Origin of the sequence: Pseudomonas sp. BN415 (assembly GCF_029871195.1) — a bacterium.
Lineage (GTDB): Bacteria > Pseudomonadota > Gammaproteobacteria > Pseudomonadales > Pseudomonadaceae > Metapseudomonas > Metapseudomonas resinovorans.
The window spans coordinates 57,415-112,785 of record NZ_SSOK01000055.1 but is presented as its reverse complement, the minus strand read 5'-3'; the positions used below and the strand labels follow the sequence as shown (position 1 = coordinate 112,785).

At 62.8% G+C, this 55,371-nt stretch carries 42 protein-coding genes, 4 tRNA genes and 1 pseudogene (1 of these 47 only partly in view); 8 read left to right on the top strand and 39 right to left on the bottom strand.

What is annotated here, in order from left to right; genetic code table 11:
• From E8F20_RS15310 to E8F20_RS15285, 6 genes are all read right to left on the bottom strand, one after another.
• On the bottom strand, nt 1-4,457 hold a 4,457-nt coding region (locus E8F20_RS15310), incomplete at its 3' end, for a putative Ig domain-containing protein (protein ID WP_280284468.1).
• A gap of 170 nt (nt 4,458-4,627) precedes the next feature.
• Nucleotides 4,628-5,758 carry a TIGR03364 family FAD-dependent oxidoreductase gene (locus E8F20_RS15305; protein ID WP_280284467.1) on the bottom strand — a complete coding sequence of 377 codons (1,131 nt, stop codon included), beginning with the start codon at nt 5,756-5,758 and terminating at the stop codon, nt 4,628-4,630.
• Between the two features lie 185 nt (nt 5,759-5,943).
• Complete coding sequence (locus tag E8F20_RS15300; RefSeq protein ID WP_280284466.1) at nt 5,944-6,963, bottom strand: putative 2-aminoethylphosphonate ABC transporter substrate-binding protein; 1,020 nt, start codon at nt 6,961-6,963, stop codon at nt 5,944-5,946.
• 40 nt (nt 6,964-7,003) lie between these two features.
• Nucleotides 7,004-8,725 carry a putative 2-aminoethylphosphonate ABC transporter permease subunit gene (locus E8F20_RS15295; RefSeq protein WP_280284465.1) on the bottom strand — a complete coding sequence of 574 codons (1,722 nt, stop codon included), beginning with the start codon at nt 8,723-8,725 and terminating at the stop codon, nt 7,004-7,006.
• Nucleotide 8,726: 1 nt separating this feature from the next.
• Nucleotides 8,727-9,788 carry a putative 2-aminoethylphosphonate ABC transporter ATP-binding protein gene (locus E8F20_RS15290; RefSeq protein ID WP_280284464.1) on the bottom strand — a complete coding sequence of 354 codons (1,062 nt, stop codon included), beginning with the start codon at nt 9,786-9,788 and terminating at the stop codon, nt 8,727-8,729.
• Between the two features lie 227 nt (nt 9,789-10,015).
• Complete coding sequence (locus E8F20_RS15285) at nt 10,016-10,876, bottom strand: LysR family transcriptional regulator (protein WP_280284463.1); 861 nt, start codon at nt 10,874-10,876, stop codon at nt 10,016-10,018.
• A 306-nt stretch (nt 10,877-11,182) separates the two neighbouring features.
• Between E8F20_RS15285 and E8F20_RS15280 the strand changes: the two genes are divergently transcribed.
• Complete coding sequence (locus E8F20_RS15280; protein WP_280284462.1) at nt 11,183-13,273, top strand: TonB-dependent receptor; 2,091 nt, start codon at nt 11,183-11,185, stop codon at nt 13,271-13,273.
• A gap of 7 nt (nt 13,274-13,280) precedes the next feature.
• On the opposite strand, the gene grxC is transcribed toward E8F20_RS15280, so the two are convergent.
• Together grxC and E8F20_RS15270 are read right to left on the bottom strand one after the other, a co-directional pair.
• Complete coding sequence (gene grxC / locus E8F20_RS15275) at nt 13,281-13,541, bottom strand: glutaredoxin 3 (RefSeq protein ID WP_280284461.1); 261 nt, start codon at nt 13,539-13,541, stop codon at nt 13,281-13,283.
• A gap of 49 nt (nt 13,542-13,590) precedes the next feature.
• Nucleotides 13,591-14,106, bottom strand: coding sequence for a carboxymuconolactone decarboxylase family protein (locus tag E8F20_RS15270; RefSeq protein ID WP_280284460.1), 516 nt, complete (start codon nt 14,104-14,106; stop codon nt 13,591-13,593).
• Nucleotides 14,107-14,244: 138 nt separating this feature from the next.
• Between E8F20_RS15270 and E8F20_RS15265 the strand changes: the two genes are divergently transcribed.
• Complete coding sequence (locus tag E8F20_RS15265) at nt 14,245-15,066, top strand: AraC family transcriptional regulator (RefSeq protein ID WP_280284459.1); 822 nt, start codon at nt 14,245-14,247, stop codon at nt 15,064-15,066.
• Nucleotides 15,067-15,431: 365 nt separating this feature from the next.
• Nucleotides 15,432-16,085, top strand: a complete 654-nt coding sequence (locus E8F20_RS15260) for a GntR family transcriptional regulator (protein WP_280284458.1) — start codon at nt 15,432-15,434, stop codon at nt 16,083-16,085.
• Between the two features lie 493 nt (nt 16,086-16,578).
• On the opposite strand, the gene E8F20_RS15255 is transcribed toward E8F20_RS15260, so the two are convergent.
• The 8 genes from E8F20_RS15255 to E8F20_RS15220 form a co-directional block, all read right to left on the bottom strand.
• Nucleotides 16,579-18,972 carry an MMPL family transporter gene (locus tag E8F20_RS15255; RefSeq protein WP_280284469.1) on the bottom strand — a complete coding sequence of 798 codons (2,394 nt, stop codon included), beginning with the start codon at nt 18,970-18,972 and terminating at the stop codon, nt 16,579-16,581.
• Nucleotides 18,973-19,027: 55 nt separating this feature from the next.
• Complete coding sequence (locus E8F20_RS15250) at nt 19,028-20,059, bottom strand: YCF48-related protein (RefSeq protein WP_280284457.1); 1,032 nt, start codon at nt 20,057-20,059, stop codon at nt 19,028-19,030.
• A gap of 75 nt (nt 20,060-20,134) precedes the next feature.
• Nucleotides 20,135-21,475: a DUF1329 domain-containing protein gene (locus E8F20_RS15245; RefSeq protein WP_280284456.1), complete on the bottom strand. Its 1,341-nt coding sequence runs from the start codon at nt 21,473-21,475 to the stop codon at nt 20,135-20,137.
• A 15-nt stretch (nt 21,476-21,490) separates the two neighbouring features.
• The gene (locus E8F20_RS15240; protein WP_280284455.1) at nt 21,491-23,179 is read right to left on the bottom strand and encodes a DUF1302 domain-containing protein; all 1,689 of its coding nucleotides are present in this window, start codon (nt 23,177-23,179) and stop codon (nt 21,491-21,493) included.
• Between the two features lie 131 nt (nt 23,180-23,310).
• Nucleotides 23,311-23,976, bottom strand: coding sequence for an RraA family protein (locus tag E8F20_RS15235; RefSeq protein ID WP_280284454.1), 666 nt, complete (start codon nt 23,974-23,976; stop codon nt 23,311-23,313).
• A 13-nt stretch (nt 23,977-23,989) separates the two neighbouring features.
• On the bottom strand, nt 23,990-24,814 hold the full coding sequence (locus tag E8F20_RS15230; protein WP_280284453.1) for a carbon-nitrogen hydrolase family protein: 825 nt from the start codon (nt 24,812-24,814) through the stop codon (nt 23,990-23,992).
• A gap of 50 nt (nt 24,815-24,864) precedes the next feature.
• The gene (locus E8F20_RS15225) at nt 24,865-26,220 is read right to left on the bottom strand and encodes an MFS transporter (protein WP_280284452.1); all 1,356 of its coding nucleotides are present in this window, start codon (nt 26,218-26,220) and stop codon (nt 24,865-24,867) included.
• Between the two features lie 50 nt (nt 26,221-26,270).
• Nucleotides 26,271-27,056, bottom strand: a complete 786-nt coding sequence (locus tag E8F20_RS15220) for an aldolase/citrate lyase family protein (RefSeq protein ID WP_280284451.1) — start codon at nt 27,054-27,056, stop codon at nt 26,271-26,273.
• 247 nt (nt 27,057-27,303) lie between these two features.
• On the opposite strand from E8F20_RS15220, the pseudogene E8F20_RS15215 reads away from it, so the two are divergent.
• Together E8F20_RS15215 and E8F20_RS15210 are read left to right on the top strand one after the other, a co-directional pair.
• Nucleotides 27,304-27,534 (top strand): annotated as a pseudogene (locus tag E8F20_RS15215) (serine recombinase); the annotation flags it as partial.
• Nucleotides 27,531-28,313: a hypothetical protein gene (locus tag E8F20_RS15210; protein WP_280284450.1), complete on the top strand. Its 783-nt coding sequence runs from the start codon at nt 27,531-27,533 to the stop codon at nt 28,311-28,313. The pseudogene E8F20_RS15215 and the gene E8F20_RS15210, both read left to right, overlap by 4 nt.
• 86 nt (nt 28,314-28,399) lie before the next feature.
• Here the strand turns inward: E8F20_RS15210 and E8F20_RS15205 are convergent.
• The 4 genes from E8F20_RS15205 to E8F20_RS15190 all read right to left on the bottom strand — a co-directional run bounded on the left by E8F20_RS15205 (nt 28,400) and on the right by E8F20_RS15190 (nt 34,660).
• A tRNA-Arg gene (locus E8F20_RS15205) sits at nt 28,400-28,476 on the bottom strand.
• 86 nt (nt 28,477-28,562) lie between these two features.
• Entirely contained in the window at nt 28,563-29,960 is a 1,398-nt protein-coding gene (locus tag E8F20_RS15200; protein ID WP_280284449.1) for a sodium-dependent transporter, read from the bottom strand.
• Between the two features lie 77 nt (nt 29,961-30,037).
• On the bottom strand, nt 30,038-31,093 hold the full coding sequence (locus tag E8F20_RS15195; RefSeq protein ID WP_280284448.1) for a Glu/Leu/Phe/Val dehydrogenase dimerization domain-containing protein: 1,056 nt from the start codon (nt 31,091-31,093) through the stop codon (nt 30,038-30,040).
• Nucleotides 31,094-31,192: 99 nt separating this feature from the next.
• A complete protein-coding gene (locus E8F20_RS15190; RefSeq protein ID WP_280284447.1) occupies nt 31,193-34,660 on the bottom strand; it encodes an indolepyruvate ferredoxin oxidoreductase family protein in 3,468 nt (1,155 codons plus the stop codon).
• A 201-nt stretch (nt 34,661-34,861) separates the two neighbouring features.
• On the opposite strand from E8F20_RS15190, the gene E8F20_RS15185 reads away from it, so the two are divergent.
• The gene (locus E8F20_RS15185; protein WP_028626389.1) at nt 34,862-35,329 is read left to right on the top strand and encodes an Lrp/AsnC family transcriptional regulator; all 468 of its coding nucleotides are present in this window, start codon (nt 34,862-34,864) and stop codon (nt 35,327-35,329) included.
• 3 nt (nt 35,330-35,332) lie between these two features.
• Here E8F20_RS15185 and phnN read toward each other — a convergent pair whose 3' ends face one another.
• Entirely contained in the window at nt 35,333-35,917 is a 585-nt protein-coding gene (gene phnN / locus E8F20_RS15180; protein ID WP_280284445.1) for a phosphonate metabolism protein/1,5-bisphosphokinase (PRPP-forming) PhnN, read from the bottom strand.
• A gap of 491 nt (nt 35,918-36,408) precedes the next feature.
• Here phnN and E8F20_RS15175 point away from each other — a divergent pair, with 491 nt between their 5' ends.
• The gene (locus tag E8F20_RS15175; protein WP_280284444.1) at nt 36,409-36,735 is read left to right on the top strand and encodes an Arc family DNA-binding protein; all 327 of its coding nucleotides are present in this window, start codon (nt 36,409-36,411) and stop codon (nt 36,733-36,735) included.
• 144 nt (nt 36,736-36,879) lie between these two features.
• On the opposite strand, the gene mgtE is transcribed toward E8F20_RS15175, so the two are convergent.
• On the bottom strand, nt 36,880-38,322 hold the full coding sequence (mgtE, locus tag E8F20_RS15170; RefSeq protein ID WP_028626386.1) for a magnesium transporter: 1,443 nt from the start codon (nt 38,320-38,322) through the stop codon (nt 36,880-36,882).
• A 322-nt stretch (nt 38,323-38,644) separates the two neighbouring features.
• Between mgtE and E8F20_RS15165 the strand changes: the two genes are divergently transcribed.
• The gene (locus E8F20_RS15165) at nt 38,645-39,142 is read left to right on the top strand and encodes a DUF4124 domain-containing protein (protein WP_280284443.1); all 498 of its coding nucleotides are present in this window, start codon (nt 38,645-38,647) and stop codon (nt 39,140-39,142) included.
• A gap of 42 nt (nt 39,143-39,184) precedes the next feature.
• Here the strand turns inward: E8F20_RS15165 and E8F20_RS15160 are convergent.
• From E8F20_RS15160 to E8F20_RS15080, 17 genes are all read right to left on the bottom strand, one after another.
• Nucleotides 39,185-39,261 (bottom strand) — tRNA-Arg (locus tag E8F20_RS15160).
• Between the two features lie 72 nt (nt 39,262-39,333).
• A tRNA-Arg gene (locus tag E8F20_RS15155) sits at nt 39,334-39,410 on the bottom strand.
• A 106-nt stretch (nt 39,411-39,516) separates the two neighbouring features.
• Nucleotides 39,517-39,607, bottom strand: a tRNA-Ser gene (locus tag E8F20_RS15150).
• Between the two features lie 62 nt (nt 39,608-39,669).
• Entirely contained in the window at nt 39,670-39,855 is a 186-nt protein-coding gene (csrA, locus tag E8F20_RS15145) for a carbon storage regulator CsrA (protein WP_003283978.1), read from the bottom strand.
• 186 nt (nt 39,856-40,041) lie between these two features.
• Nucleotides 40,042-41,277, bottom strand: a complete 1,236-nt coding sequence (locus E8F20_RS15140) for an aspartate kinase (protein WP_028626384.1) — start codon at nt 41,275-41,277, stop codon at nt 40,042-40,044.
• Between the two features lie 100 nt (nt 41,278-41,377).
• Complete coding sequence (alaS, locus tag E8F20_RS15135) at nt 41,378-44,002, bottom strand: alanine--tRNA ligase (RefSeq protein ID WP_280284442.1); 2,625 nt, start codon at nt 44,000-44,002, stop codon at nt 41,378-41,380.
• Nucleotides 44,003-44,266: 264 nt separating this feature from the next.
• The gene (gene ltaE, locus E8F20_RS15130; protein ID WP_280284441.1) at nt 44,267-45,271 is read right to left on the bottom strand and encodes a low-specificity L-threonine aldolase; all 1,005 of its coding nucleotides are present in this window, start codon (nt 45,269-45,271) and stop codon (nt 44,267-44,269) included.
• 80 nt (nt 45,272-45,351) lie between these two features.
• A complete protein-coding gene (astE, locus tag E8F20_RS15125) occupies nt 45,352-46,350 on the bottom strand; it encodes a succinylglutamate desuccinylase (RefSeq protein ID WP_280284440.1) in 999 nt (332 codons plus the stop codon).
• Nucleotides 46,351-46,359: 9 nt separating this feature from the next.
• Nucleotides 46,360-46,650: a hypothetical protein gene (locus tag E8F20_RS15120; RefSeq protein ID WP_028626380.1), complete on the bottom strand. Its 291-nt coding sequence runs from the start codon at nt 46,648-46,650 to the stop codon at nt 46,360-46,362.
• A 10-nt stretch (nt 46,651-46,660) separates the two neighbouring features.
• Nucleotides 46,661-48,007, bottom strand: coding sequence for an N-succinylarginine dihydrolase (astB, locus tag E8F20_RS15115; RefSeq protein ID WP_280284439.1), 1,347 nt, complete (start codon nt 48,005-48,007; stop codon nt 46,661-46,663).
• Nucleotides 48,004-49,467: a succinylglutamate-semialdehyde dehydrogenase gene (astD, locus tag E8F20_RS15110; protein ID WP_280284438.1), complete on the bottom strand. Its 1,464-nt coding sequence runs from the start codon at nt 49,465-49,467 to the stop codon at nt 48,004-48,006. The genes astB and astD overlap by 4 nt, the downstream gene beginning before the upstream one ends.
• A complete protein-coding gene (gene astA, locus E8F20_RS15105; RefSeq protein ID WP_280284437.1) occupies nt 49,468-50,490 on the bottom strand; it encodes an arginine N-succinyltransferase in 1,023 nt (340 codons plus the stop codon).
• A 115-nt stretch (nt 50,491-50,605) separates the two neighbouring features.
• Complete coding sequence (gene aruF, locus E8F20_RS15100; protein WP_280284436.1) at nt 50,606-51,622, bottom strand: arginine/ornithine succinyltransferase subunit alpha; 1,017 nt, start codon at nt 51,620-51,622, stop codon at nt 50,606-50,608.
• A 152-nt stretch (nt 51,623-51,774) separates the two neighbouring features.
• Nucleotides 51,775-52,995 (bottom strand): aspartate aminotransferase family protein, encoded by a 1,221-nt coding sequence (locus E8F20_RS15095; protein ID WP_280284435.1) that lies wholly within the window; start codon nt 52,993-52,995, stop codon nt 51,775-51,777.
• Between the two features lie 291 nt (nt 52,996-53,286).
• Complete coding sequence (argR, locus tag E8F20_RS15090; protein WP_280284434.1) at nt 53,287-54,273, bottom strand: transcriptional regulator ArgR; 987 nt, start codon at nt 54,271-54,273, stop codon at nt 53,287-53,289.
• Nucleotides 54,274-54,369: 96 nt separating this feature from the next.
• The gene (gene aotP, locus E8F20_RS15085) at nt 54,370-55,134 is read right to left on the bottom strand and encodes an arginine/ornithine transport ATP-binding protein AotP (RefSeq protein ID WP_028626373.1); all 765 of its coding nucleotides are present in this window, start codon (nt 55,132-55,134) and stop codon (nt 54,370-54,372) included.
• Between the two features lie 19 nt (nt 55,135-55,153).
• Nucleotides 55,154-55,371, bottom strand: partial view of a M14 family metallopeptidase gene (locus E8F20_RS15080; RefSeq protein WP_280284433.1) — the final stretch only. It continues 895 nt past the right edge of the window; only the last 218 of its 1,113 coding nucleotides appear in the window; the start codon falls outside the window, past its right edge; the stop codon is at nt 55,154-55,156.

Below are 55,371 nucleotides of genomic sequence, written 5' to 3'. Positions count from 1 at the left end.
AGGCGCAGGTAGCCCAGCGCCGGATCGAACGGGTTGCCGCCGCTGTAGCCGCTGCTACTGGTCAGCAGCTGGTTGATATTGAGGATGTCGCCACTGGCACCGGCAGCAAAATCGCTGACCAGCATCTGGCCGGTGGAGCCGGGCTGCAGCATGTAGGTGTCGCGTCCGCTGCCGCCGCTGACCGTGGTGACGGAGCCGGCGTTGCTCTGGTAGACATTGATCGTGTCGTCACCGGTGCCCGCGTCGAGACTGTTGCTGGTGATCAGACCGGAGCCATCTCCAACGTAGAGGGCGTCGTTGCCATCACCGCCCTGCAGCACATTGCTGCCGCTCCCGCCATCCAGAGCGTCGTTGCCGCTACCGCCGTCGAGCGTATCGTTGCCATTGCCACCAATCAAATAGTCGCCGCCGCCGCTGCCCGTCAGCGTGTCGTCGCCATCCTCGCCAACGAGCTGGCTGCCGGCGGTGTCATCGCCCGCCAGCAGCGTGTCGTTGCCCTGGCCGCCATAGAGGTAGTCATAACCTACCCCACCATCCAGCAGGTCATCCCCGCCAAAGCCATACAGCGTGTCACTGCTGCCCAACCCATAAATCGCATCGTCGACCACGCTGCCGTTGAGCACGTCCGCGTTCGGCGTGCCGACGATGGCATCCAGCAGATTGAGGCTGAAGCCTTCGCTCACCGACAACCCGCCCGAATCCGTCGCCGTGACGAGAATGGCGATGGCACCGGCTTGGGTACCGGCCGGTGGCGTACCGCTGAAGGTGCGGGTCGCCGCATCGAAGCTCAGCCAGCCCGGCAGCGGGTCGCCGTTGGCCAGGCTCGCACTAAGGGTCAGGTTGTCGCCCTGGTCCACATCGGCGAAGGTGTTGGTGGGAACCGTATAGAGGAAGGCGCGCCCCAGGGCGCTGAGCTGGTCGGCCAACGGCACCTGGAGGGTGGGTGCATCGTTGACCGCCGCCAGTTCCAGGCTGGCCGTGGTTGAAACCGTGACACTGCCATCGCTGATGACCACGGCGAAACTCACCGGGCCGTTGCGGTTGGCCGCAGGACTAAAGGTCCAGGTGCCATCGCCGTTGTCGCTCAGGCTGCCGAAGGCCGGGTCGACGCTGACGCTCTGCACGCTGAGCACATCGCCTACGTCCACATCGCTGGCATTGGCCAGCAACTGCGCAGCTGTGATGGTGTAGGCCACGTCTTCCATGCCCGCTGGCAGGCTCACCGGACCACTGACGGCGGGCGCGTCGTTAGTGTTGGCAATGCTCAGAGTGAAAACATCGCTGATGCTGAGGTTGCCGCTGTCGGTAGCGGTGACCCGGACGCTCAGGCTGCCCACCTCGGCATTACCTGGGGTGCCACTGAAGGTGCGGGTCGCCGCATCGAAGCTGAGCCAGCCCGGCAGCGGGCTGCCGTCGGCCAGGCTGGCGCTGTAGCTCAGGCTGTCGCCCAGGTCGGGATCGCTGAAGGTGCCGGCCGGCACGGTGAAGCTGAAGGCAGCATCCTCGCTGGCGGTCTGTTCAGCCAGTGGGTTGCTCACCAGTGGGGCCTGATTGAGATCCACCACCAGGACGCTGGTGATCTGAGCCGGGAGGAAATTGTCGGCGGTCAGACTGCCGGCCTGGGTGTTTTGCAGGGTCAGCACCGTCTGCCAGCCATTACCACCTGCCGCCGTGCCGTTCTGGTCCCACTGCAACAGGGTGTTCGCACCCTGCTGTACCAGGCGCAGATAGCCCAGTGCAGGATCGAAGGGGTTGCCGCTGCCGCCATAACCACTGCTGCCGATCAGCAAATTGCCGACATCGACGATGTCGCCACCCGGCCCGGTGGCGAAGTCCAGGCTGATGACCTGGCCGATGGAACCCGGAACCGGGAGGTAGGTGTCTCGCCCACTACCGCCGGTAATGGTCGCAATCGAATCCAGATGCTGCTGGGAAATCACAATCCGATCATCGCCGGCGCCGCCATCGACGATGCTGGATGCGGGTGTCTGGTTCAGGGAATCGAAATCGGTAAGGGTATCGCTGCCATCGCCACCGAACAGCACGTCGTCGCCCGCGCCGCCATTGAGATCGTCATGGCCTCCGTCGCCATGGAGGGTGTCGTTGCCCGCTCCGCCCCGGAGCACATCATTTTCGTCACCGCCACTGAGCTGGTTGTTCCCACTGTTGCCAAACAGGTGGTTGCGGCCGCTGTTGCCCGTACCGTCAAGGTTGGCCGATCCGGTCAGGTTGAGGACCTCGACATTGCTGCTCAACGTGTAACTGATCGAAGACTGGACGGTATCGATGCCTTCGTCCGCCAGTTCGTTGACCTGGTCGCCGGCGCTGTCGACCACGTAGGTGTCATCACCGACGCTGCCATACAAGGCGTCATCACCGGTTCCGCCGTCGAGGGTGTCGTTGCCGGCCAGGGCGTAAATCTGGTCATTACCTCCGAGGCCCTGGAGCTGGTCATCACCGATTCCGCCGTAGAGCACATCTGGCCCATTGGTGGCGGAGACTTGCACATTGGCGAGCAGGGTCGCCTTGTTCCAGATCGTGCCATTGGCGAACTGGACGCGATCGATCTCGTGGTCGGCGCCCAGGTAGAAGTCCTTCACGGTCAGGGTCTGGAGGGTGCCGTACACCAGCATTACCAGATCGTTGCCGGTTTTCAGGAACCGCACGTCGATGGGGTTGAGGCCGGTCAGTTGCAGGGTATCGACGTCGGTGGCTAGGCCACCGCTGTTGTCGATCACGTCGTGGCCGGAGTTCGGCCCGTACACATAGGTGTCGTTGCCCTGCCGGCCCGCCATCCAGTCGTTGCCGGCGCCGCCATTGAGGGTATTGCGGCCGCTGTTGCCCGTCAGGCGGTTGTCCAGTTCGTTACCGGTCCCGGCCAGGTTGCTGGTGCCTGTCAGTTCCAGGTTTTCCAGGTTGGCGCCCAGGGTGTAGGCAATGGACACGCGCACGGTGTCGCTGCCCGCACCCGCCCCTTCATTGACGATGTCGGTAGCCTGGGCGACCACGTAGGTGTCGTCCCCCCCGCCGCCCGCCATGGTGTCGCTGCCGGCGCCGCCGTCCAGCAGGTCGTTCCCATCGCCACCAGCCAGGCTGTCGTTGCTGGCACCGCCCAGCAGGCTGTCATTACCGGCACCCCCCTGGAGGGTGTCGATTCCATCGCCGCCATCGAGCTGATCGTCTCCATCATCACCGGTCAGGGTGTCGTTGCCGGCGCCGCCGATCAGGGTGTCGTTACCCGCGCCGCCCTGGACCAGATCATTGCCCGCGCCGCCGTCAAGCCGGTTGTCACCGGCATTTCCGATCAGGGTGTTGGCCAGTGTGTTGCCGGTACCGGCCAGATTGGCGTCGCCGAGCAGCGTCAGGCGCTCGACATTGCTGCCGAGGGTGTAGTCGATGCTGGACTCCACGGTGTCGTCGCCGCCGTTCAGCGCTTCCACCACCAGGTCGGCAAACTCATCGATCACATAGGTGTCATTACCCAGCCCCCCCTCCATGCGGTCTGCACCTGTTCCGCCGTCCAGTCGGTCATTGCCGCCGTTCCCCAACAGGGTGTCATTGCCGCCCAGACCCTGGAGCTGGTCATCGTCCGGGTTGCCCTGCAGGATGTCGTCGCCCTCAGTTGGCGTTGCAGGGGGATAGAAGAGGTTGGCAAGGATCTGTGTACCGGTCCAGCGCGTACCATCGGCAAATTGGATGCGATCGATAGCGTGGTCTGCATCCAGGAAGTGTTGGCTGACCGTCAGCGTCTCGCCTGTGGCGATCACTGTCAGCACCAGGTCGTTGCCCATTCGGGTCAGGCGGATCTGGGCGATGTTGAGATTGGTCAGGCGAATACTGTCGAGGTCGCTTGCCAGGCCGCCGCTGTTGTCGATGACGTCATGACCCGATCCCTGGCCAAATAGATAGGTGTCGTTGCCCTGGCGTCCAGCCAGCCAATCGTTTCCGGCGCCACCATCCAGCGTATTGCTGCCGCTGTTACCGGTGAGCCGATTGTCCAGCGCGTTGCCGGTACCACTGAGTCCGCTGGCGCCCGTCAGCTCCAGATTTTCCAGGTTTTCGCCCAGGGTGTAGGAGATTGCTGCACGAACCGTGTCGTTGCCTTCGCCAAGTGCTTCACCGACGACGTCGCCGGCCTGTGCGACGACATAGATATCGTCGCCCAGGCCACCGGCCATGTTGTCGTTACCGGCGCCGCCGTCGATCAGGTCATTGCCATCACCACCAGAGACGCTGTCGTCACCCGCCCCGCCCAGCAGAATGTCATTGCCACCGCCGCCAAGGAGGAAGTCCGCCCCGATGCCACCATCGAGCTGGTCATCACCGCTGCCACCATCCAGCAGGTCGCTACCGGCTTCCCCACGCAAGGTGTCGTTGCCACCCAACCCATTAAGGATGTCTGCACTGCCAGTACCCGTCAGGACATTGTCGTTCTCGTTACCGTTTACAGTTGCCATGTTTGATCACCCTCAGGAATGGCGGCACGTTGACGGTACGAATCTAGTTTTCGGACCTGCCATTGCCATCATTCGTTTGAATGATCGAGAGAACCGTTTAACTGTCCTGAACGACCACTGATCATGGTCCTGAAAGACGACGAACGGTCAAGCGAAGTATCAGTCGCAACCTACGACAGCAACCCCGCCATGGTCCGCTCACCCAGCGCCGGACCGATGCTCATGCCGACGCCGCTGTGCATCAGCACGGCGGTCACCCCCGACGCTGCCTTGAGCACCGAGAAGGGTCCCGGCCCACGGGCGCCGTAGACGCCCTGCCAGCGCTCGACAACGGTCAGGCGGGTGCCCAGGGTGTGTTCGGCCAGCGCCAGCATGATGTCGTCCACGGCTTCGGCGTTGAAGGGTGATGCATCTACACCGTAGTGGTGGGAATCGCCGACGATCAGCTCGCCGTAAGGCGTCGGACTCACCAGCAGATGGATGCCGTGCTCTTCCAGTTCCGGTTGCTGGCTCCGGATCTGTTCGCGGATGGCCTCGGCTTCCGGCAGGTCGGCGAAGGCGCCGTAGTGCACGCAGCTGAGGCCGGTGAGCACTGCCTGGTTCAGGCCGAAGTCGTGCTCCGGGCGCACCCGCAGCATCTGCAAGCGGCACACCCGGGGTTGCAATGGCGCGATCTGTTCGGCCAGCAGGGTCTGGTAGTCATGCCCCGAGCAGACGACGATCTGCTCCGCGCGACAACTGCCCTTGGTGCTGTGGATAACCCCCGGTTCGACCTCGCGCACCAGGGTGGAAAAATGGAATTCGACGCCATGCTCGCGGCGCAAGTAGTCCACCAACGCGGGAATGGCCTCGCGGGAATAGATCTGCTGGTCGTCCAGGCCGAGCAATGCCGCGCGGTGGTGGCTGAATTGTCCTTGGTAGAGGTCGTGCAGGCGCTCGCCACGCAGCAGTTCGACGCGATAGCCGTGTTCCGGCGCGCGCACTTCGCAGAAGGCTTCCAGCAACTCTTCCTCGGCACAGGTGCGGGCAAACAACAGGGAGCCGTTGCGGCGTATCTGGAAGCCGGCGCCTTCGGCCCAGCCGGCCCAGATTTCACGGCTGTCGCGGGCCAAGGCATGCATGGGGCCAGGCGGCTGGCCAGTGACCAGGGCCTGACCGAAGTTGCGCACCGACGCGCCCAGCGGTGTGGCGCTGCGTTCGAAGACGCTGACGCGCAGACCGCGCCGGGCGGCGGCGTAGGCGTGGGAAAGGCCGAGGATGCCGGCGCCGATGATGGCGATATCGGTGTCTTGGAGGGGCATGGGGTTCTCCTTGAAAGCTCTTGCCGTCCCGATTCCCCTCACCCCGGCCCCGCTCCGCGCCCCTGCCTGGCGCTTCGCGCTCAGGCGCTCATAAGCACTGGAAGCAGTGCTTCCAAAAGCGTGCCTATTCGCCCCAGGGGGAGAGGAGGAAAGCAGTGAGGCGGGAAGAAGTGCGGGCCTGTTAGTTACTGCGGCAGCTTCTCGGACTTGCCGTCGTAGCGCTTGCGCCATTCGGCCAGGATCTGGTCGCGGTTCTGCGAGGCCCAGGCGAAGTCGTTCTTGATCAGGCGCTGCTCATAATCCGCGGGCAGTTCGGTCTGCGGCTTGGCGATGCCGGGGGCGGCGAGTACCGCGAAGTTTTCCTTGTACAGCTCCATGGCAGCCGGGCTGGCGGAGAAGTCGGCGAGCTTCTTCGCCGCCTCGATCTGGTCGGTGCCCTTGACGATGCCGGTGGCTTCGATTTCCCAGCCCAGGCCTTCCTTGGGCAGGACGATGTCCAGCGGTGCGCCCTGGCGCTTGAGCTGCACGGCGGGGTACTCGAAGGAAATGCCGATGGGGAACTCACCTGCGGCGGCCAGCTTGCACGGCTTGGAGCCGGAATGGACGTACTGGCCGATGTTCTGGTGCAGGCCATCCATGTAGGCCCAGCCCTGCGTCTCACCGAAGGTTTGTAGCCAGGCGCTGACATCGAGGAAGCCAGTGCCGGAGGACGCCGGGTTCGGCATCACGATCTTGCCCTTGTACTCAGGCTTGGTCAGGTCTTCCCAGCTGCCGGGCTTGGTCAGGCCCTGCTTCTCGGCTTCCACGGTGTTGAAGCAGATGGTGGCGGCCCAGACGTCCATGCCCACCCAGGCCGGCGGGTTGGCGGCGTCGCGGTAGTTCGCACCGATGGTTTCCAGGTGCTTGGGCGCGTACTTCTCCAGCATGCCCTGCGCATCGAGGATGGCCAGGCTGGAGGCAGCCAGGCCCCAGACGGCGTCGGCTTGCGGGCGATCCTTCTCGGCCAGCAGCTTGGCGGTGATGATGCCGGTGGAGTCGCGCACCCACTTGATCTCGATATCCGGGTTCTGCGCTTCGAAGGCCTTCTTGTAGGCGGACAGCTGTTCGGCTTCCAGGGCGGTGTAGACGGTCAGCTCGGTGGCGGCCTGGGCCTGGAGGCTGAAGCCAGCCATCACGGCGGCGGCGAGAGCGAGGCGTTTGAACATGGAAAGCTCCTTGTCGGGGTTGGCTTGCGGTTGTGGTTGTTCAGGCGGTGGCCGGCGCACCCTGGCGCCAGGCCTGGGACCGGCGCAGCAAACCGCGCGAAGTCCAGGCCAGCAGCAGGGATACGGCAGCCGAGGTGAGCAGGATCAGGGTGGACATGGCGGCCGCGCCGCCGACGTTGCCGGCGTCGTCCATGTTCAGCACCGCCACGGCGGCGAGGATGCTGTCCGGGCTGTAGAGAAAGATGGCGGCGGACACCGTGGTCATGGCCGAAACGAACAGGTAGCGGATGATGTCCAGCAGCGCCGGCAGGCAGATCGGCACCGTCACCCGCAGGTAGTGGCGCCAGAGCGGGGCCTTGAGCGACAGCGCGGCGGCTTCGAACTCGCCATCCAGCTGACGCAACGCGGTGGTGGCGGTCATCTGCGCAGTGGTGAGGAAGTGCGCGATGGAGCAGATCACCAGCAAGGCCATGCTGCCGTACAGGGCATGCAGCGGGTTGCCCGGCAGGTTGAAAAAGAACACGTAACCGAGGCCGAGCACCAGGCCGGGCACCGCCATGGGCACGAAGCTCAGGAAGCGCAGCGCCTGGTTCAGCCACTGCTGGCCTCGGGTCTTCTCCATCAGGTAGGCGCCGGTGAAGATCAGCGCGCTGCCGAAAATTGCCGTGCAGGTGGCCAGGGTCAGGCTGTTGCGATAGGCCAGCCAGCCGCCACCTGCGGTTTCCTCGAAGGCGTAATGACGCAGGGACAGCGACAGGTTGTAGGGCCAGAACTTCACCAGGGACGAATACACCGCCATGCCCAGCACCAGCAGGAGGATGGCGCAGACCACCAGCACCAGGGCCAGGAAGCAGGCATCACGTCCCCGCGACGGCGCCGGGTGAAAGACTTGGGCACGACCGCTCATGGCCTCGCCCTGACGGCGGCGCAGCCAGGCATCGACGCCAAAGCTGAGCAGCGCCGGCAGCAGCAGCACCATGCCGATCAGCGCGCCGCGGCCGAACTGCTGCTGGCCGACGACGGCCTTGTAGGCCTCCAGCGCCAGCACCTGATAGTCGCCACCGACGACCACGGGCACACCGAAGTCGGTGATGGTCAGGGTGAACACCAGGCAGAAGGCGGCGAACACGGCCTGGCGGGTGGCCGGCCAGGTGATGCTGCGAAAAGCCTTCCAGGGACCGGCACCCATGCTGGCGGCGGCGTCGAACAATCGCGCATCCGCCATGCCCAGTGCCGAAAGCAACACCATCAACGCATGGGGGAAGGTGTAGATGGCTTCACCCAGGACGATGCCCCAGAAGCCGTAGATGTTGTCCGGAAGCCAGTCGCGCAACAGGCCCTGGTTACCGAACAGGTAGATCAGCGCGATGCCCGGCAGCATCGACGGCGCCAGCAACGGCAGCAGGGAGATACCACGCCACAAGCCCTTGGCAGGAATCAGCGTACGTTGCAGGGCATAGGCGAACAGGTAGGCGGTGGGTACCACGATGGCGGCCACACTGAGGGACACCTTCAGGCTGTTGCCCAGCAACCAGTGGAAGTTGGCGCTGGCGAACAGCTCACGGGCCGCCGCGAAACCGCCCCCCTGTCCTGCTTCGCCGCTGAAGCCACGCCAGAAAATGGCCAGTAGCGGCAGCAGCACGGCGAGGGTCAAAAAGCCCAGCAGCAGGTACTTGCCCCCCGCCACGAAGAGTCGGTCGCCCAGTTCGGCGCGAAGGGAACCCTTGGCCCAGGATTTTTCCAGCTTGATCACGGCTTCCATCTCAGGCGAACACCTGCAGGCTGCGGGCGGGCAAGGCCACCCAGATATCCGGCGTGCCAAGGCGCGGCAGGCTTTCTGGGTCCAGCTCGGCGAGCAGCGGATGGCCCGGCAGTTGCTCCAGCTCGAAGCTCATGCGGCAGCGGTTGCCGAGGAAAGTGATCTCCCGAACCTGGGCGCGAAAACGGTTGTCCTGCTGCTCGGACGGGTTGATGGCGATGCCTTCCGGCCGGCAGAACAGGCGCCCACTGGCTGCACCGTTGGCCGACTCGGGCAGGCGAAGATCGAGGCTGCCGACACGCGCATGGCCGTTCTGGCGGGACTCGAAAGGCAACCAGTTGCCCTGGCCCACGAACTCAGCGACGAAGGGCGTGGCCGGCTGCCGATAGATATCCCGCGGGGTGCCGTACTGCTCGACGCGGCCCTGGTTCATCACCGCAATGCGGTCGGCCATCAGCATGGCTTCGTCCTGATTGTGAGTGACCATCAGGGTGGTGATACCGAGGCGCTTCTGCAGCTGGCGCAGCTCGGTGCAGAGGTGCTCGCGCACACGGGCATCCAGGGCCGACATGGGTTCGTCCAGTAGCAGCAGGGACGGCGCAGGTGCCAGGGCACGGGCCAAGGCCACGCGCTGCTGCTGGCCACCGGACAGCTGGCCGGGAAACTTCTTCTCGCTGCCGGCCAGGCCAACCAGGTCCAGCATCTCGGCGACACGGGCACGGATCTGCTCGCGGCTGCTGCCGGCCAGCCCATAGCCGATGTTCTGCTCGACGGTCAGGTTGGGGAACAGCGCGTAGGACTGGAACAGGATGCCGTAGTCACGGGCCTGCGGCGGCAGGCGGGAAATGTCGCGCGCCCCGATGTGCAGGGTGCCGCTGTCCTGCTGCTCCAGGCCGGCGATGCAGCGCAGCAGCGTGGTCTTGCCGCAGCCGGACGGCCCCAGCAGGCAGACCAGCTCGCCTTCGGCGATATCCAGGGAAACCCCGCCAAGGGCAGTGAAATGGCCGAAGCGCTTGTGGATATCACGCACCTTCATATGGGTGGCGTGCTGGTTGGCTGGGGTCATGGCGGTACCTCGTTAAGCGGTTGGCATGCACAGCTGCATGGCTCGACGAGGTGGATGCTAGGGAGGGATTGCGAAGGCTAGATGGCGGTTAGGCAAAGTACGCCGATAGTGACATTGGTGGATTTGGGATAGGCGGTTGGACGTCGAGCAAGGTGGACATCGCTTTTCATGTCCACCAGCGGCGCCCTGCCGGACTCCGACGGTGGATCGATGAAGCGTGATCCACCCTACTCCGAGACTTCGCGGGCCAGGGCCAGGAACGCTGCCGGCAATCGCGCCTGGCGACGCTCCTTGAGGCAATAGAGGTATTCGTCGATGTGCGGCGCGCCCTTGAGCTCGATCACCCGCAGCTCGGGGTTATCCGGGACTTCGTGGCGGGCGATGATGCTGATGCCGAGGTTGCGGATCACCGCCTCTCGGATGGATTCGCGACTGCCGATTTCCAGCAGCGGGCCGATGGAAATGCCGGCATCCCTGAGCATGTCTTCGGTGAGCTGGCGCGTGGTCGAGCCGGATTCGCGCATCAGCAGGCAGTGGCCCTTGAGATCGTCCAGGCTGACGGACTTGCGCCGCGCCAGGGGGTGTTCACGGTGCACCGCGAGCACCAGCGGGTCGCTACCGAGGATGAGGCGGGTCAGGCGGGCATCGTCCAGTTTCTGCGAGGAGGCGGCGAGGTCGACGCGGTATTCCTCCAGGGATTCGATCACCTGCTGGGAGTTGCCGATCTCCAGGGAGACATCCGTCTGCGGGAAGCGAGTGCGGAAGACCCGCACCAGGTCGAGGATGTAGTAAGGCGCGGTGGCGCCGATGCGCAACGTGCCCTGCATCTGTCCGCAGTTACGCAGGAAGAACTCGATATCGGCCTCCTGCTGCAGCAGCACCTTGACCATGGGCAGTAACCGCGCGCCCTCCTCGCTCACCGTCAGGCGGCGGCCGCCCCGGTGGAACAACTCGACGCCGTACTGGCTTTCCAGGTTACGGATCTGGGTCGTCACTGTGGGCTGGCTGAGGCCGAGCTTCTTCGCCGCCTGGGTGATGCTGCCCAGGCGGGCGACCATGTAGAAGGCCTTGAGCTCAGCGCTGAGCATGGCGAGGGAACCTCGAAGCTGAAAAGTCCGGGCATTCTAGCCGCACACCAGGACAGCTCCGATAGCTGTGGGGGCGAATTCATTCGCAGAGGAGGACGAAGTCCCACGACGGTTGGCGTCAAGCGAAGCGCGGCCCGGCAAACCACCGCTCCTCGACTGTGCCGGGCTCCGCCTGTCACGGCCCTACAGGATTGCGTTCACTGGCAAAGCAGGACACAGACCTGCCGGTGGAACCTACAGCCTGTGCGCGATGCTACCTTCAGGAAAGATCAAAGACTGTCAAAAACCATCAAAACGACACCCGCCATGGCCGATGCTGTGACCCTTTCCCGCTGTACCGCCCTCCTCTGCCTGCTGGGTGGCGAGCAGTTGAGTGCGGCTGATCCACAACCGCCGGAAGCCCCCGCGCTGGTGATCAGTGGCAGCCGTTACCGGGCACCGGCCTTCGACCTGCCGTTCTCGGTGGACCGGGTCGACCCGGTGCAACGGGCACAGCCCGGCATCAACCTTTCCGAGCAGCTCACCGGCGTGCCCGGCCTGGCCATCCAGAACCGCCAGAACTACGCCCAGGAGCCGCAACTCTCCTCCCGCGGCTTCGGCGCCCGGTCAGCCTTCGGTGTGCGCGGCATCAAGCTGCTCAGCGACGGTATTCCCGCGACGACTCCGGACGGCCAGGGCCAGGCCTCCAGTTTCGACCTGGACGTGCTGGACCACATCGAGGTGTTGCGCGGGCCCTTCGCGACCACCTACGGCAGCAATTCCGGCGGCGTGGTGCAGCTGTTCTCTCGCGACGGCGAAGGTCCGCCGCGCCTGTCCGGTGGTGCCACCCTGGGGAGCTGGGCGACCCAGCGGGAGAGGCTGACCCTGGAAGGCGGTGACGACCGTGTCGGCTACCTGGTCAACCGCTCCCACTTCGAGACCGACGGCTACCGTGACCACAGCGCCGCGCTGATCGACAAGGCATTCGCCAAACTCACCCTGCGCCCCGACGCCGATACGCGCCTGGCGCTGATCTACAGCGACCTCGATCAGAATGGCACCCAGGACCCGCAAGGACTGAGCTGGCAGGCCTATCGCCAAGACCCACGTTCGGTGTCGGCCAACACCCTGCTGTTCAACACGCGCAAGACCGTGGACCAGCACCAGGGCGGCCTCAACCTGGAACGCCGCTTCGATGATGCCAGTTGGCAGACGACGCTCTACAGCGGTACCCGGCGGGTGATCCAGTTCCAATCCATCCCCGTGGCAGTACAGGCCAACCCACGGCATTCCGGTGGGGTGATCGACTTCGATCGCGAGTACCACGGCATCGGCAGCCGCTGGATCCAGCCCTTCGACACCGACCTGGGGCGTTTCATCGCCACCGCGGGCGTCGACTACGACCAGTCCAGCGACGATCGCCAGGGCTACGAGAACTTCATCGGCGACACTCTGGGGGTGAAAGGCGCCTTGCGCCGTGACGAACGCGACGAGGTGACCAGCGCCTCACCCTACGTGCAGCTCTCTTGGGAACGCGGCGATCTCCGGGTGCTGGCGGGCCTGCGGCACAACGAGGTGGCGTTCGAGGTCGATGATCACTATCTCGTCAACGGTGACGACAGCGGCCACGTCACCTACCGCGAGACGACGCCCAGCCTGGGTCTGACCTACGCCCTGACGCCGGACCTGAACCTGTACGCCAGTTGGGCACGGGGCTTCGAGACGCCAACGCTCAACGAGTTGTCCTATTCCGGCGCCGATGGCGGGTTCGGCTTCGGCCTGCAACCCGCCAGCAGCCGTCAGTTGGAAGTCGGACTCAAGGCCCTGCTGCCGCGAGACGGCCGACTGGAGCTGGCGCTGTTCGAGATCCGCACCGAGGACGAACTGGTGGTGGCCGCGTCCCAGGGCGGACGCACCCGCTACCAGAACGCCGCCGAGACCCGCCGCCGAGGCCTGGAGCTGGGCCTGGAACAACCGCTGCACCAGGACTGGCGCCTTGAGCTGGCTTACACCTGGCTGGACGCCCGCTACACGGAGCCCTTCAGCAGCGCCGGGCAAACCATCCCGTCAGGCAAGCGCATGCCCGGCATCGCCGAACACACCCTTTTCGCCACCCTGGCCTGGTCACCCCGCAGCGGCCTGGATACCGGCCTGGAGGGCCAGTGGCGCAGCAGCCTGGAGGTCGAGGACAGCGCCCGGTCCCGCGCCGCGCCGGGTTTTGCCCTGGCCAACGCGTACCTGCGCCTGGTGCAGCGCCAGCGCTCCTGGACCTTCAGCCAGACCCTGCGGCTCGACAATCTCTTCGACCGCGACTACGTCGGCTCGGTGATCATTGGCGAGGGCAACCAGCGCTACTACGAGGCGGGGGCCGGGCGCAGCTGGTACGCCGGCCTGGCGCTGGAGTACGCCTTCGACTGAAGCCGCATCAGTCACGTCCCAGCAACGGATCGAGCTGCCCTTGCCGCTCCAGCGCCGCCAGGTCGTCAAAGCCCCCGACATGGCGCGAGCCGATGAAGATCTGTGGCACGCTGCGACGTCCGCCGCTGCGTTCGAGCATTTCCCGGAAGCGCTCCGGGTCGAACTGGACATCCACCTCGGTGGCCCGCACACCCTTGCGCTGCAGCAGGGACTTGGCGGCGACGCAGTAGGGGCAGGTGCGGGTGGTGTAGAGAATCACATCGTTCATGGCGAGGCTCCTGGCGAGCGGGCAGTCACCTGCCCGCGTGGATAGAGGGTCACTGGGCCGGCGGGAAGTCCACGTCGGTGTGGGCGAGGTTGTTGAGGTAGTTGGTCAGGGTCATGAGTGCTACCTGGGCCACCACCTCGATCAGCTTGGCGTCGGAGATTCCGGCAGTACGGGCGGCCGCCAGTTGGGCCTCGTCCAGGGCACCGCGATTCTCGGCCACCTGGCGGGCGACGCGCGTCAGGGCGTCCAGCTCACCGGCCCGCGCAGCCTGGATCTCGCCGTCGGACAGGCCGGCCTTGGCACTGAAGTAGCCGTGGGCGGCCAAGCAGTAGTCGCAACCGTTGAGTTCGGAAACCGCCAGGGCGATCTGCTCCCTCTCCCGCGCACCCAGGGTGCCCCGGGACAGGGTCTGGGAAAGCTGCAGGTAGCCGGACAGTACGGAGGGTGCGTGGGCGAGGGTCTGGAACAGGTTGGGGACGAATCCGATCGTTTTCTGCACGCCGTCCAGCAGTGGACGGGCAGCGGCGGAGACTTCTTCAGCGCTGGCAATGGCAATACGGGGCATGGCGGACTCTCCTGTGAATGGTTATCCCCTGTCGGGTACGGCGTCCATTCTAGGGGCCCACCCAGCCCCCTTGGACGCAGGAACTCGCCAATTTGCAACCAATCGTCCAGACTTTAGTTTTTTGACAGGAGTCCGATCATGGACCGTCTTTCCGTCCTACTGGGGCACTTCGGCGTTCAGGCCGGTACCTTCTTCAGTGGCGTTTTCTGCGGCCTGGAAGCCTTCGGCCGGGAAGGTCAAAGCGGCCACGTCCACCTGCTCCAGGGGGGCCGGGCGGACCTGCACATGGCGGATGGCAGTCGTTGGAAACTGGAGGAGCCCACCCTGGCCTTCTTTCCCCGGCCCTACACACATCGCCTGGAGTCCACCGAGCGCGACGGCACCCGACTGGTGTGCGCCACCCTGGCCTTTGGCGGTGCCTCGGGTAATCCGCTGGCGAGCGCCCTGCCCGACTATCTGGTGCTGCCGCTGAAGGACTTGCCGCTGCTGGCGGGCAACCTGGATTGGCTGTTCGCCGAGGCCTTCGGCGATGAGTGCGGTCGCCGCGCGGTGATGGATCGACTGTTCGAGTTACTGGTGATCCAGTTGCTGCGCCACCTGCTGGCCCATAGCGGCCTCGCCACCGGCATGCTGGCGGGCCTGGCCGACCCGCGCCTGTCCAGGGCCCTGAACCTGATGCACGAAGATCCAAAGCACTCCTGGACCGTGGCCGAACTGGCCAGCGCGGCCAACATGTCCCGCGCTGCCTTCGCTGCGCACTTTCGCGAAGTCACCGGCCACACCCCGGCCGACTACCTCGTGCATTGGCGCATGGGCCTGGCGCAGAAGCTGCTCCGCGATGGCCGGCCAATTCCCCATGTGGCGGACGCAGTGGGCTACGAAAGCCCTTCAGCGCTGGCACGGGCGTTCCGCCGCAAGACCGGGGCGAGTCCGCGGGAATGGCTGATGGCACAGGGTTGAACGAAAGGAAACGATGGCCGGAGCGGCGAGGAAATGGCGTCCCAGAGTGGGTTCGAACCACCAACCCTTCGACCGCCTCCCCTTCGGCTTACCCCCGCGCAGTCCGGACCTCAATTCGAGATAGCGCCAGGCCTGAACGAAAAAAGCGCCCCCCAAAGATGGCGCTTATGTCTAATCGTCACTCGACCGTAGTTTGGCGCGGAGAAACCCAACATGAATGGGCCCACTGTAAGTTCAGGCACTAGGCGCTGCAGGAGTGCAAATGGGCATGAGCGCAGACTTTATACGTCGCGCATTTTCCATGTATACTTGAACGCAGAAAATCCGTAACGCTCCCACTAGTTTTTGCGAGAACACCAATGACCATGGAAAAGAAAGTCGCCGAAAACGGCACGGACTCCGTAAAGACCAGGACGTACGAGTACATTCGCGACAGCATCCTGCATGGGAAATTCCCTTCCGGCTCCTTTGTCGAAGAAGGTGTCATTGCCAGTGAAATAGGCGTTTCCAGAACACCCATCAGAGAAGCATTCAACAAGCTCAGCGCGGAAGGTTTCGTCGAACTCATTCCCAGGCGCGGCGCGAGAGTCAGGGCGATATCACCCAGCGAAATGCACCAGTTCTTCGAAGCACGCATAGTGATCGAAACCTATGCAGCCCGCCAGGTCTGCGAGATTCGCCCGCCGATTCCAGCACGGGTGGACGAGCTAGTCAGCGAGATGGCGACGCTCACGCAGTTCATCATGGCTCACGAAATCGCAGAACTCGACCGGGAGCTTCACCGAACCATCGTCCAACTGTCAGGCAATGAAGTGCTGCTGGAACTCTACGATGCCCTGCAGTTCCGCCACCTGCTTGCCTGTGCATCCATACCGATCGACTCCAAGTTGCTGAGCATCGTGTTGGAAGAGCACAAGGAATTGGTCAGCGCGCTCAAGGCTTACGACGGCGACGCCATGGTCGAGATTCTCACGAAGCACCTTGATCCCAATCTTGCACTGCGCTTTAGACGATTCTGAATGCGCCTAGGTATTCAGTGGGGGTCACTGGGCCTGGGTCCGAGATTCCCACCCCATCGCGGACAAGGATCGGTCCGAAGTGGCAGTGATGTCCGGGAACGGGCGTCCTTCTGCGGCCCGAATGCCCAAAAGGCCCAAGGGCTCATCCATCACTTGCAGCTTCTTCTCCGATCTACGCGATGCAGCTGACCGGGTTGCTAGCGGTTTCGGAAACGAGGGCAATGCCCTCGTTTTTTTTCGCCCTCGGTTTTTCGGCACAACCAGGCATCATCCATTTCTCTATGTATTTTTACTTCCGCTTGAACTCCGGGAGTCACACTCGTGTGACGTGCCCATTTTCCCGCCCGCCGTGACGAAATGCCTCTCGTACCGGTTTGTACCGAATTAAGGGCCGACTTCCGGGAAACTCCTGCAACGCAAAAGGCCCCGCGTTAAAACGCGGAGCCTACGTCCAGGCTTGTGACTTCGAGGCCATCCCTGACGCTCGTCGTCCCTAGCTGCAGTTTGCGATTCCAACCGGAACCCGTTTGCGCACGAACGACCGATCCGACAGCAGGAAGTGAGAAAGAGCTGGCACCAGGATCAGCGCGCCCAGCATATTCCAGATGAACATGAACGACAGCAGGATGCCCATGTCGGCCTGGAACTTGATCGGTGAGAACACCCAGGTCACCACGCCGATCGCCAGGGTGACACCGACCAACCCCACCACCTTGCCGGTGAAAGTAATCGCATACCTGTAGGCATCGGCCAGCGAGTCGCCCTGGCGCTGCCTGGCCAGCTGAATACTCAGCAAATAAAGCGCGTAGTCGATACCGATGCCAACCCCCAGCGCGATCACCGGAAGCGTCGCGACCTTCACACCTATGCCCAGGACGACCATGAGGGCCTCGCATAGGATCGAGGTCATGACGAGCGGGATGACCGCCACCAACACCGCCCTCCAACTGCGGAAGGTGATGAAGCTCAGCAGGATCACTGCCGAGTAGACATACAGCAGCATCGTGCGGTTGGCGTCACGCACGACGATGTTCGTTGCTGCCTCGATGCCGGCGCTACCGGCCACCAGCATGAACTGCCGGTCAGCCGTACTGCGTTCGGCAATAAAACGTTCGGACACCTCGAGGACTCGGTCCAGGGTTTCCGCCTTGTGATCGGTCAGGAACGCGATGATAGGCATGACCGAGGCATCGCCATTGAACAGTTCCGGGCTGTTGACCGAGGCGACCTGGCTCCCGTAGTTGAGGATGTCCTGGTTGCGGGACAGGGTCAGCCATTTCGGACTGCCTTCGAACGTGCCACTGGTGACCTGGCGAACGGCATCCACCAGGGAGGTCGTCATCTGCACACCCGGAATGCGCCGCAACTCCCAGGCAAGGCGATCAGCCTCTATCAGGCTCTCGTACTTGTAGCTGCCATTGGCCGGCGTCTTCAGGATCACCGCGAATAGATCGCTGGACAGGGAGTAGTGCCCGGTAATGTAGGCGTTGTCCCGGTTGTAGCGGGAGTCCGGTCTCAACTCCGGCGCCCCCGGATCGAGGTCACCTATTTTCAGGCCGAGGCTGACGCCGAAGCCAGCCACCACCAGAACGAGCGCCCCCAGGACCGCGAAAACGGCCCAGCGAGCGGTAGTGAATCGCTCCAGGCAACGCCATACCGACCCCGCCTCGCCGCGTTGTTCCGAAGCCAGGCTCCGGCGCGCCGCAGTGGTTCCCACGCCGGTAAAGGACAGCAGCACTGGCAGCAGCAGCAGGTTGGTGAAGATCAGCACGGCGACGCCGATGCTCGCGGTCAGGGCCAGGTCCTTGATCACCGGGATGTCGATCACCATCAGCACGGCGAACCCGACCGCATCGGCAACCAGCGCGGTCGCTCCCGCGAGAAACAGCCGGCGGAAGGTGTAGCGCGCCGCCACCAACTTGTGGGTACCCCGCCCGATGTCCTGCATGATGCCGTTCATTTTCTGCACGCCATGGGAAACCCCGATGGCGAAGACGAGGAAAGGCACGAGCATCGAATAGGGATCGAGGTCGAATCCGAGGGCCGTCGCAATGCCTAGTTGCCAGATGGCCGCGATGATCGAACAGTTGATCACCAGCGCCGTGCTGCGCAGGCAACGGGTATAGGCATAGATGATCAGGGTCGCGACGGCCGCGGCGACCGCGAAGTAGAAGAAGACCTGGATGAGACCGTCGATGAGGTCGCCCACCAACTTGGCGAAACCGATCACGTGAATCTTGATGGCCGGTGTTTCCTGGCTGCGAATGCGTTCCTCCAGGGCGGTGGACAGCGCCCGGTAGTCCAGCTTCCTGCCAGTCGCCGGATCGGCGTCCAACAGGGGCACGACGATCATCGCCGAGCGCAGGTCCGTTCCTACCAGGCTGCCGACGATGCCCGCTCGGTTGATGTTTTGCCGTAGCAGTTCGATCTGCTGTGAACTGCCGTCATAGGTCGGCGGCAGCACGGGGCCACCGGTGAAGCCTTCTTCGGTGACTTCCATCCAGCGGACCGCAGGTGTCCAGATGGATTTCACCCAGGCCCTATCGACACCCGGGATAAGCACTAGCTCGTCGTTGATACTCTGAAGGGCGGCCAGATACTCCGGATCGAAGATGTCGCCCTCCACGTTCTCGACAACGACCCGGATGGTGTTGCCGAGTCCGCGCAGCTCAGACTTGTTGTCGATGAAATTCTGGATGTACGCATGGCTCTGCGGAATCATCCGCTCGAAACTGGCATTGATAGTGGTGTTCTTCAACTGATAGCCCAGCAGCAGGGTCAGTGCCGCGCACAGCAGGAGCACGCCCCACCGGTAGTTGAAGACCACACGCTCAAGCCATCCGCCGGATGCCCGGTCGAATTGCCTGTAGTCGGAAATGACCGGCATTTCCGAATTGTTATCACTGGAAAGGGCCACGACTATTCTCCACTCACGATTCCGCTCAACGAAGCACCTGTTGACTCAGTCCCCGCCCGCCCCCAACCACGAATGATTTGCCATTGTTCAGCGGAAGGATTGATGCGGCAGACGGCACAGGTTCCAAACCAGGTACAGCGGCGAAGTGCTCACCGTTGTCCCGGCTCACCACGAGCTGCCCGTCTGTGCTGAGCAACAGCACGTCTCCAGAGGGCGTCACGCCGTCGGCGACCAGGCTCGTCGAGAGCCCCGTGTCCACCTTCCGCCAGCTCGCGCCGCCGTCGGTGGAACGCATGATGTGCCCCCTTAGCCCATAGGCCACGATATGGCCGGGGTTGCCTGTCACGCCGAAGAAGGTTCCGCCATGTCCGGTGTCGAGATTCCTGAAGCGGCCGGCCTGGCGATCGAGCTTCATGACCAGGCCATACTCCCCGGATACGTACAGCTCCTCGCCAATCGCACGAATCGCATAGAGGTGAAAGGCCTCGGGATTCTCAGCCCTGTCGGACCACGACTCCCAGGATTCGCCACCGTCCACCGTGCGGAGGATCTGGTTGAATGCCCCCACCACGAAACCCTGCTCTTCTGTCTCGAACCACACCCCAAGGAAGGACAGGTCGGGAGCCACCACGGGGTCGCGCTCGGCGCCGCTCGACGAAGCGGGCGCCAGCGAACTCTGTGCCATACGCGCATCGAGCTTGCGCTCCCAGGACTCGCCACCGTCCGTGGTTCGCAGCACCACCCCATCATGGCCGACTGCCCACCCCACCTTCGGACTGGGAAAGCTCACCGCATTTAGGTCTGAGGAAACCGGCACCCTAGACTGCCGCCATGTGGCGCCGTCATCGTCGGAGTAGACAATGTGCCCACGACGCCCGACGCCGACGATGCGCTTCCCGGCCATCGCCAGCCCGGTGATCAACTGCCTGGAGGCCAGCTCGGTCATGGCCGCTGGGGTATCCAGAACATCCTGGAAACCTTCGTTCGCCCATGCCGTAGACAGCGGGACGCTGGCCATCCCGATCGCCATCGAAATCAGTAGATAACAGGCTTTCATCACCTCATCACTCCTATGCACGCCCATTAAAAACCCCTCCAGACGCCAGGCATCTGGAAGGGTCCTCCGTGTTGATCAGCGCACGCCGCGTCCGGCCAGGGAATCAGCGTTCCAGTCCCGCTCGGAAAGCGGGTCGATGTACTTCAAACCACCTTTCTCGCCTCCCAGGTGAACGACCATGGCGTAGTTGCCGGCAACTAGGTCATAGGCGAAGTAGGAACTGGTGAAGGGCGCAACGGCGTCATAGCTTTGCGTCGGCGTGGAGATGACGGTGCGATAGAGCTGGCCGTGGCCGTCGTACTCGTCGCTGGCCAGCGCCGCCCAGCTGTCCTCGTCGACGTAGAACACCCGCTTGCCGTAGATATGGCGCTTGCCTTCCTTCAGGGTGGCTTCCACCACCCAGACACGATGAAGCTCCCAGCGCACAAAGTCCGGATTCAGGTGGTTCGGCGCCAACAGCTCTTCCGGCTTGGTTTCATAGGTCATCTTGTAGGTGTTGTAGGGAACATACATTTCCTTCTTGCCGACCAGTTTGAAATCGAACCGCTCCATCGAGCCGTTGAAGACGAAAGCATCATCGTAGGTCGTTGCGCCACCAGTCCCCGGGTTGGGCGTATCGAAGGCAAGTGACGGGGCCAGGCGAACCCGACGTTGCCCCGGAAGGTACTGCCAGGTGCTGCGGCCCTTACCGACGACATCAATGGCATCCTTCAGCAGGATGGCCTCGCCATTGCGGCGCTCAGGCCCCAGATAACGCACCTTCAGGCGCCAGAAGACGTCTGCCCCCGGAGAGTGATAGTACGGATAGTCATCCGAGTTGACTCCTTCCGTGGCGAGAATGCCGCGTCCCGATGCGTCCACGTTCCAGCTCTTGTAGCGGTACTCCATCGCATTGCCGCTATAGCGCAGCAGATGGTTCCACATGACCTGGTAGCCATCCTTGGGTATCGGGAAGGGATACCCCGCCTTCACGTTCTTTACGCCCAGGCCACCATCGATAGACTCCCCGGTCAGCGCGTTGGCAGCGGTGTTCTGCCGGATCTGCTCCGGCACGGCCATGGTGCGGTGCGTCGGGTAGACATCGATGCGGAAGCTCGGGTATCGCGCCATCAGCGCTTTCACAGCCTCGGTGAGGCGCTCGGCATGCTGGCCCATGTTCTTCGCATTGATGGAGAACAGCGGCTTTTCCGCCGCGAATGGATCGGGGCGCACGCCCGAGCCCTTCTGGAAGCCTGGGGGCGGTGTCGTCAGGCCGCCGGTGTAAGGCGGGATCGAGCCGTCGGCATTACCGGCCATCTCAGCGCCCACGGCGGTCAACTGGTTACCGAGCTGCTGTGCTTCGGAAGGCGTGACCGCGGCGTGGACCGCACCCGTCACGGCATAGGCAACGCCTATCAGTAGAATTCGTTTGAACATGTCGGTGTCCTCGCCTTAGAAGGTCGTTTTGAGGGTCAAGGTCAACATTCCGCGGTCCTCCAGCAGTGCCGATCCGCCATTGGCCACCGTCACAGCGCCCGTCCTGGGGTCCGTGTCGTAGTCACCGAAGAAATCGACGTACTTGAGTTCGGCCTTGTACTTTTGCTCGATGTCGGCCGCGAGGCCGAGGCTGTAGCTGCCGGCGTCCTCGTTGCCGCCGTTGGCGACAGGCGAGTTGCCGCTGATACCTGAACTGATGACCATCGGCATCGACAGGTCGACGCCCGGGAATACCTGCAGCCAGGTCGGCGTATAGGTTGCGGTCAACACGAAAGCATCGCGGTCGGCCCTATCGATCAGGTTGTAACCGCGGCGCCCCTTGTAGGACTTCTCGCCATCGGTGACATCTGCCAGGTGACTCCAGGCGAGCTCGGTGCTCCACGAAGCCGAGTCGTAGAGGCCGTTGCCACTCATGACACCGACTAGGTTCAGGACACCATGCAGGGTTTCCCCACGAGCCCCGGCGGTCTCGCCATCCTCCGGCAGGACACTGATCGGTACTGCGGTGCTCACCAGCGGCATATTGCGGCGATAGGACAGTTCCGTTCCGACGGACACCCCTCCGTAGTTCTGGGAGAGGCTGATACCGAACAGGTCGATGTCATCGGCATAGGCCCAGTGGTAGCTACCGGCCACGCCATTGGCGGGCGTCGCGCTCTTGAGCATCAGCTGCGGAATACGGTCGGAGAAGTTGCGGTAATAGACCCCCAGTGTCCCCTGGAGCCATTCCGGGGACCAGCGCGCGGAAAGCCCCCAGTCACCACGCTTGTCGGGCGTAACGTCATGCCCCTTGAGGAAGCGATTGGGCCCGGCGATCAGCGAGCCTTCGCTGCCGCCGATGTTCACGTCGCTCGAACCCAGGTAGGTGCCGCCCTCGGGAAACAGGTTCTGCTCCCAGTCCAGGAAGTACTGACCGGCGACGGATAGAGAGTCGGTCGGCCGCATCTGGAAAGACAGGTTGTTCAGCGGCCGAAACAGCTCCTTGGCCTCGATGCCGGGAATCGCCTGCCCCTTGCCAATGTCCAGTGGCATCTGCGCATAAGCGATACCGTTGATGAAGGCGGTCAGGCCGAGGCTTTCGCCCCAGTAGATGCTGTGGCTGCCGGCCTTTACGTCCAGCGGCACTTCGCCGATGTCAAAACCACCGAAAACGAAGGCATCGAGAAATTCACCACTGGGACCGACGAAGTAACGATCCGTGAAGCGGGTAAATCCGACAGTGGGAACACCATTCTTCACATAGTTGGAAGTTGATGGGGACTTGTTATCCAGATCCTGATCGTATTGATAGTCATACCAAGCCGCAGCGGATACACGCATGCCGTACTTGTTCTTGTAGATGACATCGAACTCGGATAAGAGGTCCAGGCGATTGGAGACGAAGCCGCGATCGAAGTTTCGATCACCATCGTTATTGTTCACGGCATTGATTATCGCCTTGTCCTGGGATTCGACGCGCCGTGTCAGGGTATAGCGCGGCGTATTATCCCAACGCACCTGCCAGTCATCATTGCCGGTAGGGATCTCCATGGCGTTAGAGCTGCCGCACGCCAGCAGCATTAGCGTCGCCAGGCCACCGCCGGCGACTGGCACGAACTTGCTGCCCTGTACCGCCATGTTCCACATGTTTTTTCTTTTTGTCATTACCCACCTCGTCGATGAGCGACTGAGTGCGTGCATATGAGTTGCACGTCTTTCTCAGCGCAAAGACCACCCACGCGCGCAGACTTCGGGAAGTCGCACGCATTGCATTAATAGGTTTTTCGGAGACAGATTTACTGGTCGAGTTTTGCCATTACCATGGCGCTGGCGCCCGTCAGGTCACCCAATGTCTTGCTTTCGCTTATTAGTGGAAGACCTCTCTTTTCCATTTCCTGAAGTTGAATGGCACGTTCGATTTCGCCCATCGCCTCGTCGCGCGGGATGAAAACAACGCCACCTTCATCGGCGATCACCAGATCACCCGGCTGAACCACAGCCCCGCCGCAGGAGACCGGCACATTCATCAACCCACCGATGCCCTGTAGTCGCGTCGTGATGCTGGCGACACCTCTGGCCCAGACGGCAAGGCCGACGTCCCGCAGCTCGCCTGGATCGGCGATCGGCCCATCGATGATGACGCCCGCAACTCCGGCCTGGGCCAACGCATAGGCGACCCCACCACCCAGGCAGGCATGGTGTCTGTCGCCCAAGCGATCGATGACAACCACGTCGCCCGGGCGCAACTTCCCTACCGCATGGTGCAGCAGGCTAGAGTCAGCCGCGGGCAAAGCCAGGGTGACGGCCGGGCCGGCGATTCTCGGGACCGGATGCATGGGGCGGATCGCGCTGTCCGGAAAGCCCATCAGGCGAACGTGCCCGATCGTGGCGGGTTCCGCAGCGAGCGCGCGCTCGGTGATTGCCGAGGGCAACGGTTCAGGCATGGCGCGGATCTTGAACATGATCTGCACTCCTCTAGCCAGCCAGGAATCGGCGGGCGAGCAGACGATGGCTCTTCATCGGCATCCGCGTGCGGATTGCCTGCTGGTAGGCGCGATCGATGGTCGCCGAGGCAAAGGTCTCGGAGTTCGATGTCTGCGACACGACCTGACCCCAGGGATCGATGATCATCGAGTGCCCCCAGGTCATGTACTTGCCCTTGTCGAACGTACCTACCTGGCAGGGCGCCGCGACGTAGCACTGACCTTCGATGGCCCGCGCCCGGAGCAGCACTTCCCAGTGGTCCGCGCCCGTCTGAAAGGTAAAGGCTGCAGGCACCACGATGACTTCGGCGCCGTCTTCGCAGAGGGCCTGAAAGAGTTCCGGGAAGCGCAGGTCATAGCAGATCGCCAAGCCTACCCGGACACCGTCTACATCTACGCAGACGACTTCCTTGCCAGCCTCGACATGCGCAGACTCCTTTAGCTCCGTGCCATCGGCCAGCACTGCGTCGAAGCGGTGGATCTTCCGATACTTGGCCAGCAGCTCACCCTCGCGGCCGAACACGAGCGAGGTGTTGTAGACCTGGTCGTCGTCCAGCTCCATCGCACTGCCGATATGCAGATTCACCTTCAGCCGCTTGGCCAGCCCCGAGAAGAACTCGAACACCTCACCACCAGGGAAAGGCTCGGCCGACTCCCGCATGGATACAGGGGAAGCGGTGATGCAGGCGATCATCTCGGGCAAGATCACGAAGTCCGATCGATCCTGCTCCACCGCACGCTCGACGAGCGCCGCCACGGACTGCAGATTGGCCCGTTTGTCATCGGAAACGTTCTTCTGGATTACGCTGATTCTCATGTGTTCTTTCCTCTTGTTATTGCGAACAACTGTTGGTGGATACCTTGAATTCACACAGGGCGCTCAGCCGGAACTGGCCCCGATGCGGACTGACGTTTTAGGAAGAAGCCCAGCATCGCTACCGAGACCAGTAACCCTCCTCCACCGACGATAAATACGGCCGTCCTCAGAGAGGGCGCACCACCATCGAGGAGTGCGACGACGCTACCGACGAGAATCGGCCCTACCGCCAGTCCGCAGATGTTTACGACCATGACGTAGAGAGCGGACACCCGGCTGCGGATCTCCGCAGGAGAACGCCTTTGGATGAGTGCCGGTACGATGCCGATCGAACTAGTGCACAGCGCATGCAGGGCGGCGCACGCAACCAGCACGCCGACAGGTTCGGACGCCAGCAGGAACATCAGCGCCGCCGGAATGGCCAGCACCCCGGCGAAGAGCGGTACGCGCAGAGTGGAAATGACCGACTCCGCGCGCCCCGCGAGACGATCGGCAACCCAGGCTGCGATAAACATGCCGCCGATGCAGGAGAACAGCACCACCGCGCCGTAGGTGCGGCCGATCTCGCCGGGCACCCAGTGGAACTCTCGCACGAAGATGGCGGGTATCCAGGTAAGCAGCGCATAGCTCATGGTCAGCAGGCCCGACATGCCAATGAAAATGGCGGCGATGAAGCGCCGGTCCTCGATCAGGTAGTGAATGACTTTCATGCTGGCGCCGGATGCTTCTCCATCGCCCCCAGCCGGAATGCCATGCACGGTATCGACGCGGCGACTCAATACCCACCAGAGCACCGGCAGAAGCACCAGCCCGGGCAAGGCCACCAGCAGGAACGTCGTCTGCCAGGGTTGCCTGGACCCGAACCAGCCGAGGTCAGCCACGCCGAGGGGTTCGAGCCAGTCGTACAAAGCTCCGACTATGTAGAAGGCGGTTCCGGCACCGACTACCGCTCCAGCCTGGAACAGGGTGAGCGCCCTGTTCAGGATGGATTTGGGAAACCGCTCGTAGATCACCGCGTAGGCCGCCGGAGCCAACGCCGCCTCCCCCGCTCCAACCAGCATCCTGGCGAACAGCAGCCCGGCGAAGCTGCCGGCCAGGCCACAAGCCGCTGTCGCCACGCACCACACGAACACCCCTAGCAGGATGGTTCCGGTTCGGGACCATCTATCCGCCAGCCAGCCGCAGGGAATTCCCAGGACCGAATAGAACAGGCCAAAGGCAAGCCCGTGCAGCAGGCCGATCTGCGTATCACTGATGGCAAGGCTTGCCTTGATCGGCTCCACCAGTAGCGACAGCGCGAACCGATCGATGAAGGAAATGACCATGGCCACGGCGAGAATGATGGTGGTGAACCAGGCCCAGCCATACGAGGGTGCCTTAACCGGCTTCGTATCATTGGCGACCATCTCGGGACCTCCACTATGAATGCTCTGTTGCACTTGCCCGCCCACCGCCGTTACCCCTTTTCGTGCAGCAGCTTCACCGAGGAATCCCAGAGCTGGCGCAGGCCGGCGGCCAATGCGAACTGCTCCATCGCGATGAAGATGCGCGCCGCGCCATGCTCGATGGCGAAGTTTTTCTCCTCCGGGCTCCAGGCCGGGAAAATCCAGGGTTTCCCCGCCGACTTGGCGGCTTCGACGATTCTCCCGATGTCTTCCCAATCCCCGGGCTGCTTCTTGTAGATACCTCGGTTCCGGCGAATGGAAAGGTCGGTCGGCCCGATGAAGACTCCATCCACCACCGGCAGGGCGAGGATGCCGTCGATTTCATCGAGTGCTTGCGCATCCTCAATGATCGGATAGCAACGCGTGTTGGTGTTCTGCTTGTCGATCCACTCGTCCGCCGGATAGGCGAACTGGGTCGTGCGCCCCCCAGCGAGGCTGCGATCCCCCAGTGGCGGGAGCTTGGCGTAGCCACAGACGCGCTGCGCTTCCGCGATGCTGCCGATATGCGGGATGACCACCGCATCCGCTCCGAAATCCAGCGCCTGCTGCACCGCTTCCCGGGTTGGGCCGAGCGCCTTAACGAAGACCTCGAAACCAAGGGCCTTCAGGAACGGAATAAAACTGTCCAGCGTGGCCAGATCGAATATCCCGTGCTCGACGTCCAGGATGGCCACCCGATAGCCGATAGCCTTGGCGATCTCGGCCATTCCAATGTTCGGCCCGGTGAACCAGAGCCCCAGATCCTCACTGCAAAGCGGCTTGCTCAATTCCTCGTCTCCTCTCAGAACGCCATCCATACTTCATGTATACGTGACGTGTTCATGACGAATGCTAGCGATGCACCTTGCAAGCGTCAAGGGGATTTCTGTCGTAGGAGATGCGAGATCAGGACGGCCCGTTGGAGCCAGACTCGTTGAGCTAGAAGGAACCGCAAGTACCATGTGCCGGGACCACCACGGTAAGACCGTGGTCGGGTTCAGCGACCCGAAGAAAAGACACGATTGCGCCGCTTGGGTCGCGTGAGGAACAGGAAGTGTTTACTGCAGCGGTCTTGAACGTGAGAACTTCGAGCTGCACCGGGAGCGCCAGGCCCAGGGCATCGACAAGACGAAGGCTGAAGGGAAGTACAAGGGGTGCCGGGTGGATGCCGATCTGCACAAGCGCGATACCGAGCTGCTGAAGGCCTGCCTGGGCATCCGCTCAACCGCTAGACATGCAGATTGCTCAACAACTACCGTCTTGCGAATCAAACGAGAAATGGAGGGATCCGCATGACAACTGACCACCGCGCGCTGCTGAAGAAGGGAAGCGGAGCAGCCAGCGCGGCTGCGGGCGCATGGCTGGGGACCATGGTCGCTGGTCCTGGCCCTGGTACGGCTGCCGGTGCCGCCGCAGGCGCTGCTGTCGCCGAAGTTTCCAAGGCTGTACTTGATGACATTGCTAACCGCTATCTCTCTCCGCGGGAGCAGGTTCGGATCGCTAACACTGCCGCAGAAGCGATAGAAAAAATAGCAGCCCGGTTACTCTGGGACTCGAGAAGGGATGATGGCTTCTTTGATGTGGAGCCGGGCTGGCCTTGCCCGGCTGAAGAGGTGTTTGAAGGCGTATTGCTCGCTGCCAAGCAGGAGCATGAACAATTGAAGCTTCAGTACCTTTCCAACTTCTACGCCAACCTGGTGTTTGATGCCTCCGTGAAGGCTCCAGAAGCAAACCATTTGCTCACGTTGGCTGAATCCCTAACGTATCGCCAGCTATGCCTTCTCAGCCTGGTTGATCAGAAAACTGAGTACCCTGTCAGAGACCAGCTTTGGCCAGAATCGGGAACCATCCCGGCTGAATCGCTCGATGTAGCTCAGCAATCGTTCTACCTGTACCAACGACAATTGCTGCTCAGCTTTAGCAAGGAGTACGGCCGGGCCGGCTTCGTAATGGATGTAGCCCGGGTTCTACCGACCGAAGCCATCCTGTCCGGAACCGGCAAGCGTCTTGTCAGCCTCATGGAGCTATGGCAAATCGACAAGGCCGAACTCTCGGTGCTAGCGCGCATCTGGTAGGGAGGTGGGAATCTATTGTGCTGCCACCCCGCTGTCACGGGCACTGATCGCTGTCACCGTGAAATAGCTGTAGCCCTTGATTTTATTGGCGTCCCAGAGTGGGTTCGAACCACCAACCTTCCCCTTAGGAGGGGGATGCTCTATCCAATTGAGCTACTGGGACGCGGCGACCCCGCCGGGCGGCGAGGTCGTGAGGACGGGCGGCATGTTAACGACGTTCGCGGTGTTTGTCATGCCATCCCGACGGGCTCAGAACAGGCCCAGGCTGTGGAGGAAGACCACGAGAATGCACAGCGGCGTGACGTAGCACAGCATTTGCCACCAGAGACGGAACAGCGCCGGGCTGGCGATGCCCACGCCCGCCTCCACCTTGGCACGGCCCAGCACCCAACCGCAGAACAGCACGGTCAGCAGGCCTCCGACAGGCATCAGCAGATTGGCGGTGAGGTAGTCCAGGGCGTCGAAGAAAGTCTTGCCGAACAGGGTGTATTCGGCGCCAAGGTTGAAGGAGAACACCGAGCCCAGCCCCAGCACCCACAGACCGAGACCGCTCAGCAGCACCGCCTTGACCCTTCCGATGCCGAAGCGTTCGGTGAGCCAGGCAATGGTAGGCTCACTGAGAGAGATGGCGGAGGTCAGGGCGGCGATCGCCAGCATCACGAAGAACAGTCCGCCTACCAGGCTGCCCAAGGGCATCTGGCCAAAGGCGATGGGCAGAGTGACGAAAATCAGCCCCGGACCGGAGCCAGGCTCCAGACCGTTGGCGAACACCAGCGGGAAGATCGCCAGCCCCGCCAGCAAGGCGACACTGGTGTCAGCGATAGCCACCATGATCGAGGTGCGGGCAATGGAGGTTCCGGCGGGCAGGTAGGAGCCATAGACCATCATGGCGCCGCTGGCGAGGCTGAGGGTGAAGAAGGAATGGCCCAAGGCGATGAGTACGCTCTGGCCGGTGAGCTTGCTGAAGTCGAAATCGAAGAGGAAGTGGACGGCAGTACCGAAGTGGTCGGTAGTGGCGGCGTAACCCACCAGCACTAGCAGGAGCAGAAACAGCCCCGGCATGAGGAAGCGCAGCGAGCGCTCCAGCCCTTTCTGCACGCCCAGGGCGACGATCAACAGGGTTGCCAGGAGCACAGCACTGCCGTAGGCCAGGAGCTTGAGCGGATTGGCCAGCAGACCGCTGAAAAGGGCCTCGCTGGCCTTGCCGTCGATCCCGGCAAAGCGGCCGGCCAGGGCGTCCGGGACATAGGCCACGGCCCAGCCCGCCACCAGGGTGTAGAAGCTGAGGATAAGGAAGCCGGTGAGCACCGCCATGCTGCCCAGGCGTCGCCAATAGCGCCCGGCCCCGGCATCGAGGGCCGCCAGGTTCATCGCCTGCTCCGGGTTGGCCCGGGCGCGTCGGCCCAGCATTACTTCCAGCATCAGCAGGGGGATGCCGATCACCAGGATGCAGCCAAGGTAGACGAGAACGAAGGCGCCGCCGCCGTTCTCACCGGTGATGTAGGGGAATTTCCAGATATTGCCCAATCCCACGGCGGAGCCGGTTGCAGCAAGGAAGAACGCCCAGCGCGACGACCATTGTCCACGGGCGTCTGCAGGTCTGGAGGCATCACCGGCATGGCCGGATACGAGGCTTTCTTGAGTCATGGGGCATACCATCTTGTTGTTTTAGTGAGGTACGGGCCGGCCAAGGGCGCTCGCCGATGGCCGGCTGGGAACAGCAGTCAGACGCGACCGAAGCGCTCCTCGGCCAGGCGGTCGGCCACCGCGGTGGTGGTGCGGCCTTCGCTGTCGGCGCGTACGAAGATTTCCCGCAGGGTCTCGCCGATGCCTTCGACGTGCTGGCGCAGCGCGGCTTCGCTGCCGTTGCTGCGCTCATACCAAACATCGATGATGCCGCCGGCGTTGATGGCGTAGTCCGGTGCGTAGAGGGTGCCGCGACGTCGCAGTTCCTCGGCCAGGCCGGCGTCGGCCAGCTGGTTGTTGGCGGCACCGGCGATGATCGGCGCACGCAGGGCTTCGAGGGTTTGCAGGTTGATGATGCCGCCCATGGCACAAGGGGCGAAGACATCTACATCGAGGCCGTAGATTTCGTTCTGCCCCACCACCTGCGCACCCAGTTGCTCGGCGGCGCGGCGGGCGTTGGCGTCGTGGATGTCGCAGACCCAGAGCTGGGCACCCGCCTCTTTCAGGTACTGCGCCAGGCTGAAGCCCACCTGGCCGACTCCCTGGATGGCCACGCGCAGGCCGGAAAGGTCATCGCGGCCGAGGCGATGCTTCGCCGCCACGCGGATACCAACGAAGGTGCCGTAGGCGGTGGATGGCGATGGGTTGCCGTCGCGCACGCCGCCGCCCAGGGCTTCGCGGGTGCCGGCGCCGGCCACATGGCGGCTGCGCTCGGCCATGATGCGCATCTCGGTGACCCCGGTGCCGGAGTCAGCGGCAGTGATGTAGCGGCCGCCCAGGCTGTCGACGAAATCGCCCATGGCTTGGAACAGCGCCTCGCTCTTGTCGCGGTGCGGGTCACCGATGATCACCGCCTTGCCGCCGCCGAGCGGCAGGTTGGCCAGGGCGGACTTGTAGGTCATGCCACGGGACAGGCGCAGCACGTCGCGCAGGGCCTGCTCGTCATTCAGGTAGGGCCACATGCGGCAGCCGCCCAGGGCCGGGCCGAGGTTGCTGTTGTGGATGGCGATGATGGCCTTGAGACCGGAGGCCTTGTCGTGGCCGTATACCACCTGCTCGTGATGATCGAACTCGACGTGTGTGAAGACGGACATGGGTGTTCCTCGATTCTGTGGTGACGTGTTGCGAATTGAACGGGTGCCCGCCTTCCTCTTCCGCGCGCGGAAGAGGAAGGTGAGCTGGAGTGGGTGGGTTCAGGCAGCCGGGTCGAACAGGTGCAGTACCTGGATCTCGCTGGCGGTAAGGCGGGTGCGCAGCTGCTTCTCCTGCTCGCGGACCTTGGCCAGGGCGCGCTCCTTGACCGGGCCGTAGCCACGGATCTGCTCCGGCAGCTCGGCCAGGGCGACAGCCGCTGCGTAGTTGCTCGGCTTCAGCTCCTTGATCAGCAGGTCGACCGTAGCTTCGTACTCGGCGATCAGCTCGCGCTCGAGCTTGCGCTCCCCGCTGTAGCCGAAGGGATCGAAAGCGGTGCCACGGAGGAACTTGAACCCGGCCAGCACGCCAAACGCCTTGAGCATCCAGGGGCCGAAGCGGCGCTTGCGCGGCTCGCCGGTGACCGGGTCAGCCTTGGCCAGCCAGGACGGCGCCAGGTGGAACTCCAGGTGGTAGTCCCCCTGGAACTGGGCGTCCAGTTGCTTGCGGAAGGTAGCGTCGCTGTAGAGGCGCGCCACTTCGTACTCGTCCTTGTAGGCCAGCAACTTCGCGTAGTAACGGGCGACGGCGCGGGTCAGGAGCTTGTCTTCACTGCTGTCGGCCTTGCGCACGCGCTCCACCAGCGCACGGTAACGCTCGGCGTAAGCGGCGTCCTGGTAGGCACGCAGGTGGTCGACACGGTACTGGACGATCTCTTCCAGGGTTTCACAGCGCGGTGCTTCCACTTCTGCAGGCTTGGCCAGTTTCTCTACGGCCGTCAGGTCGTGGGCAGCACGGCGACCCCAGAGGAAGGCCTGCTGGTTGAGGGTGACCGATACGCCGTTGAGTTCGATGGCTTTGTCGATGGCGTCGGCGGAGATGGGTACCAGGCCACGCTGGTAGGCGTAACCGAGCATGAACAGGTTGGTGGCGATGCTGTCACCCAGAAGGCGGGTCGCCAGGCGGGTGGCATCGACGAAATGGGTCTTGGCCTCGCCCACCGCTTCCACCAGTGCCTCGCGCATGGCCTGGCCCGGTACCTGGGCGTCGGGGTTGCGGGTGAACTCGGCAGTGGCAGCCTCATGGCTGTTGACCACCGCGTGGGCGATGCGGTCATTGAGCTTGGCCAGGGCCTCTTCGCTGGCGGCCACGACCAGGTCGCAACCCAGCAGCAGATCGGTTTCACCGGCGGCGATGCGCACGGCGTAGATGTCGTCCTGCTTGGCGGCAATGCGGATGTGGGTGATCACCGGGCCGAATTTCTGCGCCAGGCCGGCCTGGTCGAGCACAGTACAGCCCTTGCCTTCAATATGCGCGGCCATGCCCAGCAGCGCGCCGACGGTGGTCACGCCGCTGCCGCCGACGCCGGGCAGAAGGATGTTCCAGGGGCGATTCAGGCTCGGCTGACGCGGCTCAGGAAGGGCCACGAACAACGCCTTGGCACCGGCAGCCTCCGGCTTGCGCAGGCTGCCGCCATGCACGGTGACGAAACTCGGGCAGAAGCCTTCGACGCAGGAGAAATCCTTGTTGCAGGCGTTCTGATCGATCTGGCGCTTACGCCCCAGTTCGGTTTCCAGTGGCAACACGGACAGGCAGTTGGACTTGACGCTGCAGTCGCCGCAGCCTTCGCACACCGCCGGGTTGATGAAGGCGCGCTTGGCCGGGTCGACCAACTTGCCGCGCTTGCGGCGGCGGCGCTTCTCGGTGGCGCAGGTCTGGTCGAAGATCAGCACCGACACGCCCTTGAACTCACGCAGCTCACGCTGCACGGCATCCAGCTCGCGGCGATGGTGGAAGGTGACGATGGGCGCGAAGGTGGCGCGGGTCGGGTACTTCTCCGGCTCGTCGGAGACCAGGGCGATGCGCTTCACGCCTTCGGCGAAGACCTGCTGGCTGAGCTGGTCGACGCGCAGCTCGCCGTCGATGGGCTGGCCGCCGGTCATGGCCACGGCATCGTTGTAGAGGATCTTGTAGGTGATGTTGACCCCGGCGGCGACGGCCGCACGCAGGGCCAGTTGGCCAGAGTGGAAATACGTTCCGTCACCCAGGTTCTGGAAGATGTGCGGAGTGTTGGTGAAGGGCGCCTGGCCGATCCAGGTGGCGCCCTCCCCGCCCATCTGAGTGAAGGTGTCGGTGTTGCGGTCCATCCACTGGGTCATGTAGTGGCAGCCGATGCCGCCCTGGGCGCGGCTGCCTTCCGGCAGCTTGGTGGAGCTGTTGTGCGGGCAGCCGGAGCAGAAGTGCGGGGTACGCGTGGTCGTGTGCTTGGGCTCGGCCAGGGCCTTTTCCTTGGCAGCGAGGAACGCCAGGCGGGACTCGATCTGCTCACTGGAGTAGATCGGCGCCAGGCGCTTGGCAATGACGCGGGCGATCATCGCCGGAGTCAGTTCACTGAGGTTGGGCAGCAGGGAGGTGCCCTCCTCGTCGAACTCGCCCACCACGCGCGGGCGCTTGTCCACAGGCCAGTTGTAGAGCTGGCCGGTGACCTGGTCTTCGATGACGCTGCGCTTCTCTTCCACCACCAGGATTTCATCCAGGCCTTGGGCGAACTCGTGGACGGAGACGGGCTCCAGCGGCCAGCTCATACCGACCTTGAGCACCCGCAGGCCGACCTTGGCGCAGAGCTCCTCGTCCAGGCCCAGGTCGTTCAGGGCCTGGCGCACGTCGAGGTAGGACTTGCCGGTGGTGATGATGCCGAGGCGCGGGGTCGGCGAGTCGAGCATCACCTGATTGAGGTTGTTGGCGCGGGCGAAGGCGCGGGCGGCGTAGATCTTGTACATGTTCAGGCGCTTTTCCTGCGCCAGGGGCGGGTCCGGCCAACGGATATGAACACCGTCTTCCGGCAGTACGAAATCTTGCGGAATTTTCACGTCCACGCGCAGCGGGTCTACTTCCACCACTGCGGAAGAGTCGACGTTCTCGGCGATGGTCTTGAGCGCCACCCAGCAGCCGCTGTAGCGCGACAGCTCCCAGCCGATGATCCCGTAGTCGAGGATCTCCTGGACGTTGGCCGGATTCAGTACCGGGATGGAGGCGCCGATGAAGGCATGCTCGCTCTGATTGGCGATGCTGGAGGACTTGCAACCGTGGTCGTCGCCGGCCAGCAACAAGACGCCGCCATGGGCCGAGACGCCGGCAGAGTTGCCGTGCTTGAAGACGTCGCCGCAGCGATCCACACCCGGCCCCTTGCCGTACCACATGGAAAATACGCCATCGTACTTGGCACCGGGGAACAGGCTGGTCTGCTGGCTGCCCCAGCAGGCGGTTGCGGCCAGTTCTTCGTTGACGCCCGGTTGGAAGTGAACGTGGTTTTCCTTGAGGAAGGACTTGGCTTCCCAAAGGCTCTTGTCGAGGTTGCCCAGCGGCGAACCCCGGTAGCCGGAGATGAAGCAGGCGGTGTTCAGGCCATGGGCCTTGTCGCGCTGCTTCTGCAGCATCGGCAGGCGGGTGAGTGCCTGGGTGCCGGTGAGGTACAGGTGACCGGTTTCGAGGCGGTATTTGTCATCCAGGCGGATCTCGGCCAGAGACATGCGGGCGCTCCTTTTGTTTTTATGGCGACCTTGATGGCAACGGTGAGTGCCATCTCTTGTTCAGCCCGACGCAGGATCGCTGCCTCGGACGCGTAGCTAAGAATATGACCGGACGGTGCTGATTTTTTCTTTCTATTTTCGGATTCCAACGCCAGACTTGCGCATGATCCTTCCAACAAAAACAAGATTTCGGACAGATTCATGCAGAACCCACTGAGTCCCATCGATCGCAAGATCCTACGCCTGTTGCAACATGACGCTGACCTGTCCGCCGCGGAAGTGGCGGAGAAGGTGGAGCTGTCCCAGTCACCCTGCTGGCGGCGCATCCACCGCATGCAGGAGGACGGGCTGATCGAACGCAAGGTCGCCCTGCTCAATCCCAAGCTGCTGGGCTTCTCGATCACGGTATTCGTCAACATCAAGCTGTCTGCCCACGGCCGCAACAACCTCACCGAGTTCGAGGAGGCCATCGTCGGCTACCCGGAAGTGCTGGAGTGCTACACCATGGCCGGCGGCTCGGACTATCTGCTGAAGGTGGTGGCCAAGGACATCGCCGGCTACGAACGCTTTCTGCGGGACCAGTTGCTGCAACGCCCTCATGTACTGGAAGCGCACTCGAACATCGCCATGAGCGAGGTCAAGCGCACCACGGAGCTGCCGCTGGATTGAGGCTCAGGCCGAGTCGGGCCAGGCGCAGGGGCGGTGGTCTTCGATGAGCTTCAGCAAACGCTCGCAGGACTGGGCGAGGGAACCGGAATTGTCCAGCAGGCAGAGGTCGGCGTTTTCTCCAGCCAGCAAGGTGTCGGCAAAACCGGCGTTACGCGCCAGGCGGACCTCGATCTCTTCCACCGATTCGCGGCCACGGGCGTGCAGGCGCCGACGCAGGACTTCGTCCTCTACCGTCAGCAGCACGGCCAGCAGGTGCGGGTAGCGCCGACGCGCTTCAGGCAGGTAACCGCGAGAGCCGTTCACCAACACGTCGTCACCCGCATCCAGCCATTCGTCGATGACTCGGGGGATTCCGTAGGACAACCCATTGGCGTACCAGCTCATGGCGAAGTCGCCACGGCCCCCTCGCTGGGCGAACTCCTCGGGACTCACCGCTTCGGCCAGCTCACCCTTAGCTTCCGCCGAGCGGGTAATGACCCGACGCGCCACTCGGCAACCGTGACTGCCCGAGCCCTCACGCACGGCGTCGAGCAGGCTGTCCTTGCCAGAACCGGAAGGGCCTATGAGGTAAATGAGCCTGCCTGTCATGGGGGCACCTGGAGAGGATGGGTTGTGGCTATGGATCGTGGCCGCCAGCGAGCGGAAATCCGAAGGGAAAATTTTGAACCGCTTTTATGACAGCGCAAAGGAATTCTTTTGCACTGGGCGTGGTCAGACAACAGCAGCTACCCTTTAGCATGATGGCCAGACAGCATCACAGTGCCTTCATTATCTGTAACGCGTCACAGGGTGCTCGAAGGAGAGAAGACTGCGCTCAAAGCGGCTTAGTCCCACAGGCGCATCGGAAACGTGCGAATTGTTCAGCCACTCTCAATTCGGATAATTGGTGCTGGCCAAAAGCCGCTATAACGATCACAATCTGACACCAAATTGACGTCAAGGAAACGTTTTGCTGACCCAAGGGTCATACCGATTCGAATCGCGAAACTGGTTGAACAATTGCTGCCAAGGACAGTCAAACCGGTGACAATCTGCAGCTCATTGCCAGCATCGCTTTCCTGAACTAACCGGTTGAATGTATGCGCCCTATGAAACAGGCTATCTATTCCAGTCGCACGGCTGACAAGTTCGTTGTTCGCCTCCCCGAGGGTATGCGCGAGCGCATCGCTCTGGTCGCTCGTAACCACCACCGCAGCATGAACTCCGAAATCATTGCCCGCCTCGAGCAGAGCATGCTCCAGGAAGGCGCACTGGATGAAGGTGTTTCCCTGCGCCTGGACAGCCCGGAGCTGACCCTGCACGAGCGCGAGTTGCTGCAGCGTTTCCGTCAGCTGTCGCGGCGCCAGCAGAACGCGCTGGTTGCACTGATCGCACACGATGCGGAGCTGGCGGCCGAAGAGACGTGAGACCACTCCACATCGATTGAAGAAGCCGGCAACTGCCGGTTTTTTCATGCCTTCGATTTGGCATCGAAGCAGCCCCTGCACCCCGCACTACCGCAAAAACGAAGAAGCCGCCCTCTTGAGGCGGCTTCTTCGTTTTCGGAAAGGTCAGAGCAAGAACAAGGTGGCCAGGCCAAGGAAGATGAAGAAGCCACCGCTGTCAGTCATGGCCGTGATCATCACACTGGAACCCATTGCCGGGTCGCGCCCCATGCGCACCAGCGTCATGGGGATCAAAACGCCCATCAGCGCCGCGAGCAGCAAGTTCAAAGTCATGGCGCCCGTCATCACAACGCCAAGCGACCAGCTCCCGTAGAGGTAGTAGGCCACCAGACCGATCACCCCGCCCCAGACCAGGCCGTTGATCAAGGCGACGCCCAGCTCCTTGCGCACCAAGCGCGACGTATTGCCTGTCCCCATCTGGTCCAGGGCCATGGCGCGCACGATCATGGTAATGGTCTGGTTGCCCGAATTGCCGCCGATGCCGGCGACGATGGGCATGAGCGCGGCCAGGGCCACCAGTTTCTCGATGGAACCCTCGAACAGACCGATAACCCGCGAGGCGATGAAGGCTGTGATCAGATTGACAGCCAGCCAGGCCCAACGGTTGCCCACGGACTTCCAGACCGAGGCGAAGATATCTTCCTCTTCGCGCAGACCAGCCATGTTGAGGACTTCGGTCTCGCTCTCCTCACGAATCAGGTCGACCATTTCATCGATGGTCAGACGACCGATCAACTTGCCGTTCTTGTCCACCACCGGCGCCGACACCAGGTCGTATCGTTCGAATGCCTGGGCGGCATCGTATGCGTCCTCATCCGGATGGAAGCTCACCGGGTCGGTCGCCATCACCTCGGCCACCTGTTTGTCCGGGTCATTCACCAACAGGCGCTTTATAGGCAGTACGCCCTGAAGGATGCCGTCGTAGTCCACCACGAAAAGCTTGTCGGTGTGACCGGGGAGCTCCTTGAGCCGACGCAGGTAGCGCAAAACCACTTCCAAGGTCACGTCATCGCGGATCGTGACCATCTCGAAGTCCATCAGCGCACCGACCTGATCCTCCTCGTAGGACAGTACGGAGCGCACGCGCTCACGCTGCTGGGCATCGAGGGACTCCATCAGTTCGTGGATCACGTCTCGCGGCAGCTCTGGCGCAAGGTCGGCCAGTTCGTCGGCGTCCATTTCCTTAGCGGCGGCGAGCAGCTCGTGATCGTCCATGTCGGCGATCAGCGATTCGCGGACGGCGTCGGATACTTCGAGGAGGATGTCGCCGTCGCGCTCGGCCTTGACCAACTGCCAGACCGTCAGGCGGTCGTTCAGCGGCAGGGCTTCGAGGATGTGGGCAATGTCGGCCGGGTGAAGCTCATCGAGCTTGCGTTGCAGCTCGGCAAGGTTCTGCCGGTGAACGAGATTCTCGACGAGGTCACGGTGCTGGCCTTCCTGACGATGGGTCAGGTCTTCCACCAGCTTGTGGCGATGCAGCAATTCGATAACCTGGGCCAGGCGGTCCTGCAGGCTCTCTTGCGGCTTTTTGGCTTCTACTTCAGTCATATAGCGCGCTCCACCCCCAGTGGCAGAGCACGCCAGAAGGGGTCAGACAGTCATTTCGCGATTGTGCAATCGGGATTCTGAGTAACTACTGGGTAAGTCCATGATGGTTGTCCGAAGGCCCCGGCGGGGCTGACCGCGCAATGATAACACCGCCGTTCCACTCACGCGTTACAAAATCATGGAAAGAACAATCGCTTGCATCGCAAAGCTGGGATTGCCTTCACCCTGCTGCGACGATGGCAGCCCCCTGTAGGACACGCGCACGCACGGAAAATCACGGGATACCCTCGAGAGCCCACGCCAAGGAAAAGGCACTATGCGAATGCTCTCGATCCTCCTCATCACCACCCTACCCTGCTGCCTCCACGGGCCGGCGCACGCGGCTTCGGTGTATCGCTGCAGCGACGTCGACGGGAACATCAGCTTCAACCAACATGGTTGCCCACCGGACAGTCAGGCCGAGCAACACCGCACCCGGCCGCCGAATCTGCTAAGCAACGAGCCGACACAAGAAGAATCGGGCAGCAGGAATCTTCCAACTCAAAGCTGGGGAGTTTCTGAACAGCCTCAGGAAATAGTAGTGGTCGGCGAACGAGAAGACGGATGCGGAAACCTGATTTCTCCCCAGGAGCGCCGCCACGCCATTATTCGCAAGCAGATTCGCAGCGGCATGACCCGTGCCGACGTGGAGAGCGCCCTAGGAAAACCCGATCGCATAAGCGGCAAGAACGGTCGGCTTCTCTATCACTATCAACCAAAGAAGGGAGCCCGCCACCTGGTGCAATTCGATGAGGCGGGTTGCGTGAAAGGCGGGCGTTGAAACAATAAAAAAGGGCCTGCATTTCTGCAGGCCCTTTGGGTATGGCGCACTCAGGAGGATTCGAACCTCCGACCGCCCGGTTCGTAGCCGGGTACTCTATCCAGCTGAGCTATGAGTGCGCAGTTGGTGTTTTTAGACCAGATCACCGCTGGTTTCTTCAGGATTCCGGCACAAGCCGAATATCTTGAAAATGGCGCACTCAGGAGGATTCGAACCTCCGACCGCCCGGTTCGTAGCCGGGTACTCTATCCAGCTGAGCTATGAGTGCGTTGTGGGCGCGCATTATAGGGAATTTCTTGCTTCGGTCAACTGCTTTTTCGAGAAGTTTCAATAACTTATCGATCTAGCCCTGAACCACCCTACAACACGAAAAATGGCGGAGAAGGGGGGATTCGAACCCCCGACACCCTTTTGAGGTGTACTCCCTTAGCAGGGGAGCGCCTTCGGCCACTCGGCCACCTCTCCGCAACACGGGGCGCATGATAACCATGTTTTCCCCGTTTGCAAAGCCAAAAATTGCAGAAAAATTAGTGGCTTGGTTCTTGGTCTTTCTCTTTCTGTATGCGTTGATAGATTTCCTCACGGTGCACGGCTACCTCCTTGGGAGCGTTCACTCCAATGCGCACCTGATTACCTTTCACGCCTAACACGGTCACAGTGACATCGTCACCCACCATCAGGGTCTCTCCGACCCGGCGAGTCAGAATCAGCATTCCTTTCTCCTTACGGATTCGTTTCGGGACAACAGTCTGCAAAAAAGAAATGGTTACGGCCCCGGCACGGTTTAGCCGCTGGAGCTTACACCCAAGTATTGACCAGCCCCGGCAAAAGGAAAGTTCCGCCGTAGCAGCCAAAAACGACAAAAGGCGCGGGGTGAGCCGCGCCTTTTGAAAATTGCCTTACTCGCCCTGTCGAGTCGGGGCGTCGAGCTCGAATGCGGTGTGCAAGGCACGGACCGCCAGCTCCAGGTATTTTTCCTCGATGACCACGGATACCTTGATTTCCGAGGTAGAGATCATCTGGATGTTGATGGTTTCCTTGGCCAGGGCTTCAAACATGCGGCTGGCGACGCCAGCGTGAGAGCGCATGCCAACGCCGACAATGGAGACCTTGGCGATCTTGGTGTCGCCAATCACTTCGCGAGCACCGATTTCGCTTGCAGTCTGCTCCAGCACGCGCTGGGCGTTCTGGTAGTCGTTGCGATGAACAGTGAAGGTGAAATCAGTGGTGTTATCGTGCGCCACGTTCTGCACGATCATGTCCACTTCGATGTTGGCGGCACTGATCGGGCCCAGGATCTTGAAGGCCACGCCGGGGATATCCGGCACGCCACGGATGGTCAGCTTGGCTTCGTCGCGATTGAAGGCGATGCCGGAGATGATCGGCTGTTCCATGGATTCCTCTTCATCAAGGGTAATGAGGGTGCCCGGACCCTCCTGGAAGCTGTGCAGCACGCGCAGCGGGACATTGTATTTGCCGGCGAACTCCACCGAGCGAATCTGCAGCACCTTGGAACCGAGGCTGGCCATTTCCAGCATCTCTTCAAAGGTGATCTTGTCCAGGCGCTGCGCCTGGGGCACTACGCGCGGATCAGTGGTGTAGACGCCATCTACATCGGTGTAGATCTGGCACTCGTCGGCCTTCAGCGCGGCAGCCAATGCCACGCCGGTGGTGTCGGAACCGCCACGACCGAGGGTAGTGATGTTGCCGTGCTCATCCACGCCCTGGAAGCCGGCGACCACGACCACGCGGCCGGCCTTGAGATCGGCACGAATCTTCTGGTCGTCGATCTGCAGGATGCGCGCCTTGTTGTGGGCGCTGTCAGTGAGAATGCGCACCTGGTTGCCGGTGTAGGAAACTGCCGGCACTCCGCGCTTGATCAGCGCCATGGCCAGCAGCGCAATGGTCACCTGCTCGCCAGTGGAAACCATCACATCCAGTTCACGCGGTACCGGCTGGTCGCTGATCTGTTTGGCCAGATCGATCAGGCGGTTGGTTTCGCCGCTCATGGCGGAAACCACGACCACGATGTCATCGCCGCCTTCGCGGAACTTCTTCACCTTCTCGGCCACCTGTTCGATGCGTTCGACAGTGCCGACCGAGGTCCCCCCAAACTTCTGTACGATCAAAGCCATTTCAAAAGCCGCCTAATCCCGTGAAGGGCGCCCATTAAACAATCAACGCAGAACACTGCCAAGGCCCGCCGGGCGTGGGGCGGGCCGATGACGGAGGGCCTTAGAGCCCCTGCTCGACGAACGGTACGGCAAGGGCCAGAGCCTGCTCCAGGGCCGCAGCGTCGGTACCGCCGCCGCGCGCCATGTCAGGGCGACCACCGCCCTTGCCGCCAACCGCTGCCGCGGCCTGCTTCATCAGATCGCCGGCTTTGAGTTGGCCGGTCAGGTCCTGGGTGACGCCGGCGACCAGTGTCACCTTGCCCTCCAGCGCACCGCCGAGCAGGATCACCGCGCGGCCGAGCTTGTTCTTCAATTGGTCGACCAGCGCCAACAGCGCATCGCCGTCCAGTCCGTCCAGACGCGCAGCGAGCACCTTCACGCCTTTGACGTCGATGGCGGAAGACGCCAGATCGTCGCCGGCAGCGCTGGCTGCCTTGGCCTTTAGCTGATCCAGCTCTTTCTCGAGCTGGCGATTGCGCTCCAGCAGCGCGGACAGCTTGTCCAGCAGGTTGTCGCGACTGCCTTTAACCAGGCCAGCGGCTTCCTTGAGTTGTTCTTCGGCACCGTTCAGGTAGGCCAGCGCAGCAGCGCCGGTCACTGCTTCGATACGACGAACACCGGCAGCCACACCGCCTTCGCTGGTGATCTTGAACAGGCCGATGTCACCGGTGCGGGACACGTGGGTGCCGCCGCAGAGCTCAACGGAGAAATCACCGCCCATGGTCAGTACGCGAACCTGATCGCCGTATTTCTCGCCGAACAAGGCCATGGCGCCCTTGGCCTTGGCTGTCTCGATATCGGTTTCCTCGGTCTCGACTTCGCTGTTCTTGCGGATTTCGGCGTTGACGATGTCTTCCAGCGCTTTCAACTGCTCAGGCTTTATCGACTCGAAGTGGCTGAAGTCGAAGCGCAGGCGCTGGCTGTCCACCAGCGAGCCCTTCTGCTGCACATGGTCGCCCAGCACTTGGCGCAGGGCCGCGTGCAGCAGGTGGGTAGCAGAGTGGTTGAGCGCGGTGGCCTGGCGCACGGTAGCGTCCACCTGGGCGGTAACGGCAGCGCCCACTCGCAAGGCGCCATGATCGACCACGCCGTGGTGCAGGAATGCGCCGCCGGCCTTGGTGGTATCACGAACGTCGAAGCGCAGACCGTTGGCGGCGATGAAGCCGCAGTCACCCACCTGACCACCGGACTCGGCATAGAACGGGGTGCGATCGAGGACCAGCACGCCCTCCTCGCCTTCGGCGAGCTGCTCGACGGCCTGGCCGTCCTTGAACAGGGCGACGACCTTGGCGTCACCATGGGTGCAGACATATCCGGTGAAATCGGTATCCGCATCCACTTTGACCAGCGCGTTGTAGTCCATGCCGAAGGCGCTGGACGCGCGGGACAGCTCGCGCTGCTTATCCATTTCGCGCTCGAAACCTTCCTCGTCGAGGGTCAGGCCGCGTTCGCGGGCGATATCGCCAGTCAGGTCCATGGGGAAGCCGTAGGTGTCATACAGCTTGAACACCACGTCACCCGGGATCACGGTACCGGAGAGGCCAGCCAGGTCCTGCTCGAGGATGCGCAGGCCCTGCTCCAGGGTCTTGGCGAACTGCTCTTCCTCGGTCTTCAGCACGCGCTCGATATGCGCCTGTTGCTGCTTGAGCTCGGGGAAGGCTTCGCCCATCTCGCCAACCAGGGCGGCAACGATCTTGTGGAAGAAGCTGCCCGTGGCGCCCAGCTTGTTACCGTGACGGCAGGCGCGACGGATGATGCGGCGCAGCACGTAGCCACGGCCTTCGTTGGAAGGCAGCACGCCGTCGGCGATGAGGAAGGAGCAGGAACGGATGTGGTCGGCCACTACTTTCAGCGACGGCGCGTCGTCGTTGGCACAACCAACGGCTTCAGCGGAGGCTTTCAGCAGACTCTGGAACAGGTCGATCTCGTAGTTCGAGTGCACGTGCTGCAGCACAGCACTGATGCGCTCCAGGCCCATGCCGGTGTCCACGCTCGGGGCCGGCAGCGGGTGCATCACGCCGTCAGCCGTACGGTTGAACTGCATGAACACGTTGTTCCAGATCTCGATGTAGCGATCGCCGTCTTCTTCCGGGGAACCGGGCGGGCCGCCCCAGATGTCGGGGCCGTGGTCGAAGAAGATCTCGGTGCAGGGACCGCACGGGCCGGTATCACCCATGGCCCAGAAGTTGTCGGAGGCGTACGGGGCGCCCTTGTTGTCACCGATGCGCACCATGCGCTCGTGGGGAATGCCGACTTCCTTGGTCCAGATGTCATAGGCCTCGTCATCGGTGGCGTAGACGGTGACCCAGAGTTTGTCCTTCGGCAGTTTCAGCCACTTGTCGCCGGTGAGGAACTCCCAGGCGAAATGGATGGCATCACGCTTGAAATAGTCGCCGAAGCTGAAGTTGCCCAGCATTTCGAAGAAGGTGTGGTGACGCGCGGTGTAGCCGACGTTTTCCAGGTCGTTGTGCTTGCCGCCGGCGCGCACGCATTTCTGGCTGGTAGTGGCACGGGTGTAGGCGCGCTTTTCCAGGCCAAGGAAGCAGTCCTTGAACTGGTTCATCCCCGCGTTGGTGAACAGCAGGGTCGGGTCGTTGCCCGGAATCAGGGAGCTGGAAGCGACACGGGTATGCCCCTTCTCTTCGAAGAAGCTCAGGAAGGCTTCACGGATTTCTGCGCTTTTCATAGGTTCTTCCACGGAAACTGCGGCCACGACGGCGGGTGCAAATCGTTATCGGCGAAGGACGGCAAGTGGAAATCAGCGAGAAAGCAGCAGGTTTTCCAGAATATCCCGGCATTTCCCGCCTGTTTCCAACATTGCGTGCGAAATTCGCAGCCGTCTGGCGACGGACATACGAATCACCGGCAAAGGGCCGCATTATATCGGCCCTGCGCTACGGGGATAGTCTCTTTGTGCGATAGATGGCGGCTATTTATGCACGCCGCCAACTCAGGCCTGCTGGAAAGCCGCAAAAGCCTCGATCACACGTGGAACATCGGCGGCTTGCACGTCCAGGTGGGTCACCAGGCGCAGGCGCGCGGCCGGGCTCACGCGGATACCGCGAGCGGAAAGGAACGCGCCCAATGCGCCAGCCTGATCACCGACTTGCACATAGACCATGTTGGTCTGCACCGGTTCGACGGCAAAACCCAGCTCCCTCAGCCCAGCGCCCAGACGCTCGGCGTTTGCGTGATCCTCGGCCAGGCGCTCGACCTGATGGTCCAGCGCGTAGAGGCCCCCTGCCGCGAGCAGGCCAGCCTGGCGCATGCCACCGCCGACCATCTTGCGCAGGCGCCGCGCCTTGCCGATCAGGGCCGCGCTGCCGCACAGCACCGACCCCACCGGCGCACCCAGGCCCTTGGACAGACATACGGAAACCGAGTCGAAGTGCTGGGTGATCTCGCGGGCGTCCACGCCCAGCTTCACTGCCGCGTTGTACAACCGGGCGCCATCCAGGTGCAGGCCGAGGCCACGCCGGCGAGTCAGCTCGCGGGCTGCCGCCAGGTAGGCCAGCGGCAGCACCTTGCCTTGCATGGTGTTTTCCAGGGCCAGCAGGCGGGTACGGGCGAAGTGGAAGTCGTCTTGCTTGATGGCCGCTTCGACCTTGGAGAGGTCCAGGCTACCGTCGGCCTCTCCATCGATCGGCTGGGGCTGGATGGAACCCAGCACGGCCGCGCCACCTCCCTCGTACTTATAGGTGTGGGCCTGCTGGCCAACGATGTACTCGTCGCCGCGTTCGCAGTGGGCCATCAGCCCCAACAGGTTGCTCATCGTACCCGTGGGCACGAAGAGTGCGCCTTCGAAGCCCAGGCGTTCGGCCAGGCTGGCTTCCAGGCGGTTGACGGTGGGGTCTTCGCCATAGACGTCGTCGCCCAGCTCGGCGCGCTGCATGGCGTCGCGCATTCCGACAGTAGGTTGGGTGACGGTGTCGCTGCGTAGGTCGATCAGGCTCATGCCGGGCTCCTTGAATGGGCGAAGAGCCCGATCCTAAAGCCCGGCGCCTTGCGGGTACAGGTACAGAAAGGGGCGAATCATCAAACGTCGGCCGGCACGATCAGGATGCCCGCCCGCAGACCGTTCTTCACCTTGGGATTGGGGAAGATGATCCGCGCGCCCTGCTCTTCCACCACCCAGCGGGTGCCGGCGATATCTTCCGCCAGTAAATAGCCCACGGGCAGCTCACTGAAGTTCTCGATGTCCGGTGCCAGGTGCAGGCGGAAGGACTCGCTGTGCTTGATGATCTCCCGGGATACCGAGAACAGCTGCAAGCCATCCAGGCTTTCTCCGTCAGTGGCCGGCTCGCACCCTTCGACGATTGAACGCAGGCGAGCCTCCAGACGATCGAGGTTGACCTCCTCGTTGCTGCCGAAAGGCCTCGCCTTGCCCAGCTCCAGGGTAAAGGCTTCGGCACCCAGGCACGCGTAGGTGTAGGAGCTGAAGGTGATACCGGTCTTGTTCTGCAGCAGCACAGCGTCTATCCCGGCGTCGCGCAGGCGGGCCAGTTCCTGGCGCGAATGCTCGCGACCCTCGACATAGGGATACAGCGCGAACTGCTCGATCTTGGAGCCACGGATGGCGGTGTGCAGATCGTAGTGCAGGCGGTCGCGGTCGGGCTTGCTGAAAAACGCAGCGGCGTATCGCTCCAGTTCTCCGGCACGCATGGCTTCGAAGCCACTGGATTCGGCATGGCGGCCATTGAACAGACGGTTGAGGTCCTGCTCGACGAAGCGCTCGCCACGACGGATGGCCTCGGGGTTGCCCAGCAGGAAAAGCATACGTGCGCGCGGCTTGAGCTGGCCGCGGGCGATGGACTGGACCAGGCGGTCCAGCAGTTCGATCGGGGCGGTCTCGTTACCATGCACTCCTGCCGAAAGCAGTAGGTCCAGCCCACTGTCTTCGGCGGCTGGCGGGGTGACGTCCAGCGCCCCCTCGCCCAACCAGTGCAGGCGCACGCCCCCGGATGTCAGCTGGATCTTCTCGGTCGGCTCACGGCCGGCGAGGGTCAATTCGAGCAGTTTTCCGAGGGCTAGCATCCTGTTACCTCAATGATCGTGATCGCAGTCGGGACCATGGACATGGTCATCGTCAGCGTCGGCGTCGGCCGGTTCCATTTCCAGTTGCAGGCTGACCAGGTTGGTAGCCAGCGGGCGCAGCAGCAGGTTGGCGTACTCGGTGTCGCCTTCCTCCACATCCACGCCAATCAGCAGCTGACCGTTGCCGGCCTGCTGGATCCAGACTTCCTTGCCCTGCCAGATAACGGCGAAACGGGTGCAGGAGGTTTCGAGCTGGGTGCCGTCGGTATCTTCGAGGATGAGTTGCAGGGCATCGGACATTTCAGGTTTCTCAGTTGAGCTGGAAGGGATAAACAGCGCCCAGTTTAAGGATCTGCGTCAGTTCATCCAATGCCGTCCGGCACTCCACCAGCAATTGCGGGTCCGCCAGATCGGCTTCACTGAGGCGGTCACGGTAGTGCTTCTCGACCCAGGTGGTCAGGGTGGCGTGAAGTTGCGGGGTCATGATCACCCCCTGGTTCACCGCTGCCAGCTCGTCTTCCTTCAGCGCCACGCGCAGGCGAAGGCAAGCCGGCCCACCGCCGTTCTGCATGCTCTGCTTGAGGTCGAAGACCTTCACTTCGCGAATCGGGCCTTGGTCCGAAGTCAGCTGGTTCAGGTAGTTCCAGACGTTGGCGTTGCTGCGGCACTCTTCCGGCACGATCAGCAGCATGCTGCCGTCAGCACGACTGAGCAGCTGGCTGTTGAACAGGTAGGAACGCACTGCGTCCTCCACCCCAACTGCACTGCGCGGTACGCGCACCGCCTGGAAACGACCACCACGCTTGCCCAGCTTGTTGTCCAGCTCGGCCAGCACCTTGTCAGTCTCGAGGAAGGCATCCTCGTGGTAGAACAGCACTTCGCCGTTGCCCACCGAAATCACGTCGTTGTGGAACACACCCTGATCGATCACCGCCGGGTTCTGCTGAGCGTAGACCACGCCTTCAGATCCCAGGCCATGTAGACGGGCGACCGCCTGGCTGGCCTCCAGGGTCTGCCGCGCCGGGTAGCGTTGCGGCGCCGGGAAACGGCTGTCGAAGGCACTGCGTCCGAACACGAAGAACTCGACACCGGCATCACCGTATCCCTTGCAGAAGCGGGTGTGGTTGGCCGCACCTTCGTCGCCGAACTGGCCAACTGCGGGCAGCGCAGCATGGTGGGCAAAGAATTGGTCATTGGCGAACATCGCGCCCAGCACGCGGCTGGTAGTCGGGTGCTCGATGGAACGATGGAACTTGCAGTTCAGGTTGGCAGCAGTGAAATGCACGCGGCCATCCGCGGTGTCGCCGCTGGGGCTGACGGTGCAGGAGTTGGCGGTCCACATGCTGGAGGCGGAACTGCAGGCGGCTAGAAGCGGCATGGCTTCCTTGGCGGCCCTGGCGATCACTTCGGCATCGGTGCCGGAGAAACCCAGACTGCGCAGGGCAGCGACGTCCTGGCGTTCCTGCGGGGCGAACACACCCTGTTTGAAGCCCATTTCCATCAGTGCCTTCATCTTGCCCAGGCCCTGCAGCGCAGCTTCCTTCGGATTGGAAACCGCCTGGCTGTTGCTCTGCGAGGCGACGTTACCGTAGGACAGACCGCCGTAGTTGTGGGTCGGACCGACCAGTCCGTCGAAGTTCACTTCATAGGCGTTCACAGGCTGACTCCTGGAGTAAGGGTTGCAGGCAGGGCAAGGGTTTCGCTTTCCAGCGATGCGACCGGGTAGGCGCAGTAGTCAGCGGCATAGTAGGCGCTGGCGCGATGGTTGCCGGACGCGCCGACACCGCCAAAGGGGGCGCTGCTGGCAGCACCGGTCAGTTGCTTGTTCCAGTTGACGATGCCGGCGCGGCTCTCGATGAGGAACTGCTGGTAGCGCTCGGCGGAGTCCGACAGCAGACCGGCAGCCAGGCCGTACTGAGTGGCGTTGGCTTCCGTGATGGCAGCATCGAAATCGCGGTAGCGGATTACCTGCAGCAGCGGGCCGAAGAACTCCTCGTCGGGGCGGTCGACCACGGCGGTCACGTCAAGAATGCCGGGGGTCAGCAGCGCGGCGTTCGCCAGCGGCTGGGACATGGCCAACAGTACCTTGGCTCCACCCGCGACAAGATGGTCCTGCGCCTTGATCAGATGACGGGCGGCATCCAGGGAAATCACCGACCCCATGAACGGTGCGGGCTGGGCGTCGAAGGCACCGACCTTGATGGTACTGGCGACACTCACCAGACGTGCCAGCAGGGCATCGCCCCAGGCGCCTTCCGGCACCAGCAGGCGGCGGGCACAGGTGCAGCGCTGGCCGGCGGAAATGAAGGCCGATTGAATGATGGTGTAGACCGCGGCATCCACATCCTGAACCTGGTCCACCACCAGCGGGTTGTTGCCACCCATTTCCAGGGCGAGGATCTTGTCCGGCCGGCCGGCGAACTGTTGGTGCAGCAAGTTGCCTGTGCGGCTGGAGCCGGTGAAGAACAGGCCGTCCAGACCCGGACTGCCGGCCAGGGCGATGCCGGTCTCACGGGCGCCCTGAACCAGGTTGAGCACGCCAGCCGGCAATCCGGCCTCTATCCAGCACTTGACGGTAAGCTCGGCGACCTTTGGGGTCAGCTCGCTAGGCTTGAAGATCACCGCATTACCGGCCAGCAGTGCGGGCACGATGTGGCCGTTGGGCAGGTGACCGGGGAAGTTGTAGGGGCCGAACACCGCCACCACGCCGTGGGGCTTGTGGCGCAGCACGGCGGTGGCATCGGCCAGGGGGCCGCTCTTCTCGCCGGTACGCTCGCGGTAGCTCTGAATGGAAATGGCGACCTTGTTGACCATGCTGGTCACTTCGGTGGTGGACTCCCACAGCGGCTTTCCGGTTTCTTCGCCTATGCAACGGGCCAGCTCATCGGCGTGGTTGCGCAAGGTGACGGCAAACTGCTCAAGAATGGCAATTCGCTCGTCCAGCGGGCGGCGCGCCCAGGCCGGGAAGGCGGCACGAGCAGCCTTGACGGCTTCCTCGACCTGATCAGCAGTCGCGCCGCGGCCGGACCAGACGATCGCCTGGGTCACCGGATTCAACGACTCGAACGCCTCGCCCTGCCCTGCCTGCCAGTTACCAGCAATGAAATGAGTGCTCATTTATACGGACTCCTTGGCCGACAGCGGTACGGCGCGAACCGAGGCGCCGGCGGAGAGTTTCAGGCGCTTGGCGGTCAGCGCGTCCACCACCAGGGTACCGGCGGCCAGACGGGCGGGCGCTGCAGTGATGCGGCAGTCTTCACGCTTGCGGTTGTGGATCAGGAAAGGCGTAGCGTCGTCGCCCGGCGTGCCGACAGCCAGCACCAGGTTCTGGCTATCGCGCACGGCGCGAATCTTCGCGGTCTCGCACTCGATGGCCGGACCGGCGTCGAAAATGTCGACGTAGCCCTGATAGCTGAAGCCCTCGCCCTTGAGCATGGCCAGCGCGGGTTCGGTATCGGTGTGCACGCGGCCGATAATGTTGCGCGCCGCTTCAGACAGGAAGCAGGTATAGAGCGGGAACCTGGGCATCAGTTCGGCGATGAAGGCCTTGTTGCCCACGCCGGTAAGGTAGTCGGCGCGGGAGAACTCCATCTTGAAGAAGTGCCGGCCGAGGCTTTCCCAGAACGGAGAAACACCGTGCTCGTCGGACATGCCGCGCATCTCGGCAATCACCTTGTCACCGAACAGCTCCGGGAACTCGGCGATGAACAGGAAGCGCGCCTTGGACAGCAGCCGGCCGTTCAACCCCGTGCGATGACCGGAATGGAGGAACAGCGAGCAGAGCTCGGAGTTGCCAGTCAGGTCATTGGCCAGGAACAGCGTGGGAATCTGGCGGTGGATATGCAGTTCCTGGGAGGCGCTGACGGTCAGGCCGACCCGGTAGTTGTACCAGGGCTCACGCAAGCCCACGGCGCCGGCCACGGCGGAAATGCCAATGACGGTGCCGTTGTCGTCCTCGAGGACGAACAGGTAGTCCGCATCGGCGCGCTCGGCCTCGCCATGGAATGCCTTCTCGGCCCAGCCGACTCGATGCGCCAGGCGCTCTTCATTGGCCGGCAGCGTTGTCAGGCCTGCGCCAGTGCTGCGCGCCAGGTCGATCAGGGCCGGTAAATCGGCGCTGCGTACGGGACGAACGATCATAGTGCCTCCAGAAATTGCGCTTCCTTCCGTCCGGGAGGGAAGCCAGGGAGAGAGCTGTGCTCTCATCCGGCCCAACCAGGGGCCACCTCCTCCCGACGGGAGGAGGGTCTAAGACTCAAACGGCAATCAGTCGAACGCTGGCGCCTTCACCAACACCCAGGGCTTCAGCGGCTTCTTCGCCAAGCAACACCGGTTTGCCGGGCACCCAGTCGAGTTCGGCGACGATCGCACGGAAATCCTGTAGCTGGCCGTTACACACCAGGTACTGGCGGCCACCCTTGCCCTGCTCACCCAACTTCACTGGCACCATGCGGCTTTGGGCGATGGAGCGGATGCTCGACGTGCGGGCGTGAAGGGTCGGACCACCGTCGAAGATGTCGATGTAGTTGTCGGTCTCGAAGCCTTCGCGCATCAGGATGTCGAAGGTGATCTGCGCACGCGGATGCACCTGGCCCATGGATTCCTGGGCTTCATCCGGCAGCAGCGGCACATAGATCGGGTAGTGCGGCATCAGCTCGGCGAGGAAGGTACGACTCTTCAGGCCGGACAGGCGCTCGGCCTCGGTGTAGTTGAGATCGAAGAAATTACGCCCAACCGCATCCCAGAACGGCGACTCGCCGTGCTCGTCGCTGTAGCCAACGATCTCTACCACCACCGCGTCGGCGAAGCGCTCCGGGTTGCTTGCCATGAACAGCAAGCGGCCGCGGGAGTTGAGTTCGGCAACGGAAGTGTTCACCAGGTCGCGCTCGACGTAGAAACTGGTCAGCAGGCTGTTGCCGGTGAGGTCATGGCAGAGCGACAGGACATGGATCTTGTTGTGGATCGACAGCGAACGAGAGGCATGCACGAAAGTCTCGTTACGGAAGCTGTAGAAGGGTTCGGAAAATCCGGCCGAGGCGACAATCGCCGAGCAACCTGCCAGACGCCCGGTCTTGCTGTCCTCAAGGACGAAGAAGTAGCTCTCCTCGCCGTTGAAACTCACCTCGGCAGAGAAGGAAGCCTCGGACGCGGCAATTTTCTCGCCCAGCACCTGCGCGTCATCCGGCAACGAAGTGACACCCACGGGGCTGTCCGCGGCCAGGCGCTGGACTTCAGCGAGATCGGCCATTTGCGCGGGGCGCATCACCAACATGGGGGGTCACTCCTTTTCTTGTTGAAACCCCGAACGAACCAGTGGTTCCATTCGGAGATAAGCCGGGCCCCTATGGCCCGCACTCACGCATGAATCTGTTCCATCCCTGGGATCGCAGCGCAGCGCTTCCCTGCGCCGCGTCCAGCAGAGGCTTACGCCTGGGTCAGCTTGGCGACAGCGCGCTCGAAGCGATCCAGGCCTTCATCGATGTCCGCGTCCGGAATCACCAGACTGGGGGCAAAGCGCACCACGTCCGGGCTGGCCTGCAGGACCATGACGGCTTCCTGCTCGGCGGCATTCAGCACATCCTTGGCCTTGCCCTTCCAGGCGTCGGAGAGGACGGCGCCAATCAGCAGTCCCAGGCCGCGAACCTCGGTGAAGATGCCGTACTTGGCACCAATGGCTTCGAGACGGGTCTTGAAGCGGTCGTGCTTGGCGTTGATGCCGCGGAGCACTTCCGGGGTGTTGATCACGTCCAGCACGGCCTCGGCGACTGCGCTGGCCAGCGGGTTACCGCCATAGGTGGTGCCATGAGTCCCCACGGACAGGTGCTTGGCGATTTCGCTGGTGGTCAGCATGGCGCCAATGGGGAAACCGCCACCCAGGCTCTTGGCGCTGGAGAGGATGTCCGGGGTCACGCCGTAGTGCTCGTAGGCGAACAGGTGGCCGGTACGACCCATGCCGCTCTGCACTTCGTCGAAGATCAGCAGCGCGTTGTGCTCGTCACACAACTTGCGGGCACCTTCCAGGTAGGCCTTGTCGGCCGGCAGCACGCCGCCCTCGCCCTGCACGGGTTCCAGAACCACGGCACAGGTCTTGTCGGAAATGGCCGCCTTCAGGGCTTCCAGGTCGTTATAAGGCACGTGGCTGATGCCTTCCATCTTCGGGCCGAAGCCATCGGAGTACTTCGGCTGCCCCCCCACGGTCACGGTGAACAGGGTGCGACCGTGGAAACTGTTGGTGGCGGAGATGATCTCGTGCTTCTGCGGGCCATAGACGTCATGGGCATAGCGACGGGCCAGTTTGAAAGCCGCTTCGTTGGCTTCAGCGCCGGAGTTGGCCAGGAACACGCGCTCGGCAAAGGTGGCGTCAACCAGCTTCTTGGCCAGGCGCAGGGCCGGCTCGTTGGTGAAGACGTTAGAGACGTGCCAGATCTTGTTGGCCTGCTCGGTCAGCGCCTTGACCAACGCCGGGTGCGCGTGGCCAAGGGAGTTCACTGCGATACCGCCGGCAAAATCGATCAGCTCGCGACCGGACTGGTCCCAGACTCGGGAACCCTGACCACGCACCGGAATGAATGCGGCGGGGGCGTAGTTGGGAACCATCACCTTGTCGAAATCGGCGCGCTCGACCTGCGCATGCTCAACGGACATCAGTTTCTCCTGCCATGAACGGCTAGTGATGAAAGGATTGTAGGGACTGATTCGGGGTTGGCATTGCCGCCATGCGACAACTTCTTACAGCGCCAACCCCGCGAAAACCGACGCTTATGGAAATGCGACAGAAAGCGTCGGGAAGGCGCAGTTTAAACGCTGATCGCCACCGCTACGCACCCGTGGGGAAAATTTCTCCACGGGGTGACTGGTGAGTATTGACGCTCGAGGGGATTGGGATATCTGTAGGGGCGAATGAATTCGTCCCTACAAGAGAAGAGCGGTGAGGGATCAGCCGTGCTCGGCCACTGCGACCGGCTGCTGAGTGTCGAAGGGACTGGAACCGCGGCGCTGGTTGCGGTCTTCGCGAGGGGTGACGCCGAAGAAGTTGCGGTAAGCACTGGAGAAGTGCGGGCCGGAGGAAAAGCCGCAGGACAGGCCGATCTGGATGATCGACTTGCTGGTTTGCATCAGCATCTGGCGCGCCTTGTTCAGGCGCAGCTCCAGGTAGTACTGGCTGGGCACCCGATTGAGGTACTGCTTGAAGATCCGCTCCAACTGACGACGGGACACGCAGACATGCTGAGCAATCTCGTCGGTAGTCAGCGGCTCTTCGATGTTGGCCTCCATCAGCAGCACGGCCTGGGTCAGCTTCGGGTGGCTGGAACCCAGACGATTCTGCAGTGGAATGCGCTGCCGTTCGCCGCCTTCGCGGATACGCTCGACCACCAGCTCTTCGGATACCGCCCCAGCCAGTTCGGCACCGTGATCACGGGCCAGCACTGCCAGCAGCAGGTCGAGCACCGCCAGACCACCGCAGGCAGTGAGACGATCACGATCCCAGTCGAACAGATGACTGGTGGCGATCACCTTGGGGAAGCGCTCGGTGAAATCATCCTGCCAACGCCAGTGCACCGCTGCGCGATAGCCATCCAGCAGGCCCAGTTGCGCCAATGGATAGACACCCGCGGACAGTCCACCAATCACGCAGCCGGCACGTACCGAATGCTTGATGGCCGCTGAAAGAGCCGGCGACATCTGCGCCGGCGGCTCATCGGCCAACAGGAACAGGCGCTGCAGGCCGTCGAGCTTACCGGTCCAGGCTTCGCCGGGTAGGCGCCAAGCCGCTTCGGCGGCCGGTTCGGCCTGCAGGAAGGACATCTCGTAAACCACGTCCGGATGCAATCGCTGGGCAACGCGCAGCGCTTCCTCGGCCAGCGCCAGAGTCAGCGCCTTGGTACCGGGCCAGAGGAGAAAAGCGATTCGATGGGCAGTCATGGCAGGCAGCTTAGCAGACCCCGGTAAAAGGAAAGGGACAAGGCAAGGACAGGTCTCGAATGCACCGCGGCGGCCCTGGGGCCGCCGCGACGGAGATCACTTCAGGCTGCCGGAAAGGAACTGTTTGAGGCGATCGGATTGCGGATTGGCCAGCACTTCCTTGGGACAACCACGCTCTTCTACCAGCCCCTTGTGCAGGAACACCAACTGGTTGGAAACCTCGCGGGCGAAGCCCATCTCGTGGGTCACCACCACCATGGTGCGGCCTTCCACCGCCAGGTCTTTCATGACCTTGAGCACTTCACCCACCAATTCCGGGTCCAGTGCCGAGGTGGGTTCGTCGAACAGCATGACTTCCGGCTCCATGGCCAAGGCACGGGCGATAGCCACGCGCTGCTGCTCACCACCGGACATGTGCGCCGGGTAGGCGTCCTTGCGATGGGCCACGCCCACCTTGGCCAGGTAGTGCTCGGCTTTCTCGATGGCTTCCTTTTTCGGCACGCCGAGCACATGCACGGGCGCCTCGATGACGTTCTCCAGGGCGCTCATGTGCGACCAGAGGTTGAAATGCTGGAACACCATCGCCAGACGCGAACGCATGCGCTGCAGCTGTTTGGCATCGGCCGCTTTCAAGCCACCGTCCTTGTTGGCCACGAGCTTCAGCTCTTCGCCATTGAGGAGGATCTTGCCGCCGTGGGGCTGCTCCAGCATGTTGATGCAGCGCAGGAAAGTACTCTTGCCCGAGCCGCTCGAGCCGATGATGCTGATGACGTCGCCAGCCTTCGCCGCCAAGGACACGCCCTTGAGGACTTCGTGGCTGCCATAGCGCTTGTGCAGATCTTGGACTTCCAGTTTGTACATGGTTTCGGTCTCGTTTGGCTCAGTCGCTCAGCAGGCGTCCCTGACGAATGGGTTCACGGCCAGCCACCTTGGCCAGCCAAAGTCCAGGTTGCGCGAATCGCATCCGCTCACGCGCGAACAGCACGCCGTCAACCGACGCGCAAACCACCGCATGACGGTCGTCCAGCGGGTCGATCACCTCGAACAGCGGATCGCCAGCCTTGACCTTCGCACCGGCGCTCTGGAGGAAGCTCACGA

Bases quoted from the DNA above. Each gene is read 5' to 3' on its own strand.
- E8F20_RS15305 (WP_280284467.1), bottom strand. From the start codon at position 5,758: ATGCCCCTCCAAGACACCGATATCGCCATCATCGGCGCCGGCATCCTC.
- E8F20_RS15300 (WP_280284466.1), bottom strand. From the start codon at position 6,963: ATGTTCAAACGCCTCGCTCTCGCCGCCGCCGTGATGGCTGGCTTCAGC.
- E8F20_RS15295 (WP_280284465.1), bottom strand. From the start codon at position 8,725: ATGGAAGCCGTGATCAAGCTGGAAAAATCCTGGGCCAAGGGTTCCCTT.
- E8F20_RS15290 (WP_280284464.1), bottom strand. From the start codon at position 9,788: ATGACCCCAGCCAACCAGCACGCCACCCATATGAAGGTGCGTGATATC.
- E8F20_RS15285 (WP_280284463.1), bottom strand. From the start codon at position 10,876: ATGCTCAGCGCTGAGCTCAAGGCCTTCTACATGGTCGCCCGCCTGGGC.
- E8F20_RS15280 (WP_280284462.1), top strand. From the start codon at position 11,183: ATGGCCGATGCTGTGACCCTTTCCCGCTGTACCGCCCTCCTCTGCCTG.
- grxC (WP_280284461.1), bottom strand. From the start codon at position 13,541: ATGAACGATGTGATTCTCTACACCACCCGCACCTGCCCCTACTGCGTC.
- E8F20_RS15270 (WP_280284460.1), bottom strand. From the start codon at position 14,106: ATGCCCCGTATTGCCATTGCCAGCGCTGAAGAAGTCTCCGCCGCTGCC.
- E8F20_RS15265 (WP_280284459.1), top strand. From the start codon at position 14,245: ATGGACCGTCTTTCCGTCCTACTGGGGCACTTCGGCGTTCAGGCCGGT.
- E8F20_RS15260 (WP_280284458.1), top strand. From the start codon at position 15,432: ATGGAAAAGAAAGTCGCCGAAAACGGCACGGACTCCGTAAAGACCAGG.
- E8F20_RS15255 (WP_280284469.1), bottom strand. From the start codon at position 18,972: ATGCCGGTCATTTCCGACTACAGGCAATTCGACCGGGCATCCGGCGGA.
- E8F20_RS15250 (WP_280284457.1), bottom strand. From the start codon at position 20,059: ATGAAAGCCTGTTATCTACTGATTTCGATGGCGATCGGGATGGCCAGC.
- E8F20_RS15245 (WP_280284456.1), bottom strand. From the start codon at position 21,475: ATGTTCAAACGAATTCTACTGATAGGCGTTGCCTATGCCGTGACGGGT.
- E8F20_RS15240 (WP_280284455.1), bottom strand. From the start codon at position 23,179: ATGACAAAAAGAAAAAACATGTGGAACATGGCGGTACAGGGCAGCAAG.
- E8F20_RS15235 (WP_280284454.1), bottom strand. From the start codon at position 23,976: ATGTTCAAGATCCGCGCCATGCCTGAACCGTTGCCCTCGGCAATCACC.
- E8F20_RS15230 (WP_280284453.1), bottom strand. From the start codon at position 24,814: ATGAGAATCAGCGTAATCCAGAAGAACGTTTCCGATGACAAACGGGCC.
- E8F20_RS15225 (WP_280284452.1), bottom strand. From the start codon at position 26,220: ATGGTCGCCAATGATACGAAGCCGGTTAAGGCACCCTCGTATGGCTGG.
- E8F20_RS15220 (WP_280284451.1), bottom strand. From the start codon at position 27,056: ATGGATGGCGTTCTGAGAGGAGACGAGGAATTGAGCAAGCCGCTTTGC.
- E8F20_RS15210 (WP_280284450.1), top strand. From the start codon at position 27,531: ATGACAACTGACCACCGCGCGCTGCTGAAGAAGGGAAGCGGAGCAGCC.
- E8F20_RS15200 (WP_280284449.1), bottom strand. From the start codon at position 29,960: ATGACTCAAGAAAGCCTCGTATCCGGCCATGCCGGTGATGCCTCCAGA.
- E8F20_RS15195 (WP_280284448.1), bottom strand. From the start codon at position 31,093: ATGTCCGTCTTCACACACGTCGAGTTCGATCATCACGAGCAGGTGGTA.
- E8F20_RS15190 (WP_280284447.1), bottom strand. From the start codon at position 34,660: ATGTCTCTGGCCGAGATCCGCCTGGATGACAAATACCGCCTCGAAACC.
- E8F20_RS15185 (WP_028626389.1), top strand. From the start codon at position 34,862: ATGCAGAACCCACTGAGTCCCATCGATCGCAAGATCCTACGCCTGTTG.
- phnN (WP_280284445.1), bottom strand. From the start codon at position 35,917: ATGACAGGCAGGCTCATTTACCTCATAGGCCCTTCCGGTTCTGGCAAG.
- E8F20_RS15175 (WP_280284444.1), top strand. From the start codon at position 36,409: ATGCGCCCTATGAAACAGGCTATCTATTCCAGTCGCACGGCTGACAAG.
- mgtE (WP_028626386.1), bottom strand. From the start codon at position 38,322: ATGACTGAAGTAGAAGCCAAAAAGCCGCAAGAGAGCCTGCAGGACCGC.
- E8F20_RS15165 (WP_280284443.1), top strand. From the start codon at position 38,645: ATGCTCTCGATCCTCCTCATCACCACCCTACCCTGCTGCCTCCACGGG.
- csrA (WP_003283978.1), bottom strand. From the start codon at position 39,855: ATGCTGATTCTGACTCGCCGGGTCGGAGAGACCCTGATGGTGGGTGAC.
- E8F20_RS15140 (WP_028626384.1), bottom strand. From the start codon at position 41,277: ATGGCTTTGATCGTACAGAAGTTTGGGGGGACCTCGGTCGGCACTGTC.
- alaS (WP_280284442.1), bottom strand. From the start codon at position 44,002: ATGAAAAGCGCAGAAATCCGTGAAGCCTTCCTGAGCTTCTTCGAAGAG.
- ltaE (WP_280284441.1), bottom strand. From the start codon at position 45,271: ATGAGCCTGATCGACCTACGCAGCGACACCGTCACCCAACCTACTGTC.
- astE (WP_280284440.1), bottom strand. From the start codon at position 46,350: ATGCTAGCCCTCGGAAAACTGCTCGAATTGACCCTCGCCGGCCGTGAG.
- E8F20_RS15120 (WP_028626380.1), bottom strand. From the start codon at position 46,650: ATGTCCGATGCCCTGCAACTCATCCTCGAAGATACCGACGGCACCCAG.
- astD (WP_280284438.1), bottom strand. From the start codon at position 49,467: ATGAGCACTCATTTCATTGCTGGTAACTGGCAGGCAGGGCAGGGCGAG.
- astA (WP_280284437.1), bottom strand. From the start codon at position 50,490: ATGATCGTTCGTCCCGTACGCAGCGCCGATTTACCGGCCCTGATCGAC.
- aruF (WP_280284436.1), bottom strand. From the start codon at position 51,622: ATGTTGGTGATGCGCCCCGCGCAAATGGCCGATCTCGCTGAAGTCCAG.
- E8F20_RS15095 (WP_280284435.1), bottom strand. From the start codon at position 52,995: ATGTCCGTTGAGCATGCGCAGGTCGAGCGCGCCGATTTCGACAAGGTG.
- argR (WP_280284434.1), bottom strand. From the start codon at position 54,273: ATGACTGCCCATCGAATCGCTTTTCTCCTCTGGCCCGGTACCAAGGCG.
- aotP (WP_028626373.1), bottom strand. From the start codon at position 55,134: ATGTACAAACTGGAAGTCCAAGATCTGCACAAGCGCTATGGCAGCCAC.